41 protein-coding genes, 3 tRNA genes and 2 pseudogenes are annotated in these 57,671 nt (G+C 41.0%); 27 read left to right on the top strand and 19 right to left on the bottom strand.

All coding sequences use genetic code 11. The annotated features are described in order from the left end of the window. Nucleotides 1-139 precede the first annotated feature (139 nt). Both gspG and gspF read right to left on the bottom strand, forming a co-directional pair. Nucleotides 140-709 carry a type II secretion system major pseudopilin GspG gene (gspG, locus tag CDG56_RS05810; RefSeq protein ID WP_087547223.1) on the bottom strand — a complete coding sequence of 190 codons (570 nt, stop codon included), beginning with the start codon at nucleotides 707-709 and terminating at the stop codon, nucleotides 140-142. Between the two features lie 23 nt (nucleotides 710-732). After that, on the bottom strand, nucleotides 733-1,938 hold the full coding sequence (gene gspF, locus CDG56_RS05805; RefSeq protein WP_087547222.1) for a type II secretion system inner membrane protein GspF: 1,206 nt from the start codon (nucleotides 1,936-1,938) through the stop codon (nucleotides 733-735). Between the two features lie 146 nt (nucleotides 1,939-2,084). On the opposite strand from gspF, the gene CDG56_RS05800 reads away from it, so the two are divergent. The 6 genes from CDG56_RS05800 (at nucleotide 2,085) to CDG56_RS05775 (ending at nucleotide 11,244) form a co-directional block, all read left to right on the top strand. Continuing rightward, nucleotides 2,085-4,325: a primosomal protein N' gene (locus tag CDG56_RS05800; RefSeq protein WP_087547270.1), complete on the top strand. Its 2,241-nt coding sequence runs from the start codon at nucleotides 2,085-2,087 to the stop codon at nucleotides 4,323-4,325. Between the two features lie 138 nt (nucleotides 4,326-4,463). Further along, nucleotides 4,464-6,578 carry a TonB-dependent siderophore receptor gene (locus CDG56_RS05795; protein ID WP_087547221.1) on the top strand — a complete coding sequence of 705 codons (2,115 nt, stop codon included), beginning with the start codon at nucleotides 4,464-4,466 and terminating at the stop codon, nucleotides 6,576-6,578. Nucleotides 6,579-6,886: 308 nt separating this feature from the next. After that, on the top strand, nucleotides 6,887-8,704 hold the full coding sequence (locus CDG56_RS05790) for a cation:proton antiporter (RefSeq protein ID WP_087547220.1): 1,818 nt from the start codon (nucleotides 6,887-6,889) through the stop codon (nucleotides 8,702-8,704). A gap of 119 nt (nucleotides 8,705-8,823) precedes the next feature. Further along, nucleotides 8,824-9,699, top strand: coding sequence for an Hsp33 family molecular chaperone HslO (locus CDG56_RS05785; RefSeq protein ID WP_005162836.1), 876 nt, complete (start codon nucleotides 8,824-8,826; stop codon nucleotides 9,697-9,699). Nucleotides 9,700-9,961: 262 nt separating this feature from the next. Further along, nucleotides 9,962-10,906 (top strand): DnaJ C-terminal domain-containing protein, encoded by a 945-nt coding sequence (locus CDG56_RS05780; RefSeq protein ID WP_087547219.1) that lies wholly within the window; start codon nucleotides 9,962-9,964, stop codon nucleotides 10,904-10,906. 11 nt (nucleotides 10,907-10,917) lie between these two features. Beyond that, nucleotides 10,918-11,244 (top strand): chaperone modulator CbpM, encoded by a 327-nt coding sequence (locus tag CDG56_RS05775; RefSeq protein ID WP_004680669.1) that lies wholly within the window; start codon nucleotides 10,918-10,920, stop codon nucleotides 11,242-11,244. Between the two features lie 29 nt (nucleotides 11,245-11,273). On the opposite strand, the gene CDG56_RS05770 is transcribed toward CDG56_RS05775, so the two are convergent. The 4 genes from CDG56_RS05770 to rpsO form a co-directional block, all read right to left on the bottom strand. Continuing rightward, nucleotides 11,274-12,497, bottom strand: coding sequence for a magnesium transporter CorA family protein (locus CDG56_RS05770; protein WP_087547218.1), 1,224 nt, complete (start codon nucleotides 12,495-12,497; stop codon nucleotides 11,274-11,276). Between the two features lie 140 nt (nucleotides 12,498-12,637). After that, entirely contained in the window at nucleotides 12,638-13,960 is a 1,323-nt protein-coding gene (locus tag CDG56_RS05765; protein WP_087547217.1) for a dicarboxylate/amino acid:cation symporter, read from the bottom strand. 244 nt (nucleotides 13,961-14,204) lie between these two features. Further along, nucleotides 14,205-16,295: a polyribonucleotide nucleotidyltransferase gene (gene pnp / locus CDG56_RS05760; RefSeq protein ID WP_171295109.1), complete on the bottom strand. Its 2,091-nt coding sequence runs from the start codon at nucleotides 16,293-16,295 to the stop codon at nucleotides 14,205-14,207. Between the two features lie 269 nt (nucleotides 16,296-16,564). Next, a complete protein-coding gene (gene rpsO / locus CDG56_RS05755) occupies nucleotides 16,565-16,834 on the bottom strand; it encodes a 30S ribosomal protein S15 (RefSeq protein WP_087547215.1) in 270 nt (89 codons plus the stop codon). Between the two features lie 239 nt (nucleotides 16,835-17,073). On the opposite strand from rpsO, the gene CDG56_RS05750 reads away from it, so the two are divergent. Next, entirely contained in the window at nucleotides 17,074-18,372 is a 1,299-nt protein-coding gene (locus tag CDG56_RS05750; RefSeq protein WP_087547214.1) for a serine hydrolase domain-containing protein, read from the top strand. Nucleotides 18,373-19,070: 698 nt separating this feature from the next. Here the strand turns inward: CDG56_RS05750 and recD are convergent. The 3 genes from recD to CDG56_RS05735 form a co-directional block, all read right to left on the bottom strand. After that, entirely contained in the window at nucleotides 19,071-20,822 is a 1,752-nt protein-coding gene (gene recD / locus CDG56_RS05745) for an exodeoxyribonuclease V subunit alpha (RefSeq protein WP_205666492.1), read from the bottom strand. 99 nt (nucleotides 20,823-20,921) lie between these two features. Continuing rightward, complete coding sequence (locus CDG56_RS05740) at nucleotides 20,922-24,647, bottom strand: UvrD-helicase domain-containing protein (protein WP_087547212.1); 3,726 nt, start codon at nucleotides 24,645-24,647, stop codon at nucleotides 20,922-20,924. A 3-nt stretch (nucleotides 24,648-24,650) separates the two neighbouring features. Further along, complete coding sequence (locus tag CDG56_RS05735; protein ID WP_087547211.1) at nucleotides 24,651-28,289, bottom strand: exodeoxyribonuclease V subunit gamma; 3,639 nt, start codon at nucleotides 28,287-28,289, stop codon at nucleotides 24,651-24,653. A 182-nt stretch (nucleotides 28,290-28,471) separates the two neighbouring features. On the opposite strand from CDG56_RS05735, the gene CDG56_RS05730 reads away from it, so the two are divergent. Next, complete coding sequence (locus CDG56_RS05730) at nucleotides 28,472-28,978, top strand: hypothetical protein (RefSeq protein WP_005162854.1); 507 nt, start codon at nucleotides 28,472-28,474, stop codon at nucleotides 28,976-28,978. A 28-nt stretch (nucleotides 28,979-29,006) separates the two neighbouring features. Here the strand turns inward: CDG56_RS05730 and CDG56_RS05725 are convergent, their stop codons facing one another. Further along, the gene (locus tag CDG56_RS05725; protein WP_087536911.1) at nucleotides 29,007-30,425 is read right to left on the bottom strand and encodes a phosphate--AMP phosphotransferase; all 1,419 of its coding nucleotides are present in this window, start codon (nucleotides 30,423-30,425) and stop codon (nucleotides 29,007-29,009) included. A 204-nt stretch (nucleotides 30,426-30,629) separates the two neighbouring features. On the opposite strand from CDG56_RS05725, the gene CDG56_RS05720 reads away from it, so the two are divergent. From CDG56_RS05720 to CDG56_RS05630, 19 genes and pseudogenes are all read left to right on the top strand, one after another. Next, nucleotides 30,630-31,337, top strand: coding sequence for an FFLEELY motif protein (locus CDG56_RS05720; protein ID WP_205666491.1), 708 nt, complete (start codon nucleotides 30,630-30,632; stop codon nucleotides 31,335-31,337). A 195-nt stretch (nucleotides 31,338-31,532) separates the two neighbouring features. Further along, on the top strand, nucleotides 31,533-32,468 hold the full coding sequence (gene ubiE, locus CDG56_RS05715; RefSeq protein WP_087547209.1) for a bifunctional demethylmenaquinone methyltransferase/2-methoxy-6-polyprenyl-1,4-benzoquinol methylase UbiE: 936 nt from the start codon (nucleotides 31,533-31,535) through the stop codon (nucleotides 32,466-32,468). A gap of 10 nt (nucleotides 32,469-32,478) precedes the next feature. Next, nucleotides 32,479-33,159, top strand: a complete 681-nt coding sequence (locus tag CDG56_RS05710; RefSeq protein ID WP_087547208.1) for a hypothetical protein — start codon at nucleotides 32,479-32,481, stop codon at nucleotides 33,157-33,159. Between the two features lie 12 nt (nucleotides 33,160-33,171). Further along, entirely contained in the window at nucleotides 33,172-34,791 is a 1,620-nt protein-coding gene (locus CDG56_RS05705) for an ABC1 kinase family protein (RefSeq protein WP_087547207.1), read from the top strand. A gap of 53 nt (nucleotides 34,792-34,844) precedes the next feature. Next, nucleotides 34,845-35,336: pseudogene (locus tag CDG56_RS05700) on the top strand (transposase); the annotation flags it as partial. Between the two features lie 163 nt (nucleotides 35,337-35,499). Next, nucleotides 35,500-37,200: a carboxypeptidase-like regulatory domain-containing protein gene (locus CDG56_RS05695; protein WP_087547206.1), complete on the top strand. Its 1,701-nt coding sequence runs from the start codon at nucleotides 35,500-35,502 to the stop codon at nucleotides 37,198-37,200. A gap of 70 nt (nucleotides 37,201-37,270) precedes the next feature. Further along, entirely contained in the window at nucleotides 37,271-38,371 is a 1,101-nt protein-coding gene (locus tag CDG56_RS05690) for a hypothetical protein (RefSeq protein WP_087547205.1), read from the top strand. Continuing rightward, nucleotides 38,371-39,163, top strand: a pseudogene (locus CDG56_RS05685) (FAD-dependent oxidoreductase). The gene CDG56_RS05690 and the pseudogene CDG56_RS05685 overlap by 1 nt, the downstream one beginning before the upstream one ends. Before the next feature lie 26 nt (nucleotides 39,164-39,189). Beyond that, a complete protein-coding gene (locus CDG56_RS05680; RefSeq protein WP_087547204.1) occupies nucleotides 39,190-39,576 on the top strand; it encodes a VOC family protein in 387 nt (128 codons plus the stop codon). A 35-nt stretch (nucleotides 39,577-39,611) separates the two neighbouring features. Next, a complete protein-coding gene (locus CDG56_RS05675; protein ID WP_087547203.1) occupies nucleotides 39,612-40,034 on the top strand; it encodes a hypothetical protein in 423 nt (140 codons plus the stop codon). Nucleotides 40,035-40,114: 80 nt separating this feature from the next. Continuing rightward, nucleotides 40,115-40,882, top strand: a complete 768-nt coding sequence (hisIE, locus tag CDG56_RS05670) for a bifunctional phosphoribosyl-AMP cyclohydrolase/phosphoribosyl-ATP diphosphatase HisIE (protein WP_087547202.1) — start codon at nucleotides 40,115-40,117, stop codon at nucleotides 40,880-40,882. Nucleotides 40,883-40,891: 9 nt separating this feature from the next. Beyond that, on the top strand, nucleotides 40,892-42,382 hold the full coding sequence (locus CDG56_RS05665; protein WP_087547201.1) for a UvrD-helicase domain-containing protein: 1,491 nt from the start codon (nucleotides 40,892-40,894) through the stop codon (nucleotides 42,380-42,382). A 36-nt stretch (nucleotides 42,383-42,418) separates the two neighbouring features. After that, nucleotides 42,419-43,801, top strand: coding sequence for an ATP-binding protein (locus CDG56_RS05660; RefSeq protein ID WP_087547200.1), 1,383 nt, complete (start codon nucleotides 42,419-42,421; stop codon nucleotides 43,799-43,801). 430 nt (nucleotides 43,802-44,231) lie between these two features. Next, nucleotides 44,232-47,075, top strand: a complete 2,844-nt coding sequence (locus CDG56_RS05655; RefSeq protein WP_087547199.1) for a monovalent cation/H+ antiporter subunit A — start codon at nucleotides 44,232-44,234, stop codon at nucleotides 47,073-47,075. A 2-nt stretch (nucleotides 47,076-47,077) separates the two neighbouring features. Beyond that, nucleotides 47,078-47,446, top strand: a complete 369-nt coding sequence (locus CDG56_RS05650) for a Na+/H+ antiporter subunit C (RefSeq protein WP_005218581.1) — start codon at nucleotides 47,078-47,080, stop codon at nucleotides 47,444-47,446. Next, nucleotides 47,446-49,257 (top strand): monovalent cation/H+ antiporter subunit D, encoded by a 1,812-nt coding sequence (locus CDG56_RS05645; protein WP_087547198.1) that lies wholly within the window; start codon nucleotides 47,446-47,448, stop codon nucleotides 49,255-49,257. The genes CDG56_RS05650 and CDG56_RS05645 overlap by 1 nt, the downstream gene beginning before the upstream one ends. Beyond that, a complete protein-coding gene (locus CDG56_RS05640; RefSeq protein ID WP_087547197.1) occupies nucleotides 49,257-49,784 on the top strand; it encodes a Na+/H+ antiporter subunit E in 528 nt (175 codons plus the stop codon). The genes CDG56_RS05645 and CDG56_RS05640 overlap by 1 nt, the downstream gene beginning before the upstream one ends. Continuing rightward, complete coding sequence (locus CDG56_RS05635) at nucleotides 49,781-50,056, top strand: monovalent cation/H+ antiporter subunit F (protein ID WP_004659265.1); 276 nt, start codon at nucleotides 49,781-49,783, stop codon at nucleotides 50,054-50,056. Before CDG56_RS05640 ends, CDG56_RS05635 begins: the two co-directional genes overlap by 4 nt. 11 nt (nucleotides 50,057-50,067) lie before the next feature. Then, entirely contained in the window at nucleotides 50,068-50,448 is a 381-nt protein-coding gene (locus tag CDG56_RS05630; RefSeq protein WP_005162917.1) for a Na+/H+ antiporter subunit G, read from the top strand. A 162-nt stretch (nucleotides 50,449-50,610) separates the two neighbouring features. Here the strand turns inward: CDG56_RS05630 and CDG56_RS05625 are convergent, their stop codons facing one another. From CDG56_RS05625 to tpiA, 9 genes are all read right to left on the bottom strand, one after another. Next, nucleotides 50,611-51,012 carry a ribosome-binding factor A gene (locus CDG56_RS05625; protein ID WP_004659268.1) on the bottom strand — a complete coding sequence of 134 codons (402 nt, stop codon included), beginning with the start codon at nucleotides 51,010-51,012 and terminating at the stop codon, nucleotides 50,611-50,613. Then, a complete protein-coding gene (infB, locus tag CDG56_RS05620) occupies nucleotides 51,012-53,726 on the bottom strand; it encodes a translation initiation factor IF-2 (protein ID WP_087547196.1) in 2,715 nt (904 codons plus the stop codon). The genes CDG56_RS05625 and infB overlap by 1 nt, the downstream gene beginning before the upstream one ends. Before the next feature lie 10 nt (nucleotides 53,727-53,736). Then, nucleotides 53,737-55,221 (bottom strand): transcription termination factor NusA, encoded by a 1,485-nt coding sequence (gene nusA / locus CDG56_RS05615; RefSeq protein WP_005218583.1) that lies wholly within the window; start codon nucleotides 55,219-55,221, stop codon nucleotides 53,737-53,739. A gap of 37 nt (nucleotides 55,222-55,258) precedes the next feature. After that, nucleotides 55,259-55,783 (bottom strand): ribosome maturation factor RimP, encoded by a 525-nt coding sequence (gene rimP, locus CDG56_RS05610; protein ID WP_004659273.1) that lies wholly within the window; start codon nucleotides 55,781-55,783, stop codon nucleotides 55,259-55,261. Nucleotides 55,784-55,980: 197 nt separating this feature from the next. After that, nucleotides 55,981-56,057: transfer RNA gene (locus CDG56_RS05605), tRNA-Met, on the bottom strand. A gap of 86 nt (nucleotides 56,058-56,143) precedes the next feature. Next, nucleotides 56,144-56,220, bottom strand: a tRNA-Met gene (locus tag CDG56_RS05600). Nucleotides 56,221-56,264: 44 nt separating this feature from the next. After that, nucleotides 56,265-56,349 (bottom strand) — tRNA-Leu (locus tag CDG56_RS05595). A 57-nt stretch (nucleotides 56,350-56,406) separates the two neighbouring features. Then, on the bottom strand, nucleotides 56,407-56,736 hold the full coding sequence (gene secG / locus CDG56_RS05590) for a preprotein translocase subunit SecG (RefSeq protein ID WP_087547195.1): 330 nt from the start codon (nucleotides 56,734-56,736) through the stop codon (nucleotides 56,407-56,409). A gap of 12 nt (nucleotides 56,737-56,748) precedes the next feature. Continuing rightward, entirely contained in the window at nucleotides 56,749-57,540 is a 792-nt protein-coding gene (gene tpiA, locus CDG56_RS05585; RefSeq protein WP_087547194.1) for a triose-phosphate isomerase, read from the bottom strand. Between the last annotated feature and the right edge of the window lie 131 nt (nucleotides 57,541-57,671).

Genomic DNA, 57,671 nt, shown 5'->3' with positions numbered 1-57,671 from the left:
TTATTATAAATCTCACATAGTTAATATTTTATTTTTACATATTTTTCAAAAACTTAAACAAAAATTATTAATCAACAAACATTATCACTTCACTCTTGATTTATTTAATCAAAAAATGAAGTGATATTTTATTCAAGGATTATGGCTGATAATAAATATCGGCATCATTACCCTCGCCGCCTTCTTTACCATCCGCACCAAACGAATATAAATCAAACGCGCGACCTTCACGGCCAGGAATCACATATTGAACATCATTTTCCCAACTGTCTTTTGGATAACCACCTTTAACATAACCACCTGGCAACCAGTTTTTAGCGGCCGCAGGTTTGTTGACCAAAGCATCTAAACCACCATCTTGCATCGATGGATAACGACCATTATCGAGCTTATATTGATCCAAAGCACCAGCAACACCTTTGAGTGTAATACTGGTGGTATCAACTTTGGCTTTTTCTCCACGTCCCATCACATTGGGTACAATCAGCGCAGCCAAAACACCTAGAATTACAATAACAACCATCACCTCAATGAGGGTAAATCCTGAGGCACGATTCATTCGAGCAACGCTCGACCCTGCCGCAAGGCGAGAAGCTGTGCTTCGAGTGGCTGGATTAAGATTATACTCGGACTCTGAGTTGCAAGATTCCGCGAGGGTAGAAGCATTCAAGCTACGTCCAACATTTTGTTTATCTATTAAATTATTCATATTCATCTCTTACATCTTACTCATCAGATCATATTGTTCATATTAATAATTGGCAACATTACTGCAATCACAATCACCAATACAATTGCCGCCATAAAAATCAGCATCAAAGGTTCAAGCAAGGCCAGTAATGTAGAAATAAAGGTCGTCACCTCACGATCTTGCATGGTCGATGCACGATCCAACATCCGATCCAGTTCACCTGACGCTTCACCACTTCGAATCATTTGTACCATCATGGGTGGGAAATAACCGCAACGCTCCAATTGTGTTGCTAAATTACCACCTTCTGTTACACGCTCCATCGCGACCTCAATCGCATCGCGAATCACCCAGTTATTACTGACTTCCGCGCCAATGCGTAACGCTTCAACCAAAGGTACACCTGAACGGGTCAAAATCGACAGCGTACTGGCAAAACGTGCCGCATTTATACCACGCGAAAGTTTACCAAATAGTGGCAATCTGAGTGTTAATCGGTCAAAGGCATAATGCCCTGCAGTCGTTTTGAGGAAACGAGTAAACAGAATCATGGCAATAAAAGCGAGAATCAGCATAGCAATCCAAGTATGCCGAATAAAAGCACTGGCTTTCATCAAGGCAACCGTAATCCATGGCAAGGCTTCTTTACTTTGCTCAAAAGTCTTGACGATTTCAGGCACGACATAGGTCATTAGACCCATGACAATTCCGAAAGACATCAACATCAGTACAATCGGATAAATCATCGCGCCCTGAATTTTCTTTTGCATAGCAAAGCGGTTTTCAGTGTAATCCGAAAGCTGATCTAGAATCAGGTCCAGATGCCCCGAACGCTCACCTGCCGCAACTGTGGCAATATAGAGCTCAGGAAAACGACCAGATTGCTGCATGGCCTGAGCCAGTGAATGACCTTCCAGCACTTTGGAACGCACAGCGATCAACAGGTTTTGCACATGGGCCTTTTCACTTTGCTTACTGACCGCACGCAAGGCTTCTTCCAGCGGAATACCTGCTGCAACCAGCACTGAAAGCTGACGGGTCATCAACGCCAGGTCATAGGCACTAAAACCCTTTCTAAACCATGAGCGTTGTTGCTGTTTGTCTTTTTGCTCAACTGCATCGACCGCAATCGGTGTCCATGCTTTATCGCGTAACTGTTGACGAATTTGGCGTGCAGAATCCCCTTCCAGCACACCTTTATGTTGCTTTCCAGAGGCATCAAGCGCGGTAAATTGATAAGCAGGCATGGTTCTGTTCTAATTGTCCCAAAATAGTTGTTGTTACAGTTGCATCCGTGTTTGAAATGAAATCTGATGCTTTCACAAGAAATTCATCGACATAACACTTTGCACTTTAGCATAATTCCATGACATGCAGTCATGCCATTTTACCCATGAATGAAGCCTATATGCCTAGTCAAAATTCTAACGCGATTCTGTACCGTATTCGAGTTGCAATACCCGTTTATGTTTACGACACGTTTGACTACACGGTCAGCGCTGAACAATACGCACAAGCTCAAATCGGTGCACGTGTCGCGATTTCTTTTGGACGGCAAAATCTCGTGGGAATCATTACGGAGAAAGTTGATCCAAACGAAGCATTTACAGGGCAATTCAAACTTAAACCCATCACAGAATTACTCGATCAGGAATCGATTTTAGACCAACAAGTTTTAACTTTGTTGACATGGTCAGCCCAATATTACCAATTCCCGATTGGTGAGGTGATGCAAAGTGCCCTGCCTACTTTATTAAGACAAGGGCGCGCCTTAGACATTCTGTTTCATTTATGGAAAATCATCCCTCACAATGACCCCAATGCCTTATTAAAACGCTCTCAAAAACAATATGATGCCTATCAGATGTTAAAACTTCATGCACATGGAGCCACCGAGAATATACTTAACCTGAGTGGTGTAGAAACCTCAACTTTAAAGGCATTAGAAAAAAAGGGCTTGGTTGAATGCTGCCTAGAACCGCATGATTTCACCCCTACACCTGTGCAATTGGCTCAAGTACCTTTAACACCGAACGAAGATCAAAAGAAAGCCATTCAACAGGTCCTCAAAGCACAACATCACTATCAGGCATTTTTACTCGATGGTTTGACTGGCAGTGGCAAAACTGAAGTTTATTTGCAAGTCATGCATGAGGTGTTAAAACAAGGCAAACAAGTATTGGTACTGGTGCCTGAAATTGGCCTAACCCCGCAAACGGTCGCTCGTTTTAAGTCACGGTTTCATTGCGATGTGGCTTTACTGCACTCAGGCTTAAATGACTCAAAACGTTTACAAGCATGGCAACATGCACAAACGGGCAAAGCTTCCATTATTATTGGGACACGTTCAGCAATCTATACCCCACTGCCGCATTTGGGCTTAATCATTCTAGATGAGGAGCATGATCTCTCATTTAAGCAGCAAGAAGGTTTTCGTTATCATACCCGTGATGTCGCGTTGTATCGTGGCCATTTGCAAAACTGCCCTGTCATTCTCGGTTCAGCCACCCCAAGTATTGACAGTTATCACTTGGTGGAATCGGGCAAGTTACATTTGCTTGAGTTGAATCAGCGTGCGGGCATCGCTGTACTGCCGAAAATGTATGTGGTGGATTTAAAAATCGCAAAAAAGAAGCACGGACTCAGCCAAACGCTCATCGAACAGATCAAACATACTTTAGAACGTAAAGAACAAGTGCTGATCTTTTTAAATCGACGTGGTTATGCGCCGATCCTGATGTGTGAAAGCTGTGGTTGGCAAGCCAACTGTCCATATTGTGATGCGCATTTTACTTTGCATTCACAGCCCTACCATCATTTGCATTGTCATCATTGCGGCACCATCAATCGTCTGCCTAATCATTGTCCTGCATGTCAGAAACAAAGCTTAAAAACGATTGGGGCAGGAACAGCAAAACTTGAAGAACATTTACAGGAGCTGTTCCCACATCATGAAGTGATTCGGGTCGATCGTGACAGCACCAGTCGAGTCGGTAGCTGGCAAAAAATCTATGATCGCATTCAGCAAAATAAACCGAGCATTTTGTTGGGCACACAAATGCTGGCAAAAGGCCATCATTTTCCGCATGTTACCCTTGTTGCGATTTTAGATATTGATGCAGGACTGCTCAGTGTTGACCCACGTGCACCTGAACGAACTGCACAGCTGATTGTGCAAGTCGCTGGCCGTGCTGGTCGTGGTGAGCATAAAGGCAGTGTTTATTTGCAAAGTTTGCGTCCGGATCATCCGATGCTGACCACATTGATTGAACATGATTATCGTACTGTCGCCAAACAAATGCTGGCTGATCGCAAAGTTGCCCTGCTACCACCTTATCGTTATGCAATACTGGTTCGGGTTGAATCTAAAGATCGCGACTATAGCCAACAATTTTTAGCTGATATTGCACAAGAATTACGGACAATGGCTGGAGATTTAGTTGATATTTGGGGGCCCATTCCCGCACCAATGGAACGTAAAGCTGGTCGTTATCGCGCGCATATGGTGATTTTATCCACTGATCGCGCCAAACTGCACTTTTATTTACGTCAATGGTGGCAACAAGTGGTACATTTACCACGTCAGCATTTGCTCAGACTCTCGATCGATGTTGACCCACAAGAGTTTAGTTAAATCAGTGGTTTATTAAATTTTGTGATATTAAAAATCATTTCCAAAAAATAAAAAAATCAAACTATTCGTAATAAACATTAACTTTGCAAATGAAAATAATTATAATTAGCATTATCTTTGTAAGATTATCATTTCACCATGCGATTCCGTACCTCCTCCCTCGCTTTTTCTATACTTGCTGTCATGGCAAGTCATACTTTTGCTCAATCTGAACAACAGCAAGATACCGTATCTTCTACCTCAACACAGGTCTTGCCGAAGATTAAAGTTCAGGCAGAAAAACAAGAAAAAAATAGCTATGCAGCAAAGACTGCCACAGCTGTGCTCAGATCAAATGCCCCTTTATTTGAAACAGCCCAATCAATTAGTGTGGTAACCAATCAGCAAATCGAGCAGAAACAAGCAAAAACCATTTCCGAAGCTTTAGAAGGCGTGGCTGGTGTGAGTTCTGGACAATATGGTCGTCGTGGTTGGGATGATTTTATTATTCGTGGACAAATTTCAAGCTCACAAACCTATATTGATGGTTTACGAGTACAGACATCAGACAATGTACTAAGAGCAGAAGATATTTCAGGCTTAGAATCGATCGAGGTCGTCAAAGGTCCTACTTCTGTTGGCTTCGGTTTTGCTTTACCTGGTGGTTTAGTCAACCTAACCACAAAGTGCCCACAGGCAGAAACCGCTTATCGGGGAACTTTAAGCTATGGTAGCTACAACCTCAGAGAAGGCACTTTTGATATTAACTATGCACCGAATAACACAGAGAAAGGTGCTTTCCGTCTCGTTGGTCGAGTCTCTGATCAAGATGATCCAACCGATTATGTGTATTTCAAAAACTATTACATTGCGCCGTCTTATAACTTTGATTTAGGTGAAAAGGACGATTTATCTGTTATTGCCAGTTATCAGCACCGTGAATATGTTCGCCAACAGGGCATTCCACATGGCAATAGTTCAACCTATAAGAGTTATTCACACAATCTTTTCTTTGGTGAGCCAGATCACGGCTATAACGTTGATGTCTATCGTGCTGGAGCAAACTATGCACATTATTTTGATAATGGTTGGACCTATAAACAAAACTTTGCTGTCACCAAAACAGATACTCAAGGTGATGCCGTTTTAGCTACGAGCAATACCACATTGCCAACCATTAAACGTGCAGTTAACAATCAAGATAAGCAAGATATCAACTATGCGTTGGATAGTAATTTACAGCGCAACTTTAATTTTGGACGAGTCAATTATGATGTCATGGTTGGCTTGGATATGATGAAAGAGCGTAGTGATTATTACCGCCGAACAGATACTATTAATTCATTCAATGCGGATAATCCAAGTTATGGTATTACCAGCGTAAAACTGGGTACACCAACTCAAGAGCTGACTTATAGTCAATATGCAGGTTTATATCTTCGCAATACGATTAAGATTGATGACAACTGGATTATTGGCTTATCTGGACGCCATGACTGGACTCAAGTTGAAATTGACAATATCTTAAAAAACACTACGACACAGAACTCTGATCAAGCCTTTACAGGTAGTGCCTCTGTCATGTATCGCATCAATGATATGTTTGCGCCTTATATTAGCTATGCGACTTCATTTATGCCAGTGACAGATACAGGTGCAAATGGCGAATTACTCGATCCTGAAGAAGGTAAACAAGCAGAAATCGGTATTAAACTTCAAGCCTTAAATCAACGCTTGCAAGGTTATGTTGCTTATTATGACCTCACACGTAAAAATGTAACTGAATCAGATGCCAGTGGTGATTATTCCATCCAAACAGGTGAACAAAAAACCAAAGGCTTTGAAGCTGAAATGGCAGCATCTTTGACGGATCAATGGAATGCATCTGCCACTTATAGTTACATCCCAACTGCGAAAGTGATGGAAAGTGTAACGGAAAGTGAAATTGGGAAAAGAGCCAACCATGTACCTAAAAATGCGGGAACATTATCGACTCAATATTATTTTAGTCCTGACAAACTAGGCTGGAATATCGGTGCAGGCATTCGCTATCAAGGTTTACGTACCGCACAACGTGGAACAGCCTATATTGAGTTACCAGGCTATACAGTGTTTGATGTTAATGCAGGTTATGAGGCAAAACATTGGGGAGCTGGCTTAACGATTAAAAACTTCTTTGACCGAGAATACCTAGCAGGTACGACACCAAATGCGCAATTAGTGAATTTGGGTGATCCTCGTATGATTCGTTTGAATGTGAAATTTAAATACTAAGCCACTGCCTCACATTTATTGTTCTGAGAATAATAAGTGCCTATTTTCATATGAATGAGCCATGCATTTTCTGAGTGGCTCATTCAATTGATGCTTCTGTGAAATGGTTATTGCGCCCAACAATATCATCTACTTTATAAATACTACACCTCCATGAAACTCACGTGATATCGTTTGACACGGAGGCGTACATCTCAAGAGCGTTTAAAAATAAAAATCCAAAAGAAAAATTCATATTTCCCTTACAAACTCACCCAATTTTTAAGTTAATGTAACAGCTGAAAGAAATCAGCAGATCAAGGCAGAACATGTCATTCCTACCACAAGCTATTGTTTTACTGGCGGCAGCTTTAATTTTTGCTCCATTAGCGAAGCGTTACACAGGCACGACTGTCTTGGGTTATCTGATTGCAGGACTTTTACTTGGTTCCAGTGTTTCTGGTTTGATTGAAGATCCTAAACTGATTAATCAACTGCTGCATTTCGGTATGATTGCCGTGATGTTCTTTATTGGCTTTGCTTTTCGCCCGCTAAAACTGTGGGGAGAACGCAGAGGCATCCTAAAAAATAGTGGCCTACAATACCTCATCATCACGATCCTTCTAGTTGGAGCATGCTTCTTACTGCTTGATCAAGTATGGCACAGTCTGATGCTCGGATGTGCTTTAGCGCTCTCCGCGTTGATTCTTCCACAACAACTACTCCAACAAAAACAACAAAGCAACCATAAATTAGAACAAGCTACTTTAGCCACCTTACAATTGCAGGCTTTTATTACCGTCATTCTGATTGCACTCTTTCCTTTGCTAGAAGACACAGCCTCTACTCGACACGGAATCGCCTATTTTGCAGCGCTCATCTCTACGATTTCAGGTCTATTTTTAGCCAATCGTTACTTAGTTCGTCCTATATTTCGTTTCTTAGTACATAAAAAAAGTCTCCATCTCATTGCTGTGCTCAGTTTATTCATCCTGCTTTCAGTCATCCTAATTATGGATATTTTAAATCTTCATATTTTGATTGCTGCATTTTTAGCTGGACTTTTACTTGCTGAGACTGAATTTAAAGTTGAAGTTGAGCGTATTCTAGAACCCTTGAAAGATACGGCGACAGGCTTGTTTTTTATGGCGATTGGCTTAGGTCTTTCATTGACACCTTTAAGCCAATCTCCACTCTTGATTCTAGGTTCAATCTTTGCACTGGTCTTAATCAAAGCAGTTGTGATCGGTGCGATCAGCTATTATCAACAACGCAATGCCAAATTTAGTACCTTATTTGCCGTAAGCTTGGCACAAAGTGGTGAACTCAGTTTAATTCTACTCAAGCTAGCTGAAAGCGAAAATTTAGTTAGCACAGAATTATTAGCACCGACATTTCTCATTATCTTGGGTTCGATGCTATTCACACCTTTACTTTACGCACTGTTTAATCGGAAAATTTTACCGATGCTGCAAAAAAATAAAGCCGCTGTGGCTGATGCTGATATCCCACAACATCCAATTCTCATTATTGGATTTGGCCGTTTTGGGCAAGTCATTGCACGTGCTTTACATGCGCAAGGCAAACACTTTAACGTGATTGATAGCAACCAACCTGATGCTGACTTTATTGAACAATATGGACATCATTTTATTGATGCCGATGTTACACAAATCGAAAACCTACGCGCTACAGGTATTGAATACTGTAAGTTACTGATTATTGCGATTGATGATGTCGAGGACAGCATGAATCTAGCACGACATCTGCGTTTAAATTATCCAGATTTAACCATTTTGGTTCGTGCTCGAGATCGTCATCATGCACGATTACTTCATGATTTAGGTATCTCACAGATTTGGCGTGAAACCTACGCATCTGCTTTAAGTATGGCGCAGCAAACCTTGGTTGAAACAGGCCTTCCCGAAGATGAAGCACAAAATTTGATGATGCATTTTAAACAAGAAGATGAACGGCTTATGCAGCAACATTGGAATTCTAATCAACAAGAGATCATTAAAAACCATCCAAGTGCTATTGCCGAGCTTGAGTATTTATTTGCAAATACAAAAACTTTGATTTTAGATCGTGCGAGCAATGATCAAAACACACAATGTGATGCAAAATCACTCAATGAAACATCTTGAGTTTTGGCAAACTGACACCATTATTGACTGCATAACCATGCACCTCTTTATAAATTCTGAAGTGCGTTACAAAGCAAAGCGTTGCTTTGCGCTCCCTCGAAGGAGCACTGGAGAAAAATATGTCTGATTTACGCCAACGCTTTTTTATTGAAGACTGCCCTGTTCGTGGTGAAGTGGTTCATTTGGAAGAAGCACTACAAACCATTTTGGCGCAACGTGAATATATGCCTGCGGTACAAAGTCTCTTGGGTGAAATGCTGAGTGCAACCGCCTTACTTGCAAGTACACTCAAGATTCGTGGTCGTATTAGCTTACAAATTCAAGCAAGCGGAACATTTAAATGGGCTATGGCCGAATGCAATCACTTAGGTGAAGTTCGTGCGCTCGCAGATTACGAAGAAGATCCGCGCTTCGCAGAAGGTAAAGATAGTCGTACGGTGCTTGCTGCCCTGAGCAACCCTGTGCTGTTCATCAATATCGAACCTGAACACGGCGAACGCTACCAAGGTATCGTACCATTTGATCAACCGACATTAGCAGGTTGTTTAAAGCAGTATTACGATTTGTCTGCACAGATTCCAACACATATCGTACTGGCAACTAATGGTCAACGTTCAGGTGGTTTATTAATCCAACTACTCCCTCGTAATAATGAAGAAGAACAACAGTTGGTTGATGAAGACCTGTGGCCCCGTTTGACCATGTTGACTGAAACCCTTAAACCCGAGGAATTGACGGATCTTTCAGCCAATGAAATTCTCTATCGTTTGTATAACGAAGAAGAGGTTCGTTTACCTGAAGTTGAGCAGTTGAAGTTCGGTTGTACCTGTTCAAAGGAACGCTGCGCCCACGCTTTGATTCAAATTGGCGTGGATGCAGTTCATGAAACACTAGAAGCACAAAATCCAATCCAGATGGATTGCCAATTCTGTAATGCACGTTATGAGTTTAGTGCAGAAGAAGCTTTAGGCTTATTTGGTGAACATTTAAGTTAATTGAAAAGTAAAATAAAAAAGACGGGCTTCCGTCTTTTTTTATTTGATATGAATGTCTACTGGATAAGACATTTACCCAAAACTCTATCTCACTTAAAGTGATAGTTCAATGGACATCATGATCGGTGTCAGCTAAGCCAGAGGGCTGGCATTTTTTCCAAAACAACAAAACAACAAAACAACTCTTATACAATCCAGCCTATTGAAATCTTGCCAATTCGTTTCATAATGAAAGAAACATCTCATTATTATATTTAAGATCATGGCAAAAAATTATTATGAAGAGCTAGGCGTTTCAAGAGATGCCACAGCAGATGAAATAAAAAAAGCTTATCGAAAACTGGCACGTAAATATCATCCGGATGTGAGTAAAGAAACCGATGCGGAAGCTAAAATGCAGGCGATTAATGTTGCCTATGACATCTTGAGTGACGCCACGAAAAAAGCTGAATATGACCAGATGCTGGATCATCCACAAGGTTTCTCTAATTTTGGACAAGGCAATCCAAATGGGTTTGGCGGCTCACAGTTCTATCGCCAAAGCTCAGGTGAAGGCGCTGACTTTAGTGGTTTTGAGGATTTATTTGGTCGATTTGGCTCAGGTTTTGGTGGTGGGCAGCAGCGTTCGCAACGCCAGCAACGTAGTTACAAGGGTGAAGATCAGCATGCCAGTATTCAAGTCGATTTAGATATTGCCTATCACGGTTCAACCCAACAGATTACCTTGCAAATTCCAACTTATAACGTCTATGGTGAACCTGAAGTCCAGCGAAAAACCTTACAGGTTAAGATTCCAAAAGGAATGAAAGAAGGTCAGCAAATTCGCTTAAATGGTCAAGGACAAAGTGGTATCAATGGCGGTGAAAATGGTGATCTTTATATTGAAATCCAATACAAAGATACCGACCGCATTCGTATTGAAGGGGCTGATGTCTATCAAACTATTGATGTGAGTCCGTGGGAAGCAGCTCTAGGACAAAGCATTGAAGTCAATACTCCCGCAGGGCAACTCAAAGTCAATTTACCTAAAAATGCCAAAAATGGACAACAATTACGTCTCAAAGATAAAGGGATACCAAATAAAACCGCAGGGCATTTATATCTAATTATTAATATTGTTTTACCACCAGCACACAGTGAGCAAGAACAACAGGCTTATCAACAATTTGCCGAAGCCTTCTCCACTTTCCGACCTCGTGCCTCATAAGGAGTAAGATCATGACAACTATTCAATACAAAGAAATTCAATATGACGGTCACTGCCAAGTTGAAATTATTGATGAACAATTGGCACTTGATCTCGAACACTTTGCAGAAGCATGTGGCCAAAGTACAGATTGGGTTTTAAAACTGATTGATTATGAAATTTTACAAATCCAAGTCGATCCACAAAGTTATCAGTTTATCGGTGAAGATGTCGCCCGAGCACGTCGAGCTTATCGTTTACAACGTGACTTCGATGCTAGCTTATCAGCAGTTGCGGTGATGCTGGACCTGATTGATGAAGTGCAGCAACTCCGCAGGCAGTTAAAACATTTTCACTAAGGTAACATCAATATATATGACTAAACGCTTTATTTAAGTTTAGTCATTTTTTCTACTTCTTTGAGTGTTTGCTTAATTGGTTCATAGTCTAAGAACCAAAGTAAATTTAAATTTCGTTGTTTATGCTGTTGCGCCAATAAATCAATTACGCTCCGTTCACCCCGCCCTACTAGATGTTGCTGGTAAAAATAGTACAACAGTGCCACCGTGCTCATTAACATGACTGCAAGCATAATCCAAAAACCAACAGGTGACTTTAATCCTGGAATAAACTCAAAGTTCATTCCGTAAATTCCCGTCAGCAAAGTCAAGGGTGCAAATATTGCCGTAATAATTGCCAAAATCCGCATATTTTCATTGGTTTGATTCGCAATAGCTGAAAAATGTAAATCAATCGCCGATTGAATCGCATTTCTTAAACGCAAGGTATGTTTTTGAACACGCTCTACATGGCTCATTAAATCATTGAGACGAACCAAGAGAATGTCTTGATTCTTATGTTTATGTTCCCCCATCACATGATGATAATTATCCACCAGTTCATCTCGGAACTCCTGCAAGGTCTCTATTTGTTCCTCACATAAATTTTCAATTTGCTGGAAAGCCATATCTTCATGAAACAATTGATGCCACTGTTTAAAACGGCGATTGCCCTGCAAAAGTTGCTGTTGCCAATATTCAACACGACGGGTCAAGGGCGTACGTAAATTCAAATAGCCATCAATCATGCTGTTCAATAAGCGTAAGCATAAATCGGCAGGTGTACTGGCTAATTTTCTCGGCTTATTTTGTTCAGCAGTCGGACGACCCATAATTACTTGAATACGTTGAATATAGCTTTCGATTGCTTTATTTCCCTGCTCCCTCACACTCACCAAAATGTTCGGCGTTAGAATAAAACCCATCGGTGTAGTTGCTAGGCCAAAAATACTTTCATGAGATTCTAAAGCATTGTCACTTTCATAAATCTGGTCGTCTGGGCTAATCAGTTTGCGGAACACCAGCAGGTCATATTCCTCGACACTGTCGAAAGCACAAGGATGTTCGATATTGAGCAGGTCGCGCATATGAAATTCGTTAAGCACCACACCTGTATGCTCATAAATATTTTTTTGCCAAGAATCGGTATGATTAACCAAATTCTGTCTCAAACTATCAACCCATAAAAACTCAAGCGTATGTTCTGTTTGTTGTTCCACGCTAATAAAAATCGTATTTTCACTGTTATGACGATAAAAATAATAAAGCTGCATAGAGTCGAGATAAGTTTGAAAATCTATAGAAATGCTGCCATGAAGCACAATAAAAAGCTATGTATATTCTATTATCAAAATCAAATGACATGAAAAAGCCTCGTATGCGAGGCATCGAGGCTTTTTCAAATTAAGGAGTATTAAACTTCTTTGTTTAGTACCACACCATGCTTTAAGGCTTGGTCGAGTTGCTCTTTATCTAATGCCTTATCCCATTTTGCAACAACAATTGTTGCGCAAGCATTACCAACTAAATTAGTTAGAGCACGGCATTCAGACATAAAACGGTCAATGCCAAGGATCAATGCCATTCCCGCAACTGGAATCGCAGGAATAACCGAAAGCGTTGCAGCCAAAGTAATAAAGCCTGCGCCCGTAATCCCCGCAGCCCCTTTAGAACTGAGCATAGCCACCAATAAAATTGTCATTTGTTGAGTGAGTGTCAATTCAATATTACATGCTTGTGCAATGAATAATGCCGCCAATGTCATGTAAATATTAGTACCATCTAAGTTAAATGAATACCCTGTCGGAATTACTAAACCTACAACCGATTTTTCACAGCCTGCTTTTTCCATTTTCGCCATCAATGATGGGAGTGCTGCTTCTGATGAACTTGTACCAAGAACCAACCACAGTTCATCTTTGATATAACGGATCAGGTCGATAATCGAAAAACCGTTATAACGAGCGACTGCACCCAAAATAACAATGACAAAAAGTAAAGCAGTGATGTAGAAAGTTGCGATTAATAACATCAAGTTCCCAATTGAACTAATCCCATAAGCGCCAATGGTAAATGCCATCGCACCAAATGCACCAATAGGTGCAAACTTCATCAACATACCCACTAAAGTGAATACAGGATTGGTTAATTGTTGTAAGAAGTCAGTAATTGGACGACCCAAATCGCCTGATTTAGCAAGTGCCAAACCAAATAATACTGCGACAAACAAAACTTGAAGAATTTGACCTGATACAAATGGACTCACCAATGTATCTGGAATGATATTCATCAAGAAACCTGTAATAGTTGATTCATGTGCTTTAGCTGCATATTCATCAACTTTAGTGCTGTGTAACGTACTTGGATCGATATTTAACCCATGACCCGGTTGAATCACATTCCCAACAATTAACCCGACGACTAATGCCAATGTTGAAAAGGTCAGGAAGTAAATCATCGCTTTACCCGTGACTCGTCCAACGCTGCCGAGATTTTTCATCCCAGCAATTCCTGTCACAACAGTCAAGAAAATTACGGGTGCAATAATCATTTTCACCATTTTAATGAAGGCTTCACCAAGTGGTTTTAAGCTTTCACCAAATTCAGGAAAAAAATGACCTAACAATATCCCTGCAACAATTGCGAAGATCACTTGTACGTAAAGAATTTGATAAAACTTGGGTTTCTTTGGTGGCTGCTGGTCATCTTGACCTGTGGCGGCATGATCGATATGCATGTGCAATATTCCTTCATATTGGGATAACAAATAGACTTCCGACAGTCTATCTAAAACGGCAGGAGCGGAAATTTGGGGAATTCTACGTTAATTGTAATCCTCACAATTTAAGCACTCGACTAATGTCTAATATAAAATAATTTTATGTTTATTGTTTCGCCAATTTATATTTATAGTTTTCATCTAGTTAATAAAAAAGCGCATTGTAAAAACAATGCGCTTTTTTTAATCAAAAGTATTGCTATTATTGAGCTTGCTCAATATCTTTCATTGTCAACTTGATACGACCACGGTTATCAACATCCGCAACCTGTACTTTCACATCTTGACCTTCTTTCAATACATCAGTCACGTTTGCAATACGCTCATTTGAGATTTGCGAAATGTGAAGTAAACCATCAGTACCTGGCATGATGTTTACAAACGCACCAAACTCAACGATACGGATTACTTTACCGTCATAGATCTTACCTGGTTCAACTTCAGCAGTAAGTGCTTGGATTTTTGCAATCGCAGCACGAGCAGCAGCTTTAGTTTCACCAAATACACGAACTGTACCATTGTCTTCGATATCAATCGCAGCTTTAGTCTCTTCTGTAATGGCACGAATCGTTGCGCCACCTTTACCAATGACATCACGAATCTTGTCTGGGTTAATGCTGATCACTTCAAAAGTAGGAGCATGCATTGAAATTTCAGGACGAGCACGTGAAATCACTTTGTTCATTTCATTCAGGATGTGCATACGACCAGCAAATGCTTGGTTTAACGCAACTTCCATAATTTCTTCAGTGATCCCTTCAATCTTAATGTCCATTTGAAGCGCAGTAATACCGTTTGCTGAACCTGCTACTTTAAAGTCCATATCACCAAGATGATCTTCATCACCTAAGATGTCAGAAAGAACTGCGAAACGCTCACCTTCTTTCACTAAGCCCATTGCAATACCAGCAACTGGCGCTTTAAGTGGAACACCTGCATCCATAAGTGCAAGAGATGCACCACAAACAGACGCCATAGAAGATGAACCATTTGATTCAGTAATATCAGATACGATACGAAGTACGTAAGGGAAACGATCAACAGCTGGAAGAACCGCTTGTACACCACGACGAGCTAAACGACCGTGACCAATTTCGCGACGCTTAGGACCTGATTCACGACCCGTTTCACCTACAGAGTAAGCTGGGAAGTTATAATGCAACATGAAGTTGTCAGTTTTCGTACCCGCTAAGGTATCAACCATCAATGCATCACGTGTATTACCTAAAGTTGCAGTTACAAGTGCTTGTGTTTCACCACGTGTAAACAATGCTGAACCATGAGCACGATCTAATACACCTACTTGAACGTCGATACCACGAACGGTTTTGGTGTCACGACCATCGATACGTGGCTTACCAGACAAGATGTTGTCACGTACAGTACGGTATTTAAGATCTTCGAATAAGAAATCAACTTCATCAGCGATGCCATCAACATCTTCTTCAGGAACGAATTGCGCTTTTGCTTCTGCATAAAGTGCATCTAAAGCTGCATAACGTTCTTGTTTTACCGCAATGGTATACGCTTCTGAAATTTTTGCTTCAAATGCTTCTTTTAATTTCGCACGTAATTCTTCGTTGTGTGTTGGAGCAACCCACTCTGATTCTTTCGCACCAACAGCTGCAGCAAATTCTTTGATTGCTTGTACAGCAATTTGCATTTCGTCATGACCGAAAAGTACTGCGCCTAACATTTGGTCTTCCGAAAGTTCTTTTGCTTCAGATTCAACCATAAGCACTGCTGATTCTGTCCCCGCAACCACAAGGTCAAGATCAGACTGTTCAAGTTGTTCTAATGTTGGGTTAAGAACATATTCACCATTGATTAAACCAACACGCGCACCACCGATTGGACCACGGAAAGGTGTGCCAGCAATCGACAAGGCAGCAGATGTACCCAACATTGCAGCAATGTCAGCATCCATGGTTTTATCAGAAGACACAACTGTTGCTGTGACTTGAATTTCGTTGAAGTAACCTTCTGGGAACAACGGACGAATTGGACGGTCAATCAAACGAGAAATTAAAGTTTCAGCTTCAGACGCACGACCTTCGCGCTTGCCATAACCACCAGGGATACGACCCGCCGCATATTGTTTTTCTTGATAGTTAACAGTTAACGGGAAAAAGTCTTGACCCGCTTTTGCTTTAGGCTGAGCCACAACCGCAACAAGCACAGTGACACCACCCATGGTGATTAAAACTGTATTTGCTTGACGTGCAACACGACCCGTTTCTAAAACAACTTGATGCTGACCAAATTGGAATTCTTTACGAACGATATTAAACATTGACATGTATTATATTTTCCTGGTTTCTTTTAAAAAGTTATTCTAGTGAGACCCCTAAGGTTTGGCATTCAGACCACAACTCATGTGTAGATAAATGACAAAGCTTAGAAGCCATCGCACCAGATCAAAATTTTTAAATAAATTTAAACACAAAGAAGGAGCGAACATGCGCCCCTTCTAAAAATCGCCTAACTTAAATCAGGCGAAACTTTGTTTTCAGCGTTAAAGCATTGCAACATGCGAAATACCGAAAATAAAGCCAAATCGAATTAACGACGTAAACCTAATGCGCTGATCAAAGCAACATAACGACCGTGATCTTTACCATTTAAATAATCAAGTAATTTACGACGTTGGTTAACCATACGAATCAAACCACGACGGCTGTGGTGGTCATGTTTGTGTTCTTTAAAGTGACCTTGCAAATCATTGATTTGAGCAGTCAATAAAGCAACTTGTACTTCAGGTGAACCAGTGTCGTTTTCTGCACGAGCAAATTTAGCAATGATCTCTGCGCGATCTGCGTTAGTTAAAGCCATTCGATTTCTCCGAGATGCTTAAAAAATAAAATGATAATGATCAGTTGCAAGCAACTGACTGCCGTGCATCACTACAGCAAGTCGCCTATTTTAAGTGATCTATCACCATATTGCAAAAATGTTTTAACTTTGCTGGCATTTCGGCAGCTGACAGCATTGAACAAAATAGGCACACTATCGGATATCTGTTTTCAATTTATGACAGAGACGAAAGAAAACGAAAATATTGCGAGGGAATCGTGAAAATTTTATCAACCAATACTTGTTACGTACCAAATGACTTAAATCAAGTGATTCGCTCAAAAGATGAAGTTGCGGCTGAATTGGGTGGAATGACTGAAAAGCAGATTCAAAAGATCTGGAATAGCGTTGAATGCCTGTATAAAACAGGAAACTATCCACTCGTTACATTATGTTTGCGACGTCAAGGACAAATTTTACTGAACCGCAGTATTGGTTATGCACAGGGTAACTCCCCAGATGGCTTAGCCGCGGATGCAAAAATTGGTACGCCTGATACGCCTGTATGTTTATTCTCTGCATCAAAAATGATTACAGCAATGCTGATCCATATGTTGGATGAGCGCGGTGTTTTAAATCTGCTCGATCCGATTAGCTACTATATTCCTGAATATGGGGTCAATGGTAAACGTCGTGCGACTATTTTCCATTTGCTTTCTCACCGTGGCGGGATTCCACGTATTGATACAGAAGTCACACCAGAACTTTTATTTAACCAAGAAGAAATCTTAAAAGTACTTTGCGCAGCTAAACCTGTTTCGCCATCAGGGACACACCTTGCTTATCACGCTGTTACCGCGGGTTATATCCTAGGTGAAATCGTTCAGCGTGTAACTGGACAAAGCGTACGTGAGTTTTTAGCTGAAAATATTGAAAAACCAATGGGGATGGATTATTTCAACTATGGTTTGAAACCACAATATCGAGATAATGTTGCACTAAACTATGCCACAGGAATTCACCCAAGCTTAGGTACAGACCATTATCTTAATCATGTACTTGGTGGCGGTTTACAACTTGCAGTGGATGTAACCAACGATACTCGTTTCATGGATACCATTTGTCCTGCTGGAAACATTTATACCAGCGCTGAACAAATCGGTCGTTTTTTTGAAATGTTACTCAGCGGTGGTGAGTATCAGGGTAAAGAGATCATGAGCGCAAAAACTGTATTTCGCTCAACCCTACCAACATCAGGAACAAGCATAGACCGTACTCTACTCGCCCCAATGCGTTATGCGTTAGGTCCAATGCTTGGTAGTAATCCAGTCGGTTTATTTGGTCCAATGACTGGCCAGGCTTTTGGGCACATTGGTTTTTCTAATATTTTATGTTGGGCAGATCCAGAGCGTGATATTAGTGTATCGTTGCTTACCACAGGAAAATCTGTCGTTGGGACACACCTCCCTGCTCTTGCCAAAACATTATATCAAATCTCAACAAACTGCTCGAAGATTCCAAAGAATCAACGTCGTTCATTATTCGCAACAGATCGACACGAGGCAGACATCGTCTAATTCAATTTGATCGCAGCAAAAAAAAGAGCCCAAGTCAGACTTGGGCTTTTGCGCGTTATTCAAGGTTCTTTTCATTTTTCTATTATTATTCTTTATGTTTCTTATTAAGCTACTTTCAGCCCCTCTGAACGTATTTTACACATCACTTCTTATGTTTTGCTTTCAGTGTGTATCTTCTTTATACCGATTATTCTGTCAGAACCAATTGTGGAGAAAAATAGTATTTTTCTTATCTCTATGTAAGCAAAAACGTACGGGGCTGTATAACATTTAACTTAATAATACATAAAAATTGTCAAACAATCATGTTATTAATTTAAACTTTTGGTTAAAAATTTTTATAGAAAAATTAATGTTTGCTTCACACAGTTAGAGGTAGAGATTCTTCATTAAAATCATTTTGATTAAAATAAATACAATAACTATCATGACATTAGTAAGATTAAAAATAAAAAAGCCTTGTAGTCTCTCCCAAAACTACAAGGCTTAGCGGCTGTAAGTTTCCTCTTTTATCACTTACCTCACTGTAAGTTCGCTGTCTCATTGACTTAATTATTATATTTTTGCGATTTACCTAGCTTTCCGTGCTAGGCTCTTTGTGTGTACATGATCTCAAAAACATTTATTTCACTCTAGCGACAATATCTCGAATCTTTGTAAGCTTTTACTTACAAAACAGTGAATTTTAAAGAATAATTTCACAATCCCTCTAAATTGATCTTTTGCACTAAACCACTTCGACGAACGGTTCTAATCATCAATGACTGTTGTAATGCCTTCCGATCAGCCAGAATACTCACTACTTTTTTAGCGCGAGTGACTGCGGTATAGATCAATTCCTGACTCAATAGTTTCTCGGCATGTGCATCCAAAACAATCGCGGTATGGGTAAATTCCGAACCTTGTGATTTATGAATGGTTAAAGCAAAAGCAGTTTGCATACTGCGTGGCAGTCGGTGCGCTGCAATCCATTTATTTAAGCTCGGGAAAAGTACTTCAAATTGCTGCGCTTGAGTACGGTGTTTAAAACAAATGCCAATATCACCATTAGAAATCCTAAGCTGATAGTCATTATAGGTCATCATTACAGGACGTCCGATATACCAGTCTCCAACAGCGATTTGTTTCAATTGCTGATTGAGCCAATGCCCGGCATAACGATTCAGTTGCTCGATTCCCAACGGGCCATGTCGAACTGCCGTTAAGATTCGATAATCATCAAAGGCTTGAATCACGTTCTGAATCTGTTCGACAGGTTCATCTGCCTGTATATAATGTTTCAAAGCTTCAATATAAGCTTGAAATCCAGCCATTAGCTTCTGTTGATAAGGTTCAATCTCCACATCCTGCTGCTCGGGTAGATATTCCAACTGGATCAGATCAGGCATATCTTTATTTAAAGAAATCGTTTGCAAAGGTGCAGCCTGAACAATTTCCGTCTCTAGTTTTGATAAAACTAAATCAGAGCTGCTGAGACCTTGCTGGGCCTGAATAAATCGTGCGAATTGACCAATCTTGGCTTCACCAGAGAAACGACGGCTAGTCTGTAGCTGAACTCGATTTTCAGTCAATGCCTGTACTTGCTGTAAATCAGCCAAAACCGAGCCGACCTCAACCGAAGCCAACTGATTGGCATCACCCAGCAAAATAAGTCGACATTGTTCTGGGACTGCCTCGAATAACAGGGTTGCCAAATTCAAATCCAGCATTGAGGCTTCATCCACCACAATCACATCATAGGGCAGAGGCTGTTTGGGATGAAATCGTGGTATTTGTCGATTGCCAATACCCAGTAAACGGTGCAAGGTTTGCGTGGTTTGATTACGCAACTCATCGGTGATGAGTCCTGATTCCAATAATTTTGGATCATTCAATGAGTTCTGTAATGCTTCCTGCATACGTTGTGCAGCCTTTCCTGTAGGCGCTGCCATGGCAATACGAATATCGGGAATGGTCTGGTTGAGGGCTGCAATAATACGCGCCAAAGTATAGGTTTTCCCTGTCCCCGGTCCACCGGTAATAATGCTCAGGCCTTGTTGCAAAACCATTTTCAGTGCAGCCTGCTGATGTTCATCACTGAGTAAGTTTTGATACTGTTCGGCATCAACAGCCTGAATCGTTTGTCGCTTTAATCGACAAATCTGCTGTGCGAGGCGTTGCTCTAGGTGCCAATATCGGTATAATGCCAAGCCCTGCTGATCATAGACACAAGGGGCAACCTGCGTAGTTGCGATTTCGCTGGAAACAGCCAAATCCGCCAATGCCGCAATCTGGCTTGGCTCAACCTCAATACAACTGTCACCTTGTAGGCTGGCTTCAACCAGTTGTTGTAGTACCTGTGCAGCGTTAACGGTTTGAGTAGATTGAGAAAATGGTGCTTGTGAGAGGTAGTTACTCCACATATTTAACCATGTCATTTGTGCTGACTGATCATCAACTTGTTTATCCACAGAGTTATCCTCAAACTTACCCACACGCTTGTCCACAAGGTTATAAACAGAGTTATTCACAAGCTAAGCTTTTGTTTAATTTAAAATCACGCACTTTATCTACACCATTTTCCTAGCTTTATCCTCAGCGAAATATCCAAGAATCGCATCTAAGCGTAAAATAAACTCATCCTCAGGTTTCCAATAGTAACAGCCTTGCTGCGCCTGCCCATTCATGCCGCGCAAATACAGATAAGATGCGCCGCCTAAATGCTGCTGCATATCATAATCCTGCAATTTCACCGACAGATAACGATGTAGTGCCACAAGATATAACGCTGCTTGCAACCAATAACTCGACAACGACATACTTTCTGCAATCTGAGGCTGCTGATAATCCAGTTGCTCCGCTCCCAGATAATTACTCTTATAATCGGCAATATGGTAACGCTGACCATCGAAGTACACCAAGTCAATAGAGCCATTTAAGTAACGGGCAGATTTAGCCTCAAGTAACTCTGGCATTTCGATGCCATATTCCTCAAACAGCTGCTGTACACGCTGCATCGCCAACACTCGATCTGATAAAGCCAGATAGAAAGGACATTCAGACAAGTATTGTCCTGCAGCTAATTGCTTTAACTGAAAACCCTGATTGAGTGGCGTGTGTAATACCTCACCAAGCCAATCAGCAATCCATTGATACAGTTGTTGCTCGCTATTTTCTTGTTCAGGGAAATGCTGTTGATATTGAAATAGTAGCTCTGACCATAAACTTTGATAGGTATTTTTAAAACGACGGCGAATTTCTTCTACCCACATGTGGGGTTGCTGAAAATTAATCTGTTCAAAAATCTCATGCAGGAAATTTCCAGCCAGCGTTCCTCTCGGAAAGTGTTGTTTAATCCAAGCAATCGGCTGAGCTGTGGCTGTGTTTTTCGATTCTGTAAGATTCAGCTCATCTTCTGCTTGCTCAAAATCAGTGTTTATATTGGCCAAGCGATCAGCCCGAGTCACTTTGTGCTTTAAATGTTGTGCCAGATAACTAAAACTGGTTTTACCCCGTGCATAAAAACGTTGTGTCGGTAGTGTTTGGGCCAACAGTACGCGCTGTTGTTGAGTTTGTTGCATCTGTAAGGCTTGTGGTCGCGCTAAGATCAGCTCAGCATCGGCACTATAGGGATGTTGAAAGTGATCGCCCTGATTCTTCCAAAAAGCCAAACCTGAAAATTTATTTTTATCGCCTTTTTCTGGTTCAAACACCGCATAAACACGGTGACTGGCACGGGTCAACGCCACATACCACAAACGGTTCTGCTCAGCCTGCGCCCGTTGCTGGTGCTGATCCAGCTCATTCTGTTGCAGAAAGTTTTTATCCGCAATCGCCACCACACGTTGTGTTCGTGTTTGCCCTGTTTCTGGCAGCTGGATTTCTGTGGTTGAGAAATTTAAAGCCTCTTTTTTTGAGTCTGGTGCTGCTTTATTTGCTCCAAGCAAAAAGACGATTTTAAATTCCAGACCTTTTGACTGATGGATGGTCATCAACTGCACCCCAGCTTCACTGGAAAGCTTATGTTCCAGTTCCCATTCACGATCACTTGGAGAATTGAGTTGCTTTAAATACCAGTGATACAGGTTTTGCATCCCTTGTACATGTTCACTGTGTTGACTCAAAAGATCAGTGAGGTGGCGTAGATTCACCACGGCACGTTCATTGTCCTTGCTTTGCGTTGCAACCAGTTGCTGCCAGATACCAAACTGGTTTAGGCAACGTTGCCATGCCACCAAAAATCCCTGATTCAGCCACATTTCACGGATGTCATCGAATTGCTGAATATAATGGCTCAAGCCTTCTGCACTTTGTTCTAAGGCCAACAGTCGAGCCAGATCAAAGCCAAATAAACGGCTAAGTAAAGCCCGTTTGAGCTTGGCTTCATCATAAGGATGCAGCAAGGCCGTGAGTAAAGCACCTATATCCTGAGCAATCTTTGAATCAAACACACTGCGCTTTGAGGGCCGATTCACTCGGATTCCCAAGTGTTCCAGTGCATACTGCACCTCGTCCAGTTGTCGGTGGCTACGCGAAAGCACCGCAATATCATCTTCACAAATGGCTTTGCGTACCTCACCATCCAGGCATAGCTGCTGCAAATGTGCCTGATTCAATAAGCTTTGAATTTTCCATGCGACTTGAGTAGCTTGCTCATTGCCCTCTTGCAGTTGCAACCAGCGCAACGGCGCGGGATTGGCCTGTTGATTGTCAATCAGGGCAGGATGTGGACGCGAACCAGCCTGAATCGGGTCATAGATCACCTGCTCGCCAAAATCCATTTGCCGCTGAAACAGCACATCCACCACTTCAACCAGTTCTTTCACCGAACGGTGGTTATGCACCAACTTATACTCACGCCCCTGTTTGGCCATAATATCCTGATAGGCATTCAGGAAGGTCAGCATATCACCACCACGGAAACCATAAATCGCCTGCTTACGGTCACCCACCATAATCATACAGCCCTTTTGATAACGTTGCGGATGGCGCCAGATACTGGCCAACATATCATCTTGATCTTGGTTGGTATCCTGAAACTCATCCACTAGAATCAATGGATAGCGTGACTGTACAAATACCGCGAAAGATTGTCCTTGCTCACCTTTTAAAGCTTCAGACAGGGTTTTGATTTGCTGAGCAAAGGTGGTCTCGCCTTTTTGCTGCAACACTTGAGGTAAACGCTTTTTGACTTGCTGACAAAGATGAAACTGTAAATAGGTATTGAATTGATCTAAATCATTTTGAATTTTAAGTTTCATCTCCCAAATATCTTTTAATAACTGAATCAAAGGATGCTGGTAAAAACAGTCCTGAATGCTTTGATCACATTTATTAAAAATACTACTTCGAGCTTGTCCTTTGGAATCTAAAAATAAAACATCGACGTCTTTGAACGCCTTTTGATCAAAATAAATATCTATACCCTGCTCTTGAATTTGCTGAGCCAGCCGAACTAAGCCTGTTTGAAAAATGAAATGAAAACGATCTTTTGCAAAAGCCTTTTTATTAATAAATTTATAATATGCACCATCGAGTAGATAATAATCCTGTAACTCTTGTAAATATTGTGATGAACTTGCTGCGAACTGATGCAAGCATGATTCAAACTCAACCGTGCTAAACACAGGCAAATCTACTTGTTTCAAATGTGCTGAACTAAAATTCAAACTTTCTTCAACCACTTTAATATACTGATCTACGCTCTTTAGTTGCTGACTCATATATAAAAAATCAATCACTTGCTGTGGTTGGGTCTGAATCCATTCCCGTAACACATCATGAATCAATTGACGGGTGTAGCTTTTGGCATCCTCAGTAATTTCTGCGCGTTCAATTTTTCCACTTTCAAAGGCAAACTCACGCAATAGCTTTTGGCTAAAACTGTCCAAGGTTCCAACAAATAATTCATCCAATTGATCGATGACCAGTTTGAGCCGTTCACAGGCATAGGCAATTCGTGGCGCAAAGTTTTGTAAGACCTGTTGTTTTAAGGGATCAGACTCTTGTAATGCCTTGGTCTGAATATCTTGTTCCAATACATCACGGAAAGGCTCTAAAAATTCAAGGATTTCGACCAGACGCAAACGGATACGCGTTTTCAGTTCTGCGGCTGCAGCACGGGTAAAGGTGGTGGCAATCACCTGATTAGGTAGATATTTCTCTAAGAAAATCCGCACCATCAAACTGGATAGCGTATAGGTTTTCCCTGTTCCTGCAGAGGCTTCGATTAAATGCAGCCCTTCAAATTGAATATCTCCAATCGGCTGATAAGACACTGGATACTTTGAGTTCATGTCTTACTCCACCCGTAAAAATTCAAAAATCGGTTGATACAACGCATAGGAATAATGATCAGAGGCATACTGTAATAAAGCGGTTGCATCTTGCTCTTGCAAAATGAACTGCCAATCGCGGTGCAATTTACAGGCTTCATTCTGAGTCATATCAAAACCCGAGAAATCCCCCGTGTCATTCCAGTCCTTCAATACTTGCTTTTGACTCTCTTCAGTTAAAACCTGAGTTGAATCCAGCTCAATCCACTCATATTGCTTGCCTTTTTCCAAAGGCTTTAACACTAAGGCAGCAGGCAAGACCACAGGCTGCTGCTGTGCATCGTGCCAAAGCTGTAACCACGCATTTAAATAATGCTGCGCCTGTTGTGAACTTAGGCCTTCACAAATCACTGTCTGATCACTAAACACCACGATTCGGCGCTTCTCTGTAGCAGCGTCACTCTTGATTAGCGCCAGCCAAAGCAGATATTCCAGCCAGACTTTGGCAAAACGCTTGGCACGTGCACTGGAAGCATCCAAACTGACCCAATCTTGAGTCAGTTGTTTCGGGGTAACACAGGCGATTTGTAATTGTTTCGAGACCCGCCAAACTCGTTGCGTGGTTTCAGTCGGCGCTGCGGCGTATTGCTGCAAGCGCTCCAACAAGCGTTGCTGCTCTAAGCGACTTTGCTGCCAAGCACTGTGCTGAACTTTGCCAACAGGCAATTGATCTTGCAACAGACTCGGAGAGAGCTGATCATCCTGCTGCTGTAAAAAATACCGAATAGCATATTTACCGAGACCATCGAGTAATAACGGTTCAGCTTGATCGACCAATTCTTTTGCGGTTAAATTTTCCACACCTAAGGTCTTTAAATACAGCCGCGCAGGGAAACTGATATCTTGAATCCATTGCTGACTCTCCAAAATGATCATTTCATTTTGTTCAACAGGATAGGCAGTATTGACCCATGCTTGTCGCTCACCTTTGACTTGCTGAATCTGTGAAGCGACCTTAAACCATTGGTCTTGAAAGCGCACAGGCCGATTCGAAACAAAGCCGAGTGGATCAAAAGGCTGTAACCGATGTAAATGATACAGTGGATAAAGCTGTGTGGGGACCTGCAAAGCATCCAATCCAGCCAAATCCACTTCGGATAAAGGAGGACCATCTTCGCGGCTCGTCGGTTTTACAATCAAAGCCAAATGCTCGCGGAAGCCCTGCAACACACTGGATGGCTCTCTGACTTCGCCATCATTGAGATCAAAGCCATTATAAAACAGCCAAACCTGCTCTTGTGCCAATAAGATGGCATCCAAAAATGCCCCCTGATCATCTTCCAAACGAGAGCGATCACCCAATTGCTGACGCAGTGCATCCATCAAGTCAAACGGAATATGACTGTCCCGATTTGGAAATTTACCCGTATCCAAATTCAACAGTACAATCAGCCGATAAGGAATCGGGCGAATTTGTCCAATCTGACTAAAGGTGATTTGTCCTGTCGGTTCAACTTGCGCAGACTGGCTTTCTAAAGTGCGTTGAATTTCCTCAACAATATAAGGCAAAGGCAAGGAAATTTGACGTAACTGGGTTTCGGTATCTTCATAATAGCTGGCCAAAGTCAGCATACGTTCTTGCTTCTGAATAATTTCACGGATTGCTTTTAAAGCAATCACATCGGCTTGCTCAAACTCCTGTACATCCGCCTTGATTCGCTGTAGCCAAGACTCGACCGGCAAACGTTGGCCTTGTTCATGTGCCACCAACCAATCTCGACGCGCTGCTAAATCTTGATAGATCTGAATCAGAATGCCAATCAGTTCAAAATCACTTGGCTGCACCAAGGCATAACTGAGCATATCCTGCACCATCACATGGGCAGGCACAGCAATTCCTAAAGCCAAACGGTCCAAAGCAAATTTAAAACTATAACGGTAGTCTTGATCTTCGTCACTCAGACTTTGCTTTAAGTGTTGTTCATCTAAACCACGTTTAAAGCCAGCATCATTGAGCAAGGCTAAAATGCGTTGCACCTGCGTATAGTCCAATCCATAACACTGCTGCGTCGCGTAAAGATTAAGCCAATCCGCAAAATCATCCTGCGTAAAACGACCCTGTGTCAGTTGCAAACGTCCAAGTACAGCACGCCATGCGTTTAAGGCATCTAATTGCGCAACGCCAGCAATTTTAACAGGTAAAAAGACTTCATGTTCATTTGCAACTGCAGGAAAGACACTGCGAATTAAAGGCTCAAGCTCGGCTAGATTCGGGGTCAAAACCAGCACATCACTTGGGCGACGCGGTGTCGTATCTGCTTGAGATAACCAATACAGCAACTGTTCTTTTAAGACTTCCAACTGTCGCACACTTGAGTGGCAAACATGAATCTGAATTGACTCGTCCTCAGGCGCAAGTTCATATTGCTGAGGCTGAGGTTCAGCTAAATAGAAAATATCAGATTGAATTTTACCCAGTAGCGTTTCAGGAAACTGCTCCACAAAAGCATCGACCCACTTACCTTCATCTCCAGTTGCCAGTTGTGACAACAGTGAAAAGTGGTCACGTGCCTGCTTACCTAACCGTGTCAGTAAGGGATGTCGTGATTCACGACTTAAGGCATTAAACCCCAAACTAAAACTGTCGAAGAATGCGGCAATATCTGCATCACTGGCATTGGGATGTTTGGCGATATAGCGCTCTTTCACCCCCAAGTCATAACGCTTCTTCCAGAGTGGATCGACACTGTCAGCCCAATATTCTTGTGATGGGTTATAGTGCAAAATTACCACATCTAGATATTGCCCCAAACGACGTAAAAATTGCAGTTGGCTCGGTGGTAAATCTAAAATCGTAAATACAATCACCTGACTTGGCAGTTGTGCCAAAGCTCGGGGTCGTGTCTGCTGATCGTCTAGAAGTTGCCAAAAATCAGCATCAATGCTTTGTATTTCAACAAAATCATCATGAAAGTAGTTTTGCCACAACCAACGCTGCCAAGCTTCTAATTGTTCGGTTTGTTGTAGGCTAAAGGCTGAAGTTTGTTGATCTGTTTGAGCAATCAATTGTTCGATATTTAAGGCTTTATTCTGTCCCCAAGTCGATAGCCAATTCCCCACACAGGTACAATTGCTTTGGCAGCCGCGTTGACAATGACCGCGATAAATCATGTAGTTACTAAACAGCTGCGAAACTTGCTCCGCCACCCAATACAGCATACTTTGTTTTTTTAGTTGTTTTTCAGTGCCTTGTTGCAGTTGATCGGCGCTGTCGTAAATCCGTTGCACAATTGAATATAAAGGGTGCTCATTCACAACAGTATTATGTTCGGCTTGAATAAAAGGCTGTAAAGCTTGATGAATACGCCACTTTAAAATCAAACGCGGAATATTGGCTTTACGCACTTGTTCTTTATTTTCTAATACTTGCTGGTATGCATACCACTGAAAACCACGAATGCGTTGATGAAATTGATAGTTGGCAGTCATGCCTTGTTGTTCGGCAATTTTCTGCGTCAACCATTGTTCTTGTGCAGGACTGGGAACAATAAAATGCTGAGTTTTAAATACCTGAAATGGAGAAGAACTCGGTTGGGTGATTGATGCCATCACACCTTGTAATAACACTTCAAGGCTTTGACTTTGAATAACATGAATACCCATCTACAAATATGACCTCATCAGGAATGCTTATTGTATTGCACGAAAACATACATATTTATCACTATACAACTTCATGTAACTATGTCACGTTAAACATACAAGGAAATAAATAAATTGTTTTGAAATTCACCACTCAATACGCTTGAATATACTATCGAGGGATAGACTTTAGGTATAACTTTATGAAAATTGAAAAAATTCCTGATTCGATTGATCCAAACTTAAACTTGGAGCAAATTCGCGAAGAGTGTTTGGCACTGACCAAAAATCGTGCATATTGGTCTGCAGGTGCAGCGATTGTACCCATCCCATTTTTTGATGTGGTCGTTGATTTGGGCATGCTCACTCAAATTATTCCTTATATTAATACGCGTTTTGGTTTAGCACCTGAACATATCAGTGTCTATGATCCTGAAACCAAAAAAGTACATTGGGATGAGCTACGTAAACGTGGTTTTGAATTTTCAGGTTTGGTGGTGGCGCGCACAGCCATGAAAAAGTCTTTTAATGGTTTTTTCACGAAAATTGCCACCAAGCAAGTGACCAAGTTTATTCCTTTAGGCGGACAATTGGTTGCTGCAAGCCTCGGTTATTTTATGATGCGTAAAATTACCGAAGCACATATTCAAGATTGCTATAACCTTGCTAAACGCATTCAACAAAAAAGTCGTAGTACCATTGTGGCTTAATCATAATATTTGATAACGACAAGGCGGTTTAATCCGCCTTGAGTTGTTTTAAAATCGCCTTTAAAACTTCGATCCGTGCTGTATTTTTATCATCCGTAGCGATTACATACCAAGGTGCATAATCTGTGTTGGTTCGTTCGAACATGTCTGCAGCGGCTTTTAAATAATCGTCCCATTTATCACGATTACGCCAATCTTCTTCAGTAATCTTGAAACGCTTATGTGGAGTTTGTTCACGATCTTTAAATCGAACTTCTTGTTCATCTTTACTGATTGCAAGCCAAATTTTTACAATTACGGTTTGACTATCAACCAAGTTTTCCTCAAACCGATTAATTTCATTATAAGCACGTTGCCATTCAACGACTGAAGCAAAACCTTCGATCCGCTCAACCAAAACACGACCATACCATGTACGATCAAAGATGGTAATTTTCCCGCCATCATTCAGCTTATTCCAAAAACGCCACAAATAAGGACGGCGTAATTCATAACGTTCAGGTGCAGCAATACTATGAATTTCATATTCACGTGGATCTAATTTTTTAACAATTCTTTTTATTGCTCCCCCTTTACCTGCGGCATCCATACCTTCAAAAGCAACAATCACTTTTCGTTCGTCATAACGTAATGCATCAGCTACTTTTTTGGTTAATTTGTTCAATTCTTCTTTGTAGTCATCTTTATCTAAGCTTTGTTTTGAAGGTTCTAACAGTGCTGTGGGAATCTGTGCTTGTTGCCATTTTTCGGTGACTTTAGTTTGATGGTCAGGCAACTCTTGCAATGTTTGTAATATGTATTGAGCAAAACATTGATCACGTAGAGCTTCATCTTCACCGTCAATCACAAACCAATCATCGGTAAATCTTTGGCTTAACTCCTGCAAAGTATCGTATTGTTTTTTATTGCGCCAATCCAAACCATGTAATTTATGCCAATGCTGTTCCGAAGCATCAATTTGGTCTAAGCGTTTTTGTAAGGACTTCCACGATAAATCAAACCAAACTTTGACCACATGCACATTATTATGTTGTAAATCATGTTCAAAAGAACGCATCTGTTCGATATAAGCATCAAACAATGTTTCATCCAATGGTTTTGACACATGCATGGCGGTTGAAAGCAAGTCACTGTACCAATTCCCAAACATCACCACGATCTGACCTTCGGCAGGAATAAAACGCGTATAAGACTGCCAAAAGGTTTGATAGGTCGTTAATAACCGTGGTGCATCTGCTTTAACTCTTAAATAGCGTGGATCTAACCATTCACGTAATTGCTTAACTGCCTCACCTTTCCCTGCTAATTCAATGCCACTTACTAAAATCAGAACACTTTTTGCATTTTTTTTATCTTGGCTATCTTTTAAGGCATATTGTGCTTCAATCAAATCTAAAGACAATGCATCTTCATCACGTAATTCAAATTTTGGTTGTTGTATACTCATATTCGGCTCTAAATGGCTCATTATTAAGAATAAGTATAATGAAATCTATTTCACTGCATGCAAAACCCTTGTACAGTTTCTGTAGAACTCAATCCGTGTATCAACATAGTGACCGATTGTTAGACATTTAGAGTTTATGCTGTCATGGTTCTTCGTTATGATGCAGCCTATGATTTTCTGGTTTTATTTTATTTGAGTTCGAATATGTCAAAACTCGCTGCATTTGATCATCTTTTATTACAATACCAAACTCTGAATTACCACCAAAATTCAGCACTTAAGCAACGTCTGCATGAAGTACAAGCGTGGATGAAAGCACGCATCGCAGAAACCCATAAAGAATTTTTTGCTCTGCCTGAAAATCAACTGATGGCACAGTATTTTCTTAATCGCTTGTATGGCGGTCCTGATTTTGAGGCAATTGCACAGCAAATCGAACGCCTGTTGAAATATGCACATAAAGCAGAAAGCTTACTCCCTGAAAATGCAATTAAAACAGGAACAAAATCGGTCAGTCTTGCTGTACTTGCCACTCAACTCGATGAACAAGTCGCAGAACAACTACTCAAAGATTATCCTTTGGAAACACCACTCACTGATGAAATCATGCGCCAGACCTTAGTCAAACTCGATCAAGGTGATGTACGTTATGAACAATTACAATTACTTGACGAGCTCGGTCTCACATTAGATAAGTATATGCGCTCTACGATGATGTATGCGGCTTTTAAAATGTGTAAAGGCATTGCAACCAAATATCAATTTGAACCTATGTACGATTTTATCCAAGAAGGTTTTGCTGCAATGAAACCGATGAAGTCTGCTGCAACGTTTATCAAAACATTTACGGCAAAAGAACGTGAAATCATCGAAAAAGTCCACGCTGGTCACCCAAACCCATTTCGTGACTAAATTGAATTGTTAGCCATCCCTCTTCGTATTAGGAGGGATTATTGAATTCCAAAACAAAAATTAAAAATGCTTTTGAGCGTGTGACTTTCTGTATATTATTCATAACAATGATATGCTAAACCCTGTAAAAAAATACAAAATCTGTCATCATGCTTGCTGATTCGTGCCGCTAGAGCGAAAGTTTAGGAGAAAACTATGTCTAACGAAAACCAACAGCCTACCCCAGAAGTTGAGCAAAACCCAAGTTCAGACAAAGTCAGTCCTTTCCTCAGTTCTCCACTTCCTCAAGGAGCGCCTCAAGGTCAACAGCAATCGTTACAACAAGGTTCAACACCGAATACATCAGTACCAAAATATAATTTGCCACGTGGTGCCAACACGGGAAATGTTGGAGCAACCACTCACTTTGGCTATCAAACTGTAAGCAGTGATGATAAGGCACAAAAAGTTGCTGAAGTTTTTCATTCAGTTGCAAGTAAATACGACATTATGAATGACCTGATGTCATTCGGTATCCATCGTATTTGGAAACGTTTTGCGATTAATATGTCAGGTGTTCGCCGTGGTCAACATGTACTGGATATTGCTGGTGGTACAGGTGACTTAGCAAAAGTATTTAGCCGTGAAGTCGGTCCACAAGGTCATGTCGTACTCTCAGACATCAATGAATCCATGCTAAATGTAGGTCGTGATCGTCTGATTGATGCAGGCTGTACTAACGTTGATTTCGTACTTGCCAATGCTGAAACTTTAGAACCCTTTGCCGATAATAGTTTTGATTTAGTGACTATCAGTTTTGGTTTACGTAACGTGACGGATAAAGATGCCGCACTACAAGCCATGTATCGCGTACTTAAACCAGGTGGTCGTTTATTGGTTCTCGAATTCTCTAAACCTGTGTTCGAACCATTCTCTAAGCTTTACGATCTTTATTCATTCACTGCATTACCAATCATGGGTAAACTCGTTGCCAATGACTCTGAAAGTTACAAGTATCTTGCAGAATCTATTCGTATGCATCCAGACCAACGTACCCTCAAAGGCATGATGGAACATGCAGGCTTCCAAAGCTGTGACTACCATAACCTCACTGGTGGTATTGTTGCAGTTCACCGCGGATTCAAACTTTAAGGCTTAAGATATGTGGTCGATTTTAGCACTGGGTGCAGTCGAACGTATCATTCATCAGGTGATTGATCTGGATGCGATTACCCGTATTCAGCTCAATCAGCTACAAGGTCAATTGTTGCGGGTGGTGATCGATCATCCACAGCTCTCGGTTGATGTTTTTTTTGATGAAAATAAAGTTCGTCTGGAACCTACCGTGACTGGACACAGTCAAACCCCATCAATATTTGAACAGCGTCCCTACGATGTCCAAAATAAAATTACAGATGCCACAGCCACCCTGCATGTCGCCAATGTGGTCGAATTAGTCAAACTCCTGCTCAGTGATATGGACCAGATTGGCAATATCCCCCTACAAGGCGATTACCATTTATTACAAGATATTCAAAGAATTATACAGCAAGCAGAGCCTGATCTCGCTGCGCATTTATCGCCTTGGATTGGTCCACAACTGGCACATGAATTGGGTAAGATTCAACTTGCACCCAAACAACTCAAGCGTTCATTACAAAGCCATTTGTTCTTTATTGAAGATACTTTAAAAGAGGATAGCGGTTTATTTGCACCACGTTGGCAAATGGATGATCTTCATCGCAAAACGCGTCAACTCAATCAAGAATTAGATCGTTTAGAAGCGAAATTTCAACAGTTACACGCTTCATTTAATCCAGCAAAACATTCCTCACAAGACTAGGTAAGATTTTATATGATTCCGCATGTTACACGGTTACTCGAACTCTGGCGTATTGCAGCACATTATCGCCTTGACACCCTGTTCCCTGCGGAAGAATTACCAGTAAAAGCCCGCCATGCCCTAAACATTATCAAAACCCATCCTGCGGCATGGTCAAGTCGAGAGAAAAAGAATCCGCTCAAGCTCAAAGAAGCTTTAGAGGATATGGGACCCTTAGCGATTAAACTGGGTCAGTTGCTTTCTACTCGTCGTGATTTGATTCCACCAGAAGTATTATCACAATTGGTGTTGTTACAAGACCGTGTCAAACCATATGACACCCAATTGGCAAAACAACGCATCCAAGAATCGCTCAAGGCTGATGTATCCACACTATTCTCTCGCTTTGATGAGCAACCCCTCGCTGCGGCATCGATTGCACAAGTTCATACTGCGGCTCTACATGATGGTCGTGAAGTGGTGGTGAAAGTCACTCGCCCTGATATTCGTAATCAAATTCTGCAAGACTTTGAAATCTTAGCTTGGCTGGGTGATTGGCTTGAAAATCGTTTAGAGGCTGCTCGCGCCTTACATCTGACTGAAATCATTCAAGACTATCGTCAAATTATCTTGAATGAGCTTGATCTGAGTCTAGAAGCGGACAATACCCGCCGAATGCGTCATTACTTTACGGGCTCAAGTATGATGTATGTGCCTGAAGTCTATATGGACAGTAAAGATGTGATGGTGGCTGAACGCATCACGGGTGTGCCTATTTCAGATATCGCAACCTTTGATCGTTTGGGTATGGACCGTGCGGACTTGGCAGAAAAAGGTTTGACCATTTTCTTTACCCAAGTATTCCGTGACAACTTTTTCCATGCCGACATGCACCCCGGCAATGTCTTTGTCGAAACCATTAACCCAAGCAATCCGCGTTTTATTGCTCTAGATTGCGCCATCATGGGTGAACTGTCCAAACATGACCAAATGACAGTTGCTCGTATGTTGCTTGCAGTAATGAATAGCAACTTTATGCAACTGATTCAGATCGTACATCAAGCAGGTTGGATTCCACCAGGCACAGATCAAGATGCCTTGTCACGTGAAATGCGCCGCACTGTTGGTCCAATGGTATCAAAACCGATGGATCAATTGGATTTCGCAGGAATTTTGATTCAGGTGATGGATATTGCACGTCGTTTCCATTTGGAAATTCCGCCGCAATTGATGCTATTACTCAAAACATTGGTACACGTAGAAGGCTTAGGCACAGATCTTTACCCACAACTCGATATTTGGAAACTGGCAAAGCCGATTCTGACCGAATGGGTCAAAGCCAATATGAATCCTGTTAAAAATATCAAAGAAATTGGACAACAGATTCCAGATCTATTATTAGGCGCTCAAGATTTACCAACATTATTAATTGATAGTTTAAATGGTTTAAAAAATCAATCGGCTTGGCAAGATAAGCAACTCCGTGAAATTCAGCAAATGCGCTTACAAATGCAACAACAGCAGCGCCGTAGCTGGATGTTTGGCAGCACCATGTTGATTATGCTCACCATTGCGATTATTAGTCCTTGGTTTGTCTCCATCATTTTAATCGTATTAAGTGCACTGATTGCAGTTTGGCGAATTATGAAATAAGTTCAAAAATCCCTTGCTCTGACAAGGGATTTTTTATAACGTAAATATTTCATTTTATGTTTGGTATCGACTGTAACCGTAAGGTTTCCCTAGAAAATGGACAATGGTTTCAACTGCGTTTATTGCCAGATTTCCATCAGGGTCAAGTGGTCTGGCTCAAAGATTTTGGCTTTGTACAATTATTTAAGACTCAGTTAAAAGAACAGCAGAGGTTTTATATTGTGTATCAAGATGAAGATGATTTATTGTCCTTTGAGGGTTTTCATGAATTACATTCAAGTCATTGCAAAATAGAACAATATCACCGAGTGATTAAACAGGTTTGTCATATTGAAAAGTTTCAAGTAAGACGATCTAAACTGATTTTGAATCATATTTTTTCAGCCTTGATGGCCTACGTCGAGATACAAAAGAACCAGTTTGAGCGGATCTTTGAAAATGTATATCGTTGGCAGAAGAAATTATTTAGACCAATCATCAAAGACTTCATTGATGACTTTATTGTCGATAAAAACCATCTGCTACCACAGAGAATCTATAAATGATAGTGCGTAAGTCCTATTAGATTAAATAAACAAGCTGTTTATTATGTCTTATATTGATACAGTTTTACTTAAAAAAATTTAAAAAAGTCATTATCACACCTATAAAACTTTGCTATAACTACGCAGGAATCAATTAAAATACCGATATTCGGGGAATAATATAATGTTTAAATCAAGAAAACTGTCATTGAGCTTGCTGACTTTATCCGTTTCTTCAGCCCTTTTACTTACAGCTTGTGGTGGAGGCAATGGGGGATCATCTGGAGGTAACCCTCCAGCGGCAGCAACACTGACAGGACGTGTGGTAGATGGTCCTATTGCCAATGCAACCGTTACATTTACTGATGAAGCAACTGCATGTAAGGGTAAAACTGCGACTACAGATGAAAATGGGGTATTTACTTTCCCACAAGGATGTACTGCAAGCGCATTGAAAGTGACAGGTGGACAGGATACGACTACAGGTCTGCCATTTACAGCTACACTACAAGCACCAAAAATTTCTCTGACAGATACTCAAGGTATCGATGTTGTTGTTACGCCAATCACAACCCTCGTTGCAACGGTAGGTACAGATAAGGCAGCAGCTATTGCAACGGCTTTAGGTTTACCGGGAACAAATTTACTAACTGCTGACCCATTAAACAGTGCTGCATTATTAGCTAAAACCACAGCTATTCAACAACTGAATGAACAAATCAGCACAGCGGTTACAACACTAAATACAGATGGTAGTTTAACCAGCACTATTGCTCAAAAAGCAATCACCGCTGCATTAATCAGTCAATTAACATCAAGTACAACCACTGTTGATTTAGGTAATACCAATACAATTAATGCGATTATTCAGGCTACTGTCAAAGATGCTGATGTAAAGGCAAAACTTCCTGCTAGTCTTCAGAGCAATATTGATAACGTTGCAACTAACCTTGCTGCCTTAACCAGTGCTAGCATTGCAGCCAATGTAAAAACGGTAGAAACCACACTCGCTGTACTTCCTGCAACACAAATTAGCTCTGCGGCAGCATTAAAAACAGCTGCACAAGAAAAAATTCTGACCGAGAAAAATGACAGTACTACTGTCAATCTGATTCAGGCATTAAGCCAAGTCTTGGCAACGGATAGAACTGCGATTGAATCTGCTCTCAAAGATATCGCTGAAGCAGCAACAACTGGTGGTGCGGCAACAGATAAATTAACTGGTGCTATCGCTGTCATTAAAGATAAAACAGGCATTGTTGTACCGACTGAAACCATTACTGAAGCAAATAAGTTTACAAATTATTTACTATTGAATGGTCTTGGTTTACAAGGCACAAGCTATACACTCGACCAATTAGCAACATCATTAATCACTCCAATTAAAGTCTCAAGCCTGAACAATCTGCTCGTACCTCTTGTTGCAAGTGATAGTTATAAGTCTTCAAATCAAGCTGTTGCCGCAGCATTAAAAGTTGAAACAGCAACCAAAGCGTTACTCATTTCTGCTAATCAGCTCAACCTAACATATACCAATGGTACATTGACGGCAGCAACATTACCAAAAGGCTCTACCGTAGGTATTACATCAACTACTTCTGAACTCAATACCAACCTTACGTTAGGTACTGATATTGATGTATTGTCCAACGGTCAAATTGCTTTAAATAGCACAACTTTAGGTAAAATCTCTGCTAGCTTAGTCAGCTCACTGAACAAATTTAACAGTGAAAAAGGCACAGCAACGGTTACAGCTGTGGTAGCACCAAGTGAGGGGCAAATCATTGCAGCGACATCTGAGTCTTTTGCAACAAAATACACTGTATCTGTATTGAGTAAATCTATAACAGGTTACGGCACAAGCGCTAAAGTTACGGTTGAATAACTTTATGATTAAACAAAGAGAGCTGCTTTCATAGTGGCTCTTTTTTTATTGTCTATTTAATGGGATCATAATGAAACATTTAAATTTACTATCAGCTTCAATACTTCTCCTCTCTCCATCATTGCTCCACGCTGCACCGAATGATATGTTCCTGCAAGCCAACTCACTTTCAGGAAAAACACAACCCTTGAATGTAGATGTTGCCATTGATGCCGTCAATAAAACCATTGACCTGTTCGATGTCCGTGCCAAAGAAGGTGCAACTTCAGAAAATGCAGGTGATTATTTAGGTGGACATATCGTTGGTAAATATCAACTTTATCCAAATCTTGAACTAGAAGCTGGTTTTTGGCAGCGTGAAATTGATTATTCAAAAGATACCAATAAATTACAAAGTTGGTTGGTTGCCACAACCTATACCCCAAATTTAAATCTACAGAAAAACGATTTTCTGGATTTACGTTTTAGCTTATGGGGCAACTACGCAGATCAGCTCAAGAAAACAACACCGACAACCATCAACAACAGAACCTTTAATTATGTTCGGGTCAATGATCCATCTGATATACAGCTACAGGTTGATGCAATTTTTTCAAGAAAACTGGATCCTATGAATCAACTCAATGCGTATGTCAGTACAGGCTATAGCAAAGTGAAAGTTGACAGCTTAAAGGCCCAAGCGAAATATCAGGGTTGTTTAGTCAACTTGAATATTAATAAAAACAACCATTACACTGGTTCTCTAGCTGAACCGTGCCAGATTGACAATGCGATTATTAATGAACTCAATATTTCAGGTTCAGCATCCGATTTCAATCTGGATGTCGATAAAGATTTAAATTACGATGCTTATTACGCCGTTATTGGAGGTTCATGGAATTGGCGCTATCAACAATTTGAAAGTCAGCTTGCTTATCAATATCAGCGTTTATGGCGTAATGACATTGATGATCGCGTCAATCATTTTGGCAATAGTGCATTGAAAGATAATCATACTTTTTCCGCACGTTTTAGTTACGACGTTACACCGAATATTACGCCTTTCGTTGAAGGTTATTTATTTAAACGCAATTTTGTAGGTAATATCCCCTTTCTTTATAACGGGGTGACTGCTTCACGTTTAGATCGTAAATATGGCTATGCCTCTTTGGGTGTGAATTTTCATTACTAATGAAAATACCTCATTTTGCCATTATTGGTGCAGGGACGGCAGGACTTACAACGGCGATTCTTCTTGAGCGAGAAGGTCATTACGTTACGATTTTTGAACAAATTGACAGACTCTCTCCTGTTGGTGCTGGTTTATTGCTACAACCTGCGGGCTTAGCCGTTTTTGAACGTCTTGGCGTATTAGATGAAGCCCTCAAACTGGGTGCAAAAGTGACAGGACTTGAAGGGCAACTCGCCAATAAATAACTTTTGGTCAATAGCCATTACCATCAGGCAGCCCCAAATCTGTATGGCTTGGGGATTCACCGCCCTACCCACAGCTTTTATTGGATGAACAAAATTAACCACTGTGGCTCTCGGCACAGTATCGTGATGTGATGCTGCTGCACATGCCATGAGCCCACAACTCGGGCAAGGGGCAAATATGGCACTTTTGGATGCGTGGGCTTTTTCCCAATCATTACAAGCTGCTCAGAAAAATCAGCAAATTGACTGGTCAATATTATGGCAACACTATCACCAACAGCGTCGATCCTCGACTCAATTCTATCAGTTCCTTAGTCGTTTACTGACTCCACTTTATCAATCTGATCATTGGTGGGCGGGTAGCATACGTGATCTTACTTTCCCGTGGATGTATCAAATCCCCTATTTCCGTAAAGAAATGGCGATTACCATTTCAGGCTTAAAAAAGGGTATGTTCGAACAAATGAGCTATCAACAGATTGCGACATACCCACACAATGAAAATGCGTTAATTCAAAACAATCAATCACTACCTGAATATGACTAAGCGCAAAAATAGGATTTGAATTAAAAATGAAAATAAGTCATTTAGATCATTTAGTTCTGACAGTCGCTGATATTGAAATCAGTTGTCAGTTTTATCAATCTGCCCTGAATTTTGAAGTCATTACTTTTGGTGAAAACCGCAAAGCACTGCAATTTGGTCATCAAAAAATCAACCTGTATCAGGTTGGTAAAGAGTTCGAACCCAAAGCTTTTCACCCCACCGCTGGTTCAGCAGATTTATGTTTTATTGCCGAAACGCCATTAGAGGAAGTGATCGCATATCTTCAAGTACAGAATATTGACATCGTTGAAGGTCCAATCGAAAGAACTGGGGCAATCGGAAAAATTCTTTCGGTTTATTTACGTGATCCAGATCAGAACTTGATTGAAATTTCGAACTATCTCAATACTTAAAAAATTAAAATTCATCAATAAAAACAAGGTTAGACATGAAATATAGTTTTCTATGGGCATTGTATCGGCAGAGTAAAGGAAAGGCGATTCGTAAAGGTTGCTGGTTCTTACTCCCTAGCATTTTTAATATATTTTGTTTTCTAAATTTCCACTATCATCTCCTTGAATGGCAAGTGAATCCTAAATCGACGATAGGAAGATTGGTGATCAGCCCTCTATTTCCGTGGATGATCTTATGGGACAGCTTGCCCTTTATATTTCTTCTGTTGATCCATCAAAAATATTTGCCTCGAATTTTAAACATTTGGCTTTATATCACAGGCGCTTATTTTTTAGTTGATGCTTGGTTTTGGTCAAGCTATCCTTGGGGTATGCTGATCATTGTTGCTTCTGCATTACCCTTTCTCGAAATAGAAAATAAACAACTCATGGGTACTTATATCCAACCTAGCCCCTAAAGCATTTTTTACCCAACAAGCATAGCCAACCCTAGCCACAAACGCTAAACTAGCTGCTTTGCCCACAACGGATTTCACGCATGTCAAACTGGTTAGATGAAGTTAAATTTGATTCCAATGGTCTTGTTCCTGCCATTGCACAACATCATCAGACTGGTCGAGTGTTAATGGTTGCGTGGATGAATCGTGAAGCATTACAACTGACGGCTGAAAAAAATCAAGCCGTGTATTACTCACGTTCACGTCAAAAACTGTGGCACAAAGGTGAAGAATCAGGGCACTTTCAAACAGTGCATGAAATTCGTTTGGATTGCGATGCTGATGTCATTATTCTGCAAATTGAACAGCATGGTGGAATTGCTTGCCATACAGGTCGTGAGTCGTGTTTTTATCGTAAACTCACGCCACAAGGTTGGGAAATTGTTGATGCTCAACTGAAAGATCCAACTGCAATTTACGGTGCATCTGCGAAAGTCGAAGCACACGATCATGGTCAAGCTGAACAAGTTGACGTACTCAGTCACTTAGGGCGTTTGATGCAAGAACGTAAAAAAGCTGAAGCGGATAGTTCTTATGTTGCCAGCCTATACAAAAAAGGCATTAATAAAATTTTAGAAAAAGTTGGCGAAGAAAGCATCGAAAGCATTATTGCAGCCAAAGACTATGCAGCACATGCCTCTCTAGAGAATAAGCATGACCTGATTTATGAAGTTGCAGATTTATGGTTCCACAGCATTGTGATGTTGGGTTATTTCGACCTTGATGCACAAGTGGTGCTAGATGAATTGGCTCGTCGTCAAGGTCTTTCTGGTTTGGTTGAAAAAGCCAACCGTAGCCAAGAAGCGTAACCCCTGCCTGTGTCGAATATCGAGAAACCCAAAGCCACCTATGAGCAAGCAATTGCGATAGACAATGCACGTTTAGGTCAATCCTTTAAAGTGATTGCGTATGCTGGCACAGGTAAAACCACGACTTTACAAATGATCAGTGATGCCATGCCCGAACGGCGTGGTATGTATTTAGCTTTTAACAAAGCCATTGCATCTGAAGCACAGAGTAAATTTCATGGCAATGTAAATTGTCGTACCTTTCACTCTCTTGCCTTTCGTAGCGTACCGCGTGGCGTAACTGATAAATTACGACTACCGCGTTTAAGCCCAAGTTTTATTGCTAAAGAATATCGTTTAGAGCCTATTACGCTTCGCCGTCTCATGGGCGGACGTTATGAAAAATATGTGCTGATGCCAAGTCGCCTTGCGAGTTTAGTTGCTAATGCTGTCAGCTATTTCTGCTCGACCAGCTCACAATACCCTGCCCCTCGCCATATTCAAGCGCCAAGCTGGTTGCACCAAGATGATATTGAATCGTTACAACAACACTTATATCCAGCAGTTGAACGCCGTTGGTTAGAGTCAATTGATCAAAACCATCAAGCAGGGATTGGTCACGATATTTACCTCAAACTTTGGGCATTATCAGAACCCAATATTCCAACAGATTATGTTCTGTTTGATGAAGCACAAGATGCTGACCCACTCATGTTGGGTATTTTACTACGTCAAAAGAGCACACAAGTGATTTATGTCGGTGATGCACATCAGCAAATTTATGCGTGGCGTGGCGCGGTCAATGCAATGCAACAGATGCCTTTACATGAAAGCCGTTTAACGACCTCTTTCCGTTTTGGCGATGCAATTGCTGATGTTGCCAATAGTCTGCTTGGTGCATTAAACGAAACTGTTCCACTATTGGGAAATCCAAATGTTAAATCGAGTGTGGTGAATAAACCCCATACTAAAATGCGCGATGCCATTTTATGTCGTACCAATGCACGTGCAATGGAACTCCTACTTTCGGGTTTAGTGCATGGCGACAAAGTCAGCTTACAAGCTGATCATCAGAAACTCAGTCGTTTTGTGGATGCCGCTAGTTTACTCAAACAAGGCAAACGAATCACTGATGTGCCCGAACTGGCTTGGTTTAATTCATGGCATGATGTGCATGAATATTGCGAAACCAATGATGGTAGCGACATCAAACCTTTAGTGAAGCTGGTCGATGATCATGGTACTGAGCCACTCAAGAAAGCACTTGCCAAAATCACGCCGATTGAACAAGCAGATTATGTTATTTCAACTGCACACAAAGCCAAAGGCTTGGAATGGAATCGTGTGCATATTGAAGATGATTACCAATTTAAAATAAATGGCCTAGAACATAAAATTACAGATGAGGAATTAAGACTACTTTATGTTGCCTGTACTCGTGCTAAAGTAAGTTTAAATATTCATCATCTTTACGATTTAATACAACAATTAAAACGGGGCGCTCCCTCAAGTCTTCGCTAGTCCGTAGGTTAAAGCGCTTATGTTCAGGGAGAGCTTATGCAACTTGAATCAGTGCTATTTAAACATGTTGGCATGTTTCGCGACTTAACCATTGAATTTCAACCGACTCAACGCCCAATTACACTTATCTTAGGTGAGCAAGCTACAGGCAAAACCACAATTTTAAAAAATATCTACCAAGCCTTAACGTGGTTTTCCGCACGTTATAAAGATATTCGTACCGCAGGTGTCGTGATTGCTGATCAAGATATTTTGTTGACACGCTTACAAGCCAAAGTTCAAGTCCAAGTTAGAATGAGCAGTGAATTAACTCATCATCTACCAGAAAGTAGCTCTGCACAAACGACTGACACTCAGAATTGTAGTTGGAAGTTATTTAAAACGTTTAACAGTCAAGGCGTTGGAATTAGCCAAGTTGAAACGCAGCAACTTGATCAAATGGTATCGCTATACCAAAAAACCAGTCTTCAAGATCCATTATTTGGATTACCGTTAATTGCGTATTATCCTGCCGAACGCTTTGTACAAGAGGTTAATTTACAAAGCAAGAATGCACCAGGAACACTACAAGATATTGCTGCCTACGATTTAACAGCGATTCCATACACAACTTTTGCGCGTTTCTTTGAGTGGCTACGGGAAATTAGTGATGTTGAAAATGCTCACTCTGCCCATATCGTCAGACGTCTTATTGGCAACGATTTCAGTCAGCAGAATCAATCAGAGGTTTTGCAGCAATTACAACAAGAACTGATGAATCATCCTAAACAACTCTCAGCACCTAATTTATATGCGCTGAAAAAAGGCTTACATACCATCTTTCCAGAATTGAATGATATCTATATTCAATATATTCCTAAACTTCAATTAATGGTGCGTTACAAAGATCAGACCATTCCCTTTCAGCAATTATCGGCCTCTCTTAAATCATGGATTGCATTGGTCGGTGACATTACACGTCGTTTATGCTTACTTAATCCACATTGTTTCGACCCATGTTTAGAAGGTGAAGGCATATTATTAATTGATCAAATTGAGCATCAGTTAGATCAAAATATGAGTGCTGAAATTTTAGAGCGTTTGCATCAAGCATTTCCAAGACTACAAATTATTGCTTCAGGCAATCGCGATGAATTATTAGAACATGCTTTAGAATATCAATGCTTCAGGTTAGGTGATAAAGAAATTTATGAGATTAATCTTGAGAAATCTCAACAACAACTTTCACAACTCTATAATGAGTTAAGTCAATCAGAAAGCATTCTCTTGCAGCAGAATCAACACTTATTAGAATCAGAAAATTTGGTCAGTAAAGTTGATGAACTCTTGCATCAAATCCAAGCGCTTGATGAACAAGAAAAGAGTCATTTACTTCATCTACTTAAAATTGATGATACCCCTCAAGAGAGATCAATTTGATATTGGGCTTTAAGATTGATTGCATCATTAATCCTTATAAACTAGAGGTCAATTTTTTCTTTTAAATAGGTGTTCTGTACTGAAAACACTAGATTGTAGGGATGCGCATTTGATCCAAGACCAGATCTCTATTCCTCTTATGTATACAGATAATCGAATGGAAAATATTCAATTAAATAGCGAATAAAAAACGTTGATAGACAAGTTTTAGCGACAAAGATGTTGTTAGTTTCATGTAATAACATCAGATTTTTGTTGATTTTTTATAGTAAAATAAAATTCATTTTTTACTTTCAAGTTGTGCAATACAACTTGCTCTTTCCGTTAACTTGATTGGGTTTCGAGACTTGAAACTTTGGCTTTCTCTTTGAACGCCTTAAGTCTTGGAAGAAAATCCACCATTAGGTCTCTCTCGACCTAAATCATCGACATGGATACCAGTGTGCTACCGATTATTATTTTATTACCTCTCATACTTGGCACAACCCTTGTCTCACAATTGCAACGTATTTCACGGGGTGTGACGGCAATTGGAGCAATTGGCATTAGCCTGAGTTGTTTTATTTTATTGCTTAGCCAAGCTGAAACGGTTTTACAGGGTAATGCCCTGCAACAGAGTTGGGAATGGCTTCCACAACTGGGCATCAATCTTAGTTTTCGCCTTGATGCATTAGGATTATTGTTCGGTTTACTGATTAGTGGGATCGGCACACTGATTTATATTTATGCCTATTATTATCTCAGCCCCAAAAACTCACTCAGTAAACTGTATCAGTTGCTCATGCTATTCATGGCAGCGATGCTTGGGATTTCACTTTCCAACAATTTGATTATCTTACTGGTATTTTGGGAAATGACCAGTATTTCTTCATTCTTGCTCGTGGGCTATTGGAGTCAATATGATGCCGCCCAACGTGGTGCGCGTATGGCACTCACGATCACAGGGATGGGCGGTTTGGCAATGCTAGGGGGCTTTGTCCTCTTAGGACAGATGGCAGGTACTTACCAGATTGACCAATTGGTGTTAATGAAAGAGTCTATTCAGCAGCATCAATTATTTGTTCCCACTCTACTGCTCATTTTACTAGGTTCATTTACCAAAAGTGCGCAATTCCCATTTCACTTTTGGTTGCCAAATGCAATGGCAGCACCTACGCCTGTTTCAGCCTATCTCCATTCAGCAACGATGGTGAAAGCAGGTATATTTTTATTAGCCCGCTTAGCGCCACTCTTTATTGGGGCAGCGTTGTACCACAATATCGTAACTTTCGTCGGTTTATTCACTTTATGTATGGCAGCGGGTTTCGCCATATTTAAAGAAGATCTCAAAGGGCTTTTAGCTTATTCAACCATCAGCCATTTAGGTTTGATTGTTTGTTTACTCGGCATCGGTTCGCCACTCGCTGTTGCAGCAGCAATCTTTCATATCATTAATCATGCAACATTCAAAGCTGCTCTTTTCATGATTGCAGGCATTATTGATCATGAAACAGGAACACGTGATTTACGTAAGCTCAGTGGTATCTGGCAACTCCTTCCGTTCACAGGTACTCTAACCATGATCACCGCTGCTTCGATGGCTGGTGTACCGCTAACCAATGGCTTTATTTCCAAAGAGATGTTCTTTACGGAATTACTGGCAAACCTATCAGGTCCAGTAATGATAATTGCAGCGATCGTGGCAACTTTATCCGGTATTTTTGCTGTTACTTATTCTATTCGCTTGGTACATGGCGTGTTCTTTGATGGTGGGCTTGGTAAACACATTCCTAATAAAGATGCACACGAACCACCTCTCGGAATGCGCTTACCTGCGATTATATTAGCGACATTATGTATTCTGGTCGGCATTCTGCCTGCACTATTGGCTGGAACAGTGGTGAATAGTGTAACGCGCGCGAGTTTGGCTCAACCTGAATTTGAGGGTGTTCATTTAGCGATTTGGCACGGTATTAATGCACCTTTAATCATGAGTCTAGTTGCATTAATGGGTGGTGGTTTATTTTACTTTAGCCTCATTAAAAATCAGCATTTACGTAAAATTGACTTAGACCCTTATTTAGGTAAATTCCAAGGCAAACTTTTATTTGAATCATTCCTGAAGCATCTCTTACTTACTAGTCGAAAAATCAAACAAAAGACTGAAACAGGTTCTCTACAAAGTTATCTTCTTTGGATTGTTTTCTTTAGCATCATCATGGTGGGTTTACCCTTATTCAATCAGGGATTAACAACTGGCACACGTGAGCTTACCCATGCTCCATGGATTGCTGTGGTCTTATGGCTCACATTATTCTCGGGCTGTTGGATGATGTTGTGGTTCCACCACGAACGGATTAAAGCTGTTTTAATTAGTGGTGCTGTTGGACTTGTCGTCACCATGGTGTTTGTCGCCTTATCTGCACCAGATCTTGCACTCACTCAGATCACAGTTGACGTTGTTACTACTGTTTTATTGTTGATGAGCTTATCGCTATTACCGCAGTTGACCCCTTACGAATCGAGCCGTCCACGCCGTTGGCGAGATGCAAGCTTAGCAATCGCAGGTGGTATCGGTATTGGTTGGATTACATGGCTAATATTAACGCGAGAACATAATTCAATCTCATGGTTCTTCTTACAACAATCCCTCCCATTAGGCGGTGGTTCAAACGTTGTCAATGTTATCCTTGTTGATTTCCGTGGTTTTGATACCTTCGGTGAAATTACAGTATTGGGTATTGCAGCAATAGGAGCACTGTGTCTCATGGATGGTATGCGTGCACATGGCACCACCATGACACAAGGTTTATCTTATCGTTTTAACCCTTCACCATTGATGTTACGTATTTCAGCCTCATGGGTACTTCCCCTCGCCCTTGTCGTCAGTATCTACATTTTTATGCGTGGCCATAACTATCCGGGGGGTGGCTTCATTGCAGGTCTGATTACGGCAATGGCGCTGATTATTCAATATATTGTTTTAGGTCAGGATAGAACCGAACAACTGATCAAAGCAAAATCTGGTCGTTTATATGAGATTTGGATTGGCTCAGGTTTAGCAATTGCAGGTTTAACAGGTATTGCAGCTTGGTTTTGGACACGCCCATTCTTAACAACAGCACATATTTATATAGAACCACCATTATTTGGAAAAATGCATTTAGCTTCGGCTGTCTCATTTGATCTCGGGGTTTATATGACCGTTGTTGGCGCGACAATGCTGCTAATTTCAGTCTTAGGGGATTCGCGTCACTCAAGTATGTCAGGACCTGTTCCAAGTGGAGATAAATAAACATGGTTAGTATTGAGTTTTTGCTCGCTTCGGGAATTGGTCTGCTAACAGCAACAGGCATCTATTTAATTTTACGTGCCAGAACCTTTCCTGTCGTACTCGGTCTGGCCATGATCGGTTATGCCGTAAATTTATTTTTATTTGCAGTCGGTCGTATTCAAATTAATGCACCTGCAATCATTACAGAAACAACTAAAGTAACAGATCCGTTACCGCAAGCGTTGGTACTCACTGCGATTGTGATTGGTTTTGCAACAACCGCTTTTATTGTACAGCTTGCACTACGCAGTCGTTATGAATCGGGCACGGATCATGTTGACTCCAAAGAAGAAGCAACTGTGACTTATGACCCACGTGAGGATGAGCCATAATGTTTGATTTCAATAATTTTTGGCATGCTCATACTCCTATTTTAAGTATTTTAATTCCAGCATTTACGAGTTTTTTACTACTTTTATTAGGCAATCCTGGTTCTGGTTCTCTAAAACAGGATTGGCGCCAACCTTGGCGACGTGGCATTAGCTTAGGTTCTGCACTTCTAGGCTTAATCACAGCAATCAGTTATTTGATGATCGCCAATACAGGTCAAGTTACCGTCTATCAACTTGGTGAATGGTCTGCTCCTTTTGGAATTGTTTTAGTTCTCGATCGTCTCGCTGCGTTCATGTTGGTGCTGACTTATGCACTTGCAGTGCCTGTCATTTGGTACGCAAGTGATAACTGGGATACCCGTGGGCGCTATTTCCACACCATGTTCCATTTTTTGTTAATGGGTATAACGGGTGCATTCCTGACAGGTGACTTATTTAACTTATTCGTGTTTTTTGAAATCCTGTTGATGGCATCTTATGTATTGCTATTACATGGTCAAGGGCGACCACGTTTCCAGCTAGGCATACATTACGTCACGATTAACTTACTCGCATCAGCGCTATTTTTGATTGGTTTAGGGATGATCTACGGCAGCGTTGGTAGTTTAAATATGGCTGATGTGAGTCGCCTTATCCCAACCTTAGACAGCGATCAACATAAACTTGCAATCGCGGGTGGCTTGTTACTGTTTGTTGTATTTGGGATCAAAGCAGCAATGCTTCCTGTCGGCTTTTGGCTACCAAAAACCTATGCTGTTGCAAGCACACCCGTTGCTGCAATTTTTACTATTATGACCAAAGTTGGTATTTATGCCATTCTACGTGTCAATGGTACTGTTTTTGATGATGCAATGGCACAGAGTATTTTCAAAAACTGCTTATTAATGATTGGTTTGATTACTTCATTCTATGGTGTAATCGGCGCAATTGCTGCTGAACGCTTACGCCGTTTTGTTGGCTTTATGGTGTTGTCATCGATTGGAACATTACTCATCGCTATTGCCATGTTGAATACCCAAGCATGGTCAGCAGCATTGTATTATTTAGTCCACAGCACCATAATTGCGGCTGCATTCTATTTGTTTTGTGGTTGGATGACTGCGCAACGTGGTTCATTCAAAGATCATTTAAAAGTTGCACCGAAAATCAAACAGGAAAAAGCGGCTGCTTTTACTTATTTTACCATTGCACTCATGATGGCGGGTTTACCCCCTTTCAGTGGTTTTCTAGGTAAAGTTTTTATCTTACAGGCTACCGCTGAAACGCCTTATCAGGGTTGGATTATTGCTGTTATTCTGATTGTTAGCTTACTTAGCATTATCGCATTCACACGTGTTGGTTTTATCCTTTTTTGGCGTGCTAGTCCACCCGAAGAAAATCCTAAAGAACCAGCATATAACGCTTATCAAGCACTACCTGATACAGCACCTCATCGGAATGACAAAGCAATCTATGTATTACTGATTGCTTTGATGAGTTATGTTGTATTTGCAGCACCAATTCAAAGTTATACAACTTCAACTGCACAACAAATTCAAAATCATGCGCTTTATCAACAAGCGATTCTAAAACATGATAGTCAAGGTCGTGCCATTAGCGTGCAGCCATTTGATGCAGCATATTTGCCTGAAACTAAATATGGCGGTGAGGTTGAGGATCATAATGCGGTATTAATTCCAGATGTTATCTCAAAACCGATGCTACAAGGCGAACATATTTCGGAATATAAACAACGTCAAATTGCTGAGCAAACTTTATCAAATCCAACTATTCCAAATGCCACACAATTAAAACCGATGGAGGAACACTAATGCAAAAACGTGCTTTGCTTGATCGTTGGTTTCCCCACCCCTTTGTGTCATTTTTAATTTTTGTGACTTGGCTCATGCTGTCGCATAGTTTGGACATCACAGATATTTTTATTGCAATTCTATTAGGTATCTTTGTTTCACGTTTGGTAAGCCCTTTTATTGCACGTACACCCCATATTCATTGGTTACCTGCAATCAAACTTTTTTTTGTGGTGCTATGGGATATTGTGATTTCCAACTTTCGTGTAGCTAAAATGGTGCTTGGACCAATCGATGAGTTGCATCCAAAATGGTATCGCGTGCCATTAGAAACTGAACATGAGCAAGTAAATACGCTACTCGCAATGATCATTACAACGACGCCAGGTACGGTATCCGCAGGGATTGATCAAGAACGAGGAGATATTTTAGTTCATGCACTCAGTACCGATAATGTTGAATTAGATATTCAAGACATCAAAAATCGTTATGAGCTACCTTTGCTCGAAATCTTTGATGTAAAGATTGCAGAAGGAGCAGCGAAATGACCATTTTACCTTATGCACTTGCAATTAGTTTAGTAGCGATCACGATCTCCATGTTTCTTTGTCTGATCCGCATGATCATTGGACCATCTGTTGTTGATCGCTTGTTAGCACTCGATACTCTTTTTCTTAATGCAACATGTCTGATTGTGGTATTAGGTATTTACTGGGCAAGTACCAATGTATTTGAAGGTGCTCTATTGGTGGCGATGCTCGGTTTCGTTTCAACTGTTGCACTGGCTCGCTATTTTACCACTGGACATGTGATTGATTAAGGAGAGTGGTTATGCAAATAATTTTTGAGATTATCATTTCATTCTTTTTGATCTTTGGTGCATTTTTTATGCTCGTAGGTTCAATCGGAATGATTCGTCTACCCGACTTATTTATGCGTCTGCATGCACCGACTAAATCAAGTACGTTAGGCTTGGGGAGTTTTTTAATTGCAGCTATGATATTTGGAGCGACTCAAGGTCGTTTCGGTTTTGCTGAATTATTGATTACTTTATTTGCCTTTATTACTGCCCCAGTATCAGCAAATTTAATGGCACAAGCTGCAATTCATTTACGTTTGCGTTCAACTAGTGGTGATGTTCCAGAGGCTTTAAATCGTCCGCTACCGTGGCAACGTTATCGTCGTAATGCAGAAAAGAAAGATCAACTCTAAGTTGGTCTTTTTATTGAGCTCAATGTATTTTTTTAATTTTTAGAAAGCCTAAACCAATTAACTCGCTGAAAGATATAATTTTAATAGAAAAAAATCATATCAATCTAAACAATGATCTATAGCACAAAAGAAAGCCACCCGAAGGTGGCTTTCTTTTAGAACTTATTCTTTATCGTCTTGCCCTTGTTCAGGCAGATCCTTCACAGCTTCCGCGATCAAACCAAACATATAGTTACCATAGGCATTCGTTTTATCGTAATGGAAACGCAATCTTGGCGTAATACGTGTCTTGATACGACGGCTCAATTCATGACGCAAGAAACCAGAAGCTTTATTCAATACATCTAAAGTTTCTTTATTTGCGACTTCACTTTGCTCATCACCAAGTTCACGTCCCATCACAGTGACATAAACTTCAGCATAACCCATGTCTGCACTGACTTTCACCGCAGAGATGGTCACTAGACCACCTAAGCGAGGATCTTTAAGCTCTTGACGGATCAGCTCAGACAACTCACGTTGTACTGAATCCGCCATGCGCTTTAAGCGTTGGCTACCCGCCATTAAAGACTCCGTTTAATCAATTGAACATCATAGACTTCGATCTTGTCTTTAACTTTGATGTCTTTATAACCTTTGACTGCAAGGCCGCATTCCATACCAGCACGAACTTCTTCAACCACTTCTTTATAACGACGAAGAGATTCAAGTTCACCTTGGAATACAACCACGTCATCACGTAATACGCGAATCGGTTTATTACGATGCAATGTACCTTCAAGTACCATACAGCCAGCTGCTGCACCAAACTTACTTGAGTGGAAGACTTCACGCACTTCTGCAACACCCAAGATCGTTTCACGATGTTCAGGTGCAAGCTTACCGCTCATTGCAGCTTTTACATCATCAATTAAATGATAGATGACGCTGTAATAACGAATATCGATGCCATCTTGATCAGATTTTTGACGAGCCGTGTTATCTGCACGAACGTTGAAACCTAATAATACTGCTTCTGAAGATTCAGCTAAAGTCACATCTGACTCAGTGATTGCACCAACACCAGAACCAATGATGCGGACTTTCACTTCATCTGTCGAAAGTTCATCAAGCGCAACATGTAATGCTTCTAAAGTACCACGTACATCTGTTTTGAGTACGACATTCACATAAGGAATATCTTTTTTACCCATAGATGCCATGATGTTTTCAAGACGCATTGCACTGGCACGCTCTAGACGCTTATGACGTTCACGATCAGAACGAGCATCTGCAACTTCACGTGCTTTCTTCTCATCATTCACGACAAGAACTTCATCACCCGCCATTGGTGCATCAGGTAAACCTAAAATTTCAACTGGAATTGAAGGACCCGCTGAAGTGATACGTTGACCATTTTCATCAACCATCGCACGTACACGACCATAAGATGAACCCGCAAGAACCAAATCACCAATGTTCAATGTACCATTTTGTACCAAAATTGATGTTACCGCACCACGACCTTTGTCAACACGTGCTTCAATCACCACACCTTGCGCCGCGCCTTCTGCTGAAGCTTTAAGCTCCATCAATTCAGCTTGGATCAAGATGAGATCAAGTAACTCATCGATACCCGCACCAGAGTGTGCTGAAACTTTAGCGATAGGTGTATCCCCACCCCACTCTTCAGGCACGATTTCTTTATGTGCTAATTCATTTAATACACGATCGACATCAGCAGATTCTTTGTCCATCTTGTTAATAGCAACAATAATCGGTGTACCCGCAGCACGCGCATGGTCAATTGCTTCAGCTGTTTGTGGCATCACACCATCATCAGCAGCAACAACAAGTACCACGATATCAGTCGCTTTCGCACCACGTGCACGCATTGATGTAAACGCAGCATGTCCTGGTGTATCTAAGAAAGTAATAATGCCTTTCTCGGTCTCAACATGGTATGCACCGATATGCTGGGTAATACCACCCGCTTCGCCTGCCGCCACTTTAGAACGACGAATGCGATCAAGTAACGATGTCTTACCATGGTCAACGTGACCCATGATTGTTACAACAGGTGGACGAGTCGTTTGTTCGCCACGAGCTTCTTCAGCTGCAACCAATAAGTTGTCTTCTGCTTGTGTATCAGAAACTAAAACTGGATTGTGACCCAATTCTTCAACTACCAATACTGCTGTATCTTGATCAATCGCTTGGTTTTGAGTAACAAGTTCACCCATTTTCATCAGGGTCTTAATGACTTCACGAACCTTAACCGCCATTTTTTGTGCAAGATCGGCAACGATAATCTTCTCACCAATCTCAACATCATAAACCTGTTTTTTCACAGGTTTTTCAAAACCATGCTTGTTGGATTGGCTGGTTTTCAAACCGCGCTTATGATGACTTTTGCTGAAGCTCTGCTCAGCCTGAGCATCACCACCTCGGCCACCTTTCTTGCTTGCACGTGGATTTGCAGTCGCACCACCACGCTTGATTTCACGGTCTTCCTTGTTGAAAGAATCTTCATATGCCTGACCAACAAGTCCAGCGGCTAAAGGTGAATCATCAATCACACGAATGGTTGTGGTTGCATCATCACTTGAATATTTTGAAGCCATCTGGCGCATTTGCTCCAGTGTACGCTTCTGTGCTTCTTCCGCAGCTTTACGGCGTACAGCTTCTTCAGTCGCCTTTAACTTGGCTGCTTCTGCTTCACGGGCTTTTTTCTGTTCAGGTGTTTCTGTTGGCTTGACAACAGGTGCTTTAATTACCTTGTCGCTACCCCGTTTCTTCACCACAACTGCGGTTTTTGCAGGAGCTTGTGAAGCACTCTCAGAAGTATGTGCTGCACGCATTGCTTCTAACGTTGCATTGGCTTTTTGTTCAGCTACATCACGTGCATTTTGAACAGCTAAATCACGTGCATTTTGCTCTGCGCGTACTTTAGCATCTGCTTCTGCACGTGCTTTGGCTTCTGCGGCGATCTGCTCTGGATTTGGCTTGGCAAAAACCTGCTTTTTACGCACCTCAACATTGATACTTTTTGCTTTACCCGAAGTACTGGTGACTTTGGCTGTATGGGTTGTTGTACGTTTCAACGCAATTTTTCCTGTGTTACCACTGCCTTGACCATGTACTTTTTTCAGGTGATTAACCAAAGTATCCTGCTGTTCAGTGGTAATAATGTCATCTGCTTTACGCTGTGGTAGACCTGCTTCGCGAACCTGCTCTAGGAGTTTCTCTACAGGACGTTCTACGCTGAGCGCTAACTCTTGAATCGACTTGTCCGTCATCTATTATCTCCTAGTTAAACCATGATTCACGTGCTTTCATGATCAATTGACCTGCTTTGTCATGACCTAAACCTTCGATATCCGAAATATCATCAGTCGCTTGATCAGCCAAATCATCAATTGTAATCACACCACGCGCCGCCAATGCATAAGCAATCTCAGTGGTCATACCATCCATACCGAGAAGTTCTGCGCTTGGCTCTTGAATATTTTCTTGCTGTTTCAGTGCATCAGTTAAAGCAGCCTCTTTAGCACGGCTTTGAAGCAATTCAACTAAATCTGCATCTAGTTCAATTTCATCAAATGTTTCAGCTGGAACATAAGCAATCTCTTCTAATGAAGTAAAGCCCATTTCCACCAATGCCATTGCTAAATCTTCTTCAATATCGAGACGTGTAACAAACATATCTAAATACTGTTGTGCTTCATTTTGCTGACGAGCACGATACTCTTCTTCTAACATCATGTCGAGTTTATAACCCGTCAATTCCGATGCTAAACGAACATTTTGCCCTTGCGAACCAATTGCACGTGCTAACTGATCATTGGTTGCGAAGATAATATCTGCACTACGTGCATCTTCATCTAGTACAATACCTGATACATCAGCTGGCTCTAATGCACTTGCAATATATTGTGCTGGATCATCTGACCACACCACGACATCAATACGCTCACCATTCAACTCTTGTTGTACTGCTTGAATACGTGTGCCACGCATACCAATACATGCACCTACAGGGTCAATACGATGGTCATTGGTTTTCACTGCAATTTTAGCACGAACACCTGGTTGACGAGCAGCTGCTTTAATTTCGATGATTTCTTCAGAAATTTCTGGAATTTCTTTTTTCATCAATGCAATTAACATCTCAGGACGAGCACGAGATAATAATAATTGCGCGCCACGACCTTCGCGGTTTACGCTGTATAAAATGGCATTGATACGTTGCTTAGGACGCAAAATTTCTTTATGAATGGTTTCTTCACGCGCCAAGTAAGCTTCAGCGTTATCACCTAGATCAATGATGAAACCATCTTTGGTTTGTTTTTTGACTTCGCCGTAAATCAACTCACCCACTTTAGATTCATAGGCATCGGCAACCAAAGCACGCTCAGCTTCACGAATCTTTTGTACAATGACTTGTTTCGCAATTTGAGCAGCAATACGACCAAATTCAATTGACTCAACTTCTAGCTCACGCACATCACCGATTGACCATTTTGATGGATCAACATCTGAGATTGCATCTTGGCAAGCTGGCATTTCATGATCTTCATCCGCCACAACTGTCCACTGACGGAAAGTGCGATAATCACCTGTTTTACGATCAATTTCAATACGAAGCTGTGCTTCTTCTGAATGTGTTCCTTCGTAAAACTTTTTCTTCGTTGCTGCAACAAGTGCTTGCTCTAATGCTTGGAAGATCGCCTCACGACTCACACCTTTTTCATTACTAACCGTTTCTGCAACGGTAAGAATTTCGCGGCCCATAAGTCACCTACCGATTTCTTATAAAATTAAGTTAATATTAGTCTTGATAGATTAAATTTGCTTTATCAATATTATTACTATCAATTTCAAGCACATGCTTACCTTCCACTTCAACTTGAATGATTTCATTTTCTAAGTCTACAGAAAGTAATTTCGCTTGAAACTTACGACGATTTTCGACGGCAGCAATTAATCGTAAAGCCACTTGTTGCCCAATATAAGCAGGCAATTGATTGAGTTGGAAAAATGGACGATCCCAGCCTGGTGAAGAGACTTCTAAAGCATATTCACCTGAAATTGGATCATGAACATCAAGCATTGCACCCACTTGTTGTGTTACTAAAACACAATCTTGAACGCCAATACCACGCCCTTGTTCAACTTCGCCATCTTCATTTAAGATAGGTTCAACATTCTCATCAACTACTTTATCAATATAAATACGTAATAAAGAACGTTTACCTTGTGGTAGGAATTCAATCCCCCATAGATCTACACCACACGCAGCTACTGCTGGCGCGATTAGATCATGCAATGCTTGAGATTTATTTGATAATTTCATTTACTCTCGTCGCTCTCATGCGAGCCAATCAATCTTAACCGTATAGTGAAGCACGACTATTTGACCAATTGATGTCGAACACTACACGATAGCTAAACAACCAATAAAAAAGGGCGTAAATCGCCCCTATGTTACACAGAAAACCGAAGTCCACTGTGCAAAAAGGCCCACCTTATTGTGAGCCTCTTTTAGAAACTTGGTAGCGGGAGCTGGATTTGAACCAACGACCTTCGGGTTATGAGCCCGACGAGCTACCAGACTGCTCCATCCCGCATCAACGTGCAAAATTATATACAAATATAAAAAAAAAGTCAATTCAAGTTTTTTGTATTTGCTTGATTAAGTTGCACCTTAATCAAATGGTAGCGGGAGCTGGATTTGAACCAACGACCTTCGGGTTATGAGCCCGACGAGCTACCAGACTGCTCCATCCCGCATCAACAACATCACTGCATACACCAAACTTACTGGTTATTAAGCTTGGTGCGGAAGGGGGGACTTGAACCCCCACGCCCGAAAGCACTACCACCTCAAGGTAGCGTGTCTACCAATTCCACCACCACCGCAGCTTTGTGGGACGCATTCTATTCCTTTAAATATAAAAAGGAAAGTGCTAATTCAACTTATTGAGTTGTTTTAGGTGCGTTTGATGAAGTTTCAGGCGATGTTACTGGTGCAGAGGTCGCGGTTTGAGCAGATTTTAAGCTATACGCATCAGCTGTTTGTTTTTTTGCAAAAACAGCCAAAGTTAAACTCGTAGCAAAAAACAAGGCTGTAAAAATTGCAGTTAAACGAGTTAAAAAGTTACCCGCTCCCGAGGCACCAAATACCGTAGCAGCACCACCGCCACCAAACGACGCTCCTGCCTCAGCACCCTTACCTTGTTGCACTAAAACCAATCCAATAATCATAATTGCTAAAATGATATGTACAACGAGTATAAAACTATACATTTCTACTTCCTATTATTTGCTTTGAGCAAATGCTTTTGCAATTTGATAAAAAGATTGTGCATTGAGTGATGCACCTCCAACCAAAGCGCCATTAATATCAGGACATGCGGCCAACTCAACAGCATTCTCGGCTTTAACACTACCGCCATACAATATAGCCATGTTTGTACCGAATGATGTAATTTGTTTTAAGCCTTCACGTATTTTTGCATGCATCATTTGCGCATCCGCAGGTGAAGCTGTCTTCCCTGTTCCAATTGCCCAAATCGGCTCATACGCTATCACAATATTTTGCCATTGTTCAGCTTTAACGACGGATGCAATATCACAAATTTGCTGTAATACTACTTGCTCAGCAGCACCTTGCTCACGCTGCTCTAAGCTTTCGCCAACGCAATAGATCACCGTCAAACCTGCATTTAATGCATTTTGCAGTTTTGCTTTTAAAATATTGACGTTGTCACCAAACAATTCACGGCGCTCAGAGTGTCCAATCAACACATATTCAATCTGGCTATCTTTTAACAGCTCCGCACTTACCTCACCTGTGTAAGCACCAGTACCTGCCACACGAGAAAGATCCTGAGCCACAGTATAAATGGCTCTATTTGCATCTTTTAACTGAGCATGAACACCACTCAAGGCAATCGTCACGGGCGCTACACCAATATGACATTGCTCAGGAGAAATATTGTCCTGTTGTAGTAACTGCTTAAATTCTTCTATTAATTGGAAAGCACTCGCATGCATTGGATTCATTTTCCAATTGCCAATAACCCAAGGGGTAATCGCCGAATTCGACATACTTCGCCCACCTACAACTAATTTATAAAAAATGCTGCATATTTTACACGTATTTTTCTCTGTACACGACAAAAAAAGATAACTCATTGAAATAATGGCATAATACTTGTTTTCTGACGACGAATATGATG

It is taken from the genome of Acinetobacter sp. WCHA39, assembly GCF_002165385.1.
Taxonomy (GTDB): Bacteria; Pseudomonadota; Gammaproteobacteria; order Pseudomonadales; family Moraxellaceae; genus Acinetobacter.
The sequence above is the reverse complement of the archived record's forward strand: the minus strand, read 5'-3'. Positions and strand labels throughout refer to the sequence as shown.

Excerpts from the sequence above, each read along its gene's own strand:
- CDG56_RS05695 (WP_087547206.1), top strand. The coding sequence starts at position 35,500 with ATGTTTAAATCAAGAAAACTGTCATTGAGCTTGCTGACTTTATCCGTT.
- nusA (WP_005218583.1), bottom strand. The coding sequence starts at position 55,221 with ATGGGCCGCGAAATTCTTACCGTTGCAGAAACGGTTAGTAATGAAAAA.
- CDG56_RS05770 (WP_087547218.1), bottom strand. The coding sequence starts at position 12,497 with ATGCAGCTTTATTATTTTTATCGTCATAACAGTGAAAATACGATTTTT.
- CDG56_RS05705 (WP_087547207.1), top strand. The coding sequence starts at position 33,172 with ATGATTCCGCATGTTACACGGTTACTCGAACTCTGGCGTATTGCAGCA.
- CDG56_RS05635 (WP_004659265.1), top strand. The coding sequence starts at position 49,781 with ATGACCATTTTACCTTATGCACTTGCAATTAGTTTAGTAGCGATCACG.
- ubiE (WP_087547209.1), top strand. The coding sequence starts at position 31,533 with ATGTCTAACGAAAACCAACAGCCTACCCCAGAAGTTGAGCAAAACCCA.
- CDG56_RS05790 (WP_087547220.1), top strand. The coding sequence starts at position 6,887 with ATGTCATTCCTACCACAAGCTATTGTTTTACTGGCGGCAGCTTTAATT.
- secG (WP_087547195.1), bottom strand. The coding sequence starts at position 56,736 with ATGTATAGTTTTATACTCGTTGTACATATCATTTTAGCAATTATGATT.
- CDG56_RS05765 (WP_087547217.1), bottom strand. The coding sequence starts at position 13,960 with ATGCATATCGATCATGCCGCCACAGGTCAAGATGACCAGCAGCCACCA.
- CDG56_RS05795 (WP_087547221.1), top strand. The coding sequence starts at position 4,464 with ATGCGATTCCGTACCTCCTCCCTCGCTTTTTCTATACTTGCTGTCATG.
- CDG56_RS05680 (WP_087547204.1), top strand. The coding sequence starts at position 39,190 with ATGAAAATAAGTCATTTAGATCATTTAGTTCTGACAGTCGCTGATATT.
- infB (WP_087547196.1), bottom strand. The coding sequence starts at position 53,726 with ATGACGGACAAGTCGATTCAAGAGTTAGCGCTCAGCGTAGAACGTCCT.
- hisIE (WP_087547202.1), top strand. The coding sequence starts at position 40,115 with ATGTCAAACTGGTTAGATGAAGTTAAATTTGATTCCAATGGTCTTGTT.
- gspF (WP_087547222.1), bottom strand. The coding sequence starts at position 1,938 with ATGCCTGCTTATCAATTTACCGCGCTTGATGCCTCTGGAAAGCAACAT.
- CDG56_RS05735 (WP_087547211.1), bottom strand. The coding sequence starts at position 28,289 with ATGGGTATTCATGTTATTCAAAGTCAAAGCCTTGAAGTGTTATTACAA.
- CDG56_RS05775 (WP_004680669.1), top strand. The coding sequence starts at position 10,918 with ATGACAACTATTCAATACAAAGAAATTCAATATGACGGTCACTGCCAA.
- CDG56_RS05720 (WP_205666491.1), top strand. The coding sequence starts at position 30,630 with ATGTCAAAACTCGCTGCATTTGATCATCTTTTATTACAATACCAAACT.
- CDG56_RS05645 (WP_087547198.1), top strand. The coding sequence starts at position 47,446 with ATGTTTGATTTCAATAATTTTTGGCATGCTCATACTCCTATTTTAAGT.
- CDG56_RS05660 (WP_087547200.1), top strand. The coding sequence starts at position 42,419 with ATGCAACTTGAATCAGTGCTATTTAAACATGTTGGCATGTTTCGCGAC.
- CDG56_RS05800 (WP_087547270.1), top strand. The coding sequence starts at position 2,085 with ATGAATGAAGCCTATATGCCTAGTCAAAATTCTAACGCGATTCTGTAC.
- CDG56_RS05625 (WP_004659268.1), bottom strand. The coding sequence starts at position 51,012 with ATGGCGGGTAGCCAACGCTTAAAGCGCATGGCGGATTCAGTACAACGT.
- CDG56_RS05640 (WP_087547197.1), top strand. The coding sequence starts at position 49,257 with ATGCAAAAACGTGCTTTGCTTGATCGTTGGTTTCCCCACCCCTTTGTG.
- CDG56_RS05785 (WP_005162836.1), top strand. The coding sequence starts at position 8,824 with ATGTCTGATTTACGCCAACGCTTTTTTATTGAAGACTGCCCTGTTCGT.
- tpiA (WP_087547194.1), bottom strand. The coding sequence starts at position 57,540 with ATGTCGAATTCGGCGATTACCCCTTGGGTTATTGGCAATTGGAAAATG.
- CDG56_RS05730 (WP_005162854.1), top strand. The coding sequence starts at position 28,472 with ATGAAAATTGAAAAAATTCCTGATTCGATTGATCCAAACTTAAACTTG.
- gspG (WP_087547223.1), bottom strand. The coding sequence starts at position 709 with ATGAATAATTTAATAGATAAACAAAATGTTGGACGTAGCTTGAATGCT.
- CDG56_RS05710 (WP_087547208.1), top strand. The coding sequence starts at position 32,479 with ATGTGGTCGATTTTAGCACTGGGTGCAGTCGAACGTATCATTCATCAG.
- CDG56_RS05725 (WP_087536911.1), bottom strand. The coding sequence starts at position 30,425 with ATGAGTATACAACAACCAAAATTTGAATTACGTGATGAAGATGCATTG.
- CDG56_RS05650 (WP_005218581.1), top strand. The coding sequence starts at position 47,078 with ATGGTTAGTATTGAGTTTTTGCTCGCTTCGGGAATTGGTCTGCTAACA.
- CDG56_RS05740 (WP_087547212.1), bottom strand. The coding sequence starts at position 24,647 with ATGAACTCAAAGTATCCAGTGTCTTATCAGCCGATTGGAGATATTCAA.
- CDG56_RS05780 (WP_087547219.1), top strand. The coding sequence starts at position 9,962 with ATGGCAAAAAATTATTATGAAGAGCTAGGCGTTTCAAGAGATGCCACA.
- rimP (WP_004659273.1), bottom strand. The coding sequence starts at position 55,783 with ATGAAATTATCAAATAAATCTCAAGCATTGCATGATCTAATCGCGCCA.
- rpsO (WP_087547215.1), bottom strand. The coding sequence starts at position 16,834 with ATGGCTTTAACTAACGCAGATCGCGCAGAGATCATTGCTAAATTTGCT.
- pnp (WP_171295109.1), bottom strand. The coding sequence starts at position 16,295 with ATGTTTAATATCGTTCGTAAAGAATTCCAATTTGGTCAGCATCAAGTT.
- CDG56_RS05630 (WP_005162917.1), top strand. The coding sequence starts at position 50,068 with ATGCAAATAATTTTTGAGATTATCATTTCATTCTTTTTGATCTTTGGT.
- CDG56_RS05655 (WP_087547199.1), top strand. The coding sequence starts at position 44,232 with ATGGATACCAGTGTGCTACCGATTATTATTTTATTACCTCTCATACTT.
- CDG56_RS05690 (WP_087547205.1), top strand. The coding sequence starts at position 37,271 with ATGAAACATTTAAATTTACTATCAGCTTCAATACTTCTCCTCTCTCCA.
- CDG56_RS05675 (WP_087547203.1), top strand. The coding sequence starts at position 39,612 with ATGAAATATAGTTTTCTATGGGCATTGTATCGGCAGAGTAAAGGAAAG.